The 57,671-nt window shown below is 37.8% G+C and carries 48 protein-coding genes and 2 tRNA genes (1 of these 50 cut by a window edge); 18 read left to right on the top strand and 32 right to left on the bottom strand.

The window, feature by feature from the left end; genetic code table 11:
• Positions 1-102, bottom strand: the beginning of a protein-coding gene (locus tag HDE68_RS24865) for a DUF5103 domain-containing protein (protein ID WP_183885159.1). It extends 1,164 nt beyond the left edge of the window; 102 of the gene's 1,266 nt are visible here — the first part of the coding sequence; the start codon lies at positions 100-102; the stop codon falls past the left edge of the window.
• Between the two features lie 4 nt (positions 103-106).
• Positions 107-2,017, bottom strand: coding sequence for an ABC-F family ATP-binding cassette domain-containing protein (locus HDE68_RS24860; protein ID WP_183885157.1), 1,911 nt, complete (start codon positions 2,015-2,017; stop codon positions 107-109).
• A 155-nt stretch (positions 2,018-2,172) separates the two neighbouring features.
• On the opposite strand from HDE68_RS24860, the gene HDE68_RS24855 reads away from it, so the two are divergent.
• Entirely contained in the window at positions 2,173-3,201 is a 1,029-nt protein-coding gene (locus HDE68_RS24855; protein WP_183885292.1) for a quinone-dependent dihydroorotate dehydrogenase, read from the top strand.
• Between the two features lie 370 nt (positions 3,202-3,571).
• Here HDE68_RS24855 and HDE68_RS24850 read toward each other — a convergent pair whose 3' ends face one another.
• From HDE68_RS24850 to HDE68_RS24835, 4 genes are all read right to left on the bottom strand, one after another.
• Positions 3,572-3,820, bottom strand: coding sequence for a hypothetical protein (locus HDE68_RS24850; protein ID WP_183885155.1), 249 nt, complete (start codon positions 3,818-3,820; stop codon positions 3,572-3,574).
• Positions 3,821-4,235: 415 nt separating this feature from the next.
• Complete coding sequence (locus tag HDE68_RS24845) at positions 4,236-4,418, bottom strand: spore protein (RefSeq protein ID WP_068402833.1); 183 nt, start codon at positions 4,416-4,418, stop codon at positions 4,236-4,238.
• Positions 4,419-4,456: 38 nt separating this feature from the next.
• Positions 4,457-4,527 (bottom strand) — tRNA-Cys (locus HDE68_RS24840).
• A 49-nt stretch (positions 4,528-4,576) separates the two neighbouring features.
• Positions 4,577-5,326 (bottom strand): TrmH family RNA methyltransferase, encoded by a 750-nt coding sequence (locus HDE68_RS24835; protein ID WP_183885153.1) that lies wholly within the window; start codon positions 5,324-5,326, stop codon positions 4,577-4,579.
• Between HDE68_RS24835 and HDE68_RS24830 the strand changes: the two genes are divergently transcribed.
• Positions 5,317-7,689 (top strand): BamA/TamA family outer membrane protein, encoded by a 2,373-nt coding sequence (locus tag HDE68_RS24830; protein WP_183885151.1) that lies wholly within the window; start codon positions 5,317-5,319, stop codon positions 7,687-7,689. The genes HDE68_RS24835 and HDE68_RS24830 overlap by 10 nt on opposite strands.
• Before the next feature lie 94 nt (positions 7,690-7,783).
• Here HDE68_RS24830 and HDE68_RS24825 read toward each other — a convergent pair whose 3' ends face one another.
• From HDE68_RS24825 to HDE68_RS24815, 3 genes are all read right to left on the bottom strand, one after another.
• Complete coding sequence (locus HDE68_RS24825; RefSeq protein WP_183885149.1) at positions 7,784-8,314, bottom strand: hypothetical protein; 531 nt, start codon at positions 8,312-8,314, stop codon at positions 7,784-7,786.
• Positions 8,315-8,458: 144 nt separating this feature from the next.
• On the bottom strand, positions 8,459-10,756 hold the full coding sequence (locus HDE68_RS24820) for a patatin-like phospholipase family protein (protein ID WP_183885147.1): 2,298 nt from the start codon (positions 10,754-10,756) through the stop codon (positions 8,459-8,461).
• Between the two features lie 278 nt (positions 10,757-11,034).
• Positions 11,035-11,523, bottom strand: coding sequence for a TspO/MBR family protein (locus tag HDE68_RS24815; RefSeq protein ID WP_183885145.1), 489 nt, complete (start codon positions 11,521-11,523; stop codon positions 11,035-11,037).
• A gap of 91 nt (positions 11,524-11,614) precedes the next feature.
• On the opposite strand from HDE68_RS24815, the gene HDE68_RS24810 reads away from it, so the two are divergent.
• Positions 11,615-12,169 carry an acyl-CoA thioesterase gene (locus tag HDE68_RS24810; protein WP_183885143.1) on the top strand — a complete coding sequence of 185 codons (555 nt, stop codon included), beginning with the start codon at positions 11,615-11,617 and terminating at the stop codon, positions 12,167-12,169.
• Between the two features lie 16 nt (positions 12,170-12,185).
• Here HDE68_RS24810 and HDE68_RS24805 read toward each other — a convergent pair whose 3' ends face one another.
• Positions 12,186-12,962, bottom strand: coding sequence for a DeoR/GlpR family DNA-binding transcription regulator (locus HDE68_RS24805; protein ID WP_183885141.1), 777 nt, complete (start codon positions 12,960-12,962; stop codon positions 12,186-12,188).
• A gap of 283 nt (positions 12,963-13,245) precedes the next feature.
• Between HDE68_RS24805 and HDE68_RS24800 the strand changes: the two genes are divergently transcribed.
• Genes HDE68_RS24800 through HDE68_RS24785 form a run of 4 tightly spaced genes read left to right on the top strand, consistent with a single transcriptional unit; the run spans position 13,246 to position 17,963 of the window.
• Complete coding sequence (locus HDE68_RS24800) at positions 13,246-14,832, top strand: glycerol-3-phosphate dehydrogenase/oxidase (protein ID WP_183885139.1); 1,587 nt, start codon at positions 13,246-13,248, stop codon at positions 14,830-14,832.
• 42 nt (positions 14,833-14,874) lie between these two features.
• Positions 14,875-16,389, top strand: coding sequence for a glycerol kinase GlpK (glpK, locus tag HDE68_RS24795; RefSeq protein WP_183885137.1), 1,515 nt, complete (start codon positions 14,875-14,877; stop codon positions 16,387-16,389).
• A gap of 24 nt (positions 16,390-16,413) precedes the next feature.
• Positions 16,414-17,142, top strand: coding sequence for an MIP/aquaporin family protein (locus tag HDE68_RS24790; RefSeq protein WP_183885135.1), 729 nt, complete (start codon positions 16,414-16,416; stop codon positions 17,140-17,142).
• Between the two features lie 44 nt (positions 17,143-17,186).
• Entirely contained in the window at positions 17,187-17,963 is a 777-nt protein-coding gene (locus HDE68_RS24785) for a hypothetical protein (RefSeq protein ID WP_183885133.1), read from the top strand.
• A gap of 476 nt (positions 17,964-18,439) precedes the next feature.
• On the opposite strand, the gene HDE68_RS24780 is transcribed toward HDE68_RS24785, so the two are convergent.
• From HDE68_RS24780 to HDE68_RS24765, 4 genes are all read right to left on the bottom strand, one after another.
• The gene (locus HDE68_RS24780; RefSeq protein WP_183885131.1) at positions 18,440-18,805 is read right to left on the bottom strand and encodes a hypothetical protein; all 366 of its coding nucleotides are present in this window, start codon (positions 18,803-18,805) and stop codon (positions 18,440-18,442) included.
• A 127-nt stretch (positions 18,806-18,932) separates the two neighbouring features.
• Positions 18,933-19,004: transfer RNA gene (locus tag HDE68_RS24775), tRNA-Arg, on the bottom strand.
• Positions 19,005-19,032: 28 nt separating this feature from the next.
• Positions 19,033-19,701, bottom strand: coding sequence for a metallophosphoesterase family protein (locus tag HDE68_RS24770; protein WP_183885128.1), 669 nt, complete (start codon positions 19,699-19,701; stop codon positions 19,033-19,035).
• A 51-nt stretch (positions 19,702-19,752) separates the two neighbouring features.
• A complete protein-coding gene (locus HDE68_RS24765) occupies positions 19,753-20,523 on the bottom strand; it encodes a Ku protein (RefSeq protein WP_183885290.1) in 771 nt (256 codons plus the stop codon).
• Positions 20,524-20,655: 132 nt separating this feature from the next.
• Between HDE68_RS24765 and ligD the strand changes: the two genes are divergently transcribed.
• On the top strand, positions 20,656-23,286 hold the full coding sequence (ligD, locus tag HDE68_RS24760; protein WP_183885126.1) for a DNA ligase D: 2,631 nt from the start codon (positions 20,656-20,658) through the stop codon (positions 23,284-23,286).
• Between the two features lie 34 nt (positions 23,287-23,320).
• On the opposite strand, the gene HDE68_RS24755 is transcribed toward ligD, so the two are convergent.
• The 4 genes from HDE68_RS24755 to HDE68_RS24740 all read right to left on the bottom strand — a co-directional run bounded on the left by HDE68_RS24755 (position 23,321) and on the right by HDE68_RS24740 (position 28,894).
• Entirely contained in the window at positions 23,321-23,896 is a 576-nt protein-coding gene (locus HDE68_RS24755; RefSeq protein WP_183885125.1) for a hypothetical protein, read from the bottom strand.
• 115 nt (positions 23,897-24,011) lie between these two features.
• On the bottom strand, positions 24,012-26,819 hold the full coding sequence (locus HDE68_RS24750) for a lantibiotic dehydratase (protein ID WP_183885123.1): 2,808 nt from the start codon (positions 26,817-26,819) through the stop codon (positions 24,012-24,014).
• 64 nt (positions 26,820-26,883) lie between these two features.
• On the bottom strand, positions 26,884-27,948 hold the full coding sequence (locus HDE68_RS24745) for a sensor histidine kinase (protein ID WP_183885121.1): 1,065 nt from the start codon (positions 27,946-27,948) through the stop codon (positions 26,884-26,886).
• Between the two features lie 220 nt (positions 27,949-28,168).
• Positions 28,169-28,894: a LytR/AlgR family response regulator transcription factor gene (locus HDE68_RS24740; RefSeq protein WP_183885119.1), complete on the bottom strand. Its 726-nt coding sequence runs from the start codon at positions 28,892-28,894 to the stop codon at positions 28,169-28,171.
• 366 nt (positions 28,895-29,260) lie between these two features.
• On the opposite strand from HDE68_RS24740, the gene HDE68_RS24735 reads away from it, so the two are divergent.
• Together HDE68_RS24735 and mgtE are read left to right on the top strand one after the other, a co-directional pair.
• Positions 29,261-29,845, top strand: coding sequence for a TetR/AcrR family transcriptional regulator (locus HDE68_RS24735; protein WP_183885117.1), 585 nt, complete (start codon positions 29,261-29,263; stop codon positions 29,843-29,845).
• Between the two features lie 92 nt (positions 29,846-29,937).
• On the top strand, positions 29,938-31,311 hold the full coding sequence (mgtE, locus tag HDE68_RS24730; protein ID WP_183885115.1) for a magnesium transporter: 1,374 nt from the start codon (positions 29,938-29,940) through the stop codon (positions 31,309-31,311).
• Between the two features lie 122 nt (positions 31,312-31,433).
• On the opposite strand, the gene HDE68_RS24725 is transcribed toward mgtE, so the two are convergent.
• Together HDE68_RS24725 and ychF are read right to left on the bottom strand one after the other, a co-directional pair.
• Positions 31,434-32,471, bottom strand: coding sequence for an Rpn family recombination-promoting nuclease/putative transposase (locus tag HDE68_RS24725; RefSeq protein ID WP_183885113.1), 1,038 nt, complete (start codon positions 32,469-32,471; stop codon positions 31,434-31,436).
• Between the two features lie 242 nt (positions 32,472-32,713).
• Entirely contained in the window at positions 32,714-33,808 is a 1,095-nt protein-coding gene (ychF, locus tag HDE68_RS24720) for a redox-regulated ATPase YchF (RefSeq protein WP_183885111.1), read from the bottom strand.
• Positions 33,809-33,940: 132 nt separating this feature from the next.
• Here ychF and HDE68_RS24715 point away from each other — a divergent pair, with 132 nt between their 5' ends.
• Positions 33,941-34,423 carry a DUF5362 family protein gene (locus tag HDE68_RS24715; protein ID WP_183885109.1) on the top strand — a complete coding sequence of 161 codons (483 nt, stop codon included), beginning with the start codon at positions 33,941-33,943 and terminating at the stop codon, positions 34,421-34,423.
• A 28-nt stretch (positions 34,424-34,451) separates the two neighbouring features.
• Here HDE68_RS24715 and HDE68_RS24710 read toward each other — a convergent pair whose 3' ends face one another.
• The 8 genes from HDE68_RS24710 to tatA all read right to left on the bottom strand — a co-directional run bounded on the left by HDE68_RS24710 (position 34,452) and on the right by tatA (position 43,494).
• Positions 34,452-35,138, bottom strand: a complete 687-nt coding sequence (locus tag HDE68_RS24710) for a YgaP-like transmembrane domain (RefSeq protein WP_183885107.1) — start codon at positions 35,136-35,138, stop codon at positions 34,452-34,454.
• Between the two features lie 2 nt (positions 35,139-35,140).
• On the bottom strand, positions 35,141-35,386 hold the full coding sequence (locus HDE68_RS24705) for a hypothetical protein (protein ID WP_183885105.1): 246 nt from the start codon (positions 35,384-35,386) through the stop codon (positions 35,141-35,143).
• Positions 35,387-35,581: 195 nt separating this feature from the next.
• Complete coding sequence (locus HDE68_RS24700) at positions 35,582-38,731, bottom strand: efflux RND transporter permease subunit (protein WP_183885103.1); 3,150 nt, start codon at positions 38,729-38,731, stop codon at positions 35,582-35,584.
• A gap of 30 nt (positions 38,732-38,761) precedes the next feature.
• Positions 38,762-39,865: an efflux RND transporter periplasmic adaptor subunit gene (locus HDE68_RS24695; protein WP_183885101.1), complete on the bottom strand. Its 1,104-nt coding sequence runs from the start codon at positions 39,863-39,865 to the stop codon at positions 38,762-38,764.
• 7 nt (positions 39,866-39,872) lie between these two features.
• Complete coding sequence (locus HDE68_RS24690) at positions 39,873-41,162, bottom strand: TolC family protein (protein WP_183885099.1); 1,290 nt, start codon at positions 41,160-41,162, stop codon at positions 39,873-39,875.
• Between the two features lie 69 nt (positions 41,163-41,231).
• A complete protein-coding gene (locus HDE68_RS24685; RefSeq protein WP_183885097.1) occupies positions 41,232-42,596 on the bottom strand; it encodes a sensor histidine kinase in 1,365 nt (454 codons plus the stop codon).
• Between the two features lie 8 nt (positions 42,597-42,604).
• Positions 42,605-43,336 carry a response regulator transcription factor gene (locus HDE68_RS24680; RefSeq protein WP_317617732.1) on the bottom strand — a complete coding sequence of 244 codons (732 nt, stop codon included), beginning with the start codon at positions 43,334-43,336 and terminating at the stop codon, positions 42,605-42,607.
• Positions 43,333-43,494, bottom strand: a complete 162-nt coding sequence (gene tatA, locus HDE68_RS24675; RefSeq protein WP_183885095.1) for a twin-arginine translocase TatA/TatE family subunit — start codon at positions 43,492-43,494, stop codon at positions 43,333-43,335. Before tatA ends, HDE68_RS24680 begins: the two co-directional genes overlap by 4 nt.
• A gap of 519 nt (positions 43,495-44,013) precedes the next feature.
• Between tatA and HDE68_RS24670 the strand changes: the two genes are divergently transcribed.
• From HDE68_RS24670 to HDE68_RS24640, 7 genes are all read left to right on the top strand, one after another.
• The gene (locus HDE68_RS24670; RefSeq protein WP_183885093.1) at positions 44,014-44,460 is read left to right on the top strand and encodes a KTSC domain-containing protein; all 447 of its coding nucleotides are present in this window, start codon (positions 44,014-44,016) and stop codon (positions 44,458-44,460) included.
• 210 nt (positions 44,461-44,670) lie between these two features.
• Positions 44,671-45,282 (top strand): alpha-ketoglutarate-dependent dioxygenase AlkB family protein, encoded by a 612-nt coding sequence (locus tag HDE68_RS24665; RefSeq protein WP_183885091.1) that lies wholly within the window; start codon positions 44,671-44,673, stop codon positions 45,280-45,282.
• A 126-nt stretch (positions 45,283-45,408) separates the two neighbouring features.
• The gene (locus HDE68_RS24660) at positions 45,409-46,011 is read left to right on the top strand and encodes a TetR/AcrR family transcriptional regulator (protein ID WP_183885089.1); all 603 of its coding nucleotides are present in this window, start codon (positions 45,409-45,411) and stop codon (positions 46,009-46,011) included.
• Positions 46,012-46,093: 82 nt separating this feature from the next.
• A complete protein-coding gene (locus HDE68_RS24655; RefSeq protein WP_183885087.1) occupies positions 46,094-46,531 on the top strand; it encodes a DoxX family protein in 438 nt (145 codons plus the stop codon).
• A gap of 58 nt (positions 46,532-46,589) precedes the next feature.
• The gene (locus tag HDE68_RS24650) at positions 46,590-47,192 is read left to right on the top strand and encodes a hypothetical protein (RefSeq protein ID WP_183885085.1); all 603 of its coding nucleotides are present in this window, start codon (positions 46,590-46,592) and stop codon (positions 47,190-47,192) included.
• Between the two features lie 83 nt (positions 47,193-47,275).
• Positions 47,276-49,717, top strand: coding sequence for a PIG-L family deacetylase (locus HDE68_RS24645; protein WP_183885083.1), 2,442 nt, complete (start codon positions 47,276-47,278; stop codon positions 49,715-49,717).
• Positions 49,718-49,844: 127 nt separating this feature from the next.
• Positions 49,845-51,545, top strand: a complete 1,701-nt coding sequence (locus HDE68_RS24640) for a sodium:solute symporter (protein ID WP_183885081.1) — start codon at positions 49,845-49,847, stop codon at positions 51,543-51,545.
• On the opposite strand, the gene HDE68_RS24635 is transcribed toward HDE68_RS24640, so the two are convergent.
• From HDE68_RS24635 to HDE68_RS24620, 4 genes are all read right to left on the bottom strand, one after another.
• A complete protein-coding gene (locus tag HDE68_RS24635) occupies positions 51,542-53,569 on the bottom strand; it encodes a tetratricopeptide repeat-containing sensor histidine kinase (RefSeq protein WP_183885079.1) in 2,028 nt (675 codons plus the stop codon). The two genes, HDE68_RS24640 and HDE68_RS24635, sit on opposite strands and share 4 nt — an antisense overlap.
• A 286-nt stretch (positions 53,570-53,855) precedes the next feature.
• Positions 53,856-55,601, bottom strand: a complete 1,746-nt coding sequence (locus HDE68_RS24630) for an OmpA family protein (RefSeq protein ID WP_183885077.1) — start codon at positions 55,599-55,601, stop codon at positions 53,856-53,858.
• Positions 55,602-55,629: 28 nt separating this feature from the next.
• Positions 55,630-56,655, bottom strand: coding sequence for a type IX secretion system membrane protein PorP/SprF (locus tag HDE68_RS24625; RefSeq protein WP_260171862.1), 1,026 nt, complete (start codon positions 56,653-56,655; stop codon positions 55,630-55,632).
• A 58-nt stretch (positions 56,656-56,713) separates the two neighbouring features.
• Positions 56,714-57,671, bottom strand: a 958-nt coding sequence (locus tag HDE68_RS24620) for a gliding motility-associated C-terminal domain-containing protein (protein WP_183885075.1), incomplete at its 5' end; no start/stop codon positions are given.

Raw genomic sequence — 57,671 nt, 5'->3', positions numbered from 1 at the left:
TTCTGTATTATAAACTTTGTTATCGTACGTGAATTTCTGCTGTGCCTGCGAAGTTTGCAGACTAAACAAACATAAAAAGAGCAATATTCCGGATTTGATCATATGATTATTCTAATTCCATAATTTCAGCTGCAAGATTTTCCCATTTACTTTGTGCGTTATCCAGTAATTGTTTTGCAGCAATATATTTTTTATTTGCTTCAGCAAGTTTGGCCTGATCGCTGTATACCACTTCATCAGCAAGTTCAGTTTCAATTGCCTTTACATTTTTTTCTAATTCTACAGTTTCCAGTTCTATCTTTTGCAACTGGTCATTCAGCTTTTTCAATTGCTGCTGACTGTTTACAGTGACAGGTTTTGCTTCCACTTTAGGTTTAACTTCCTTTTCTGCTTTTACAGGGATGTCTTTTGCCGGCGGAATAATTCTTTTACTGTTCCATACTTCATACTCTGCATAAGTACCAGGGTATTGTTTGATTTGCTCTTCTTCTATAAACCAGATTTTATTGGCTACATTATCTAAGAAGTACCTGTCATGGGATACAGCAATGAATGTTCCTTCAAACTGTTTCAACGCCTGGATCAGAATATTTACCGATTGTATGTCCAGGTGATTGGTTGGCTCATCCAGGATCAGGAAGTTGGAGTCTGTTGTTAAGGACTTAGCCAAAGCAACTCTTGATTTTTCACCACCTGAAAGGACTTTAATCTTCTTAAATACATCATCGCCTGTAAACAGGAAACAACCCAGGATAGAACGAAGTTCCGTATCTGTATGTTTAGGGGCAAAAGCCTGTAATTCTTCAAGAATTGTATTCCCAAGGTGTAAAGATTCCAGCTGATGCTGTGCAAAGAAAGTGGTCGTTACATTATGTCCGGTTTCACAAGATCCCTGAAATGCTTCAACTCCGGCAACCATTCTTAATAAAGTAGATTTACCTTTACCATTGGCACCGATTAAAGCGATTTTATCTCCTTTTTCAATAACAGCTTCTGCATTTTCCAGAATGTCAATATTAGGATATCTCTTAGTCGCATTCTCAATCCTGATCACGTGACGGCCAGAAGGTTTAGTGAATTTAAAGCTGAAGTTTACCGTTGGATTATCATCATCAACATCTTCTACACGCTCCATTTTATCCAGGGCTTTCATACGGGACTGAGCCATTTTGGCTTTACTCGCTTTAGCTTTGAAACGCTCAATCAGTTTTTCTTCCTGTTTGATTTTAGCCTGCTGATTCTTAAATTCTCCTTTTTGGATCTCTCCGCGAAGAGATTTCTCCTCCAGATAGTAAGTATAATTACCAGCATAGGTAGTTAATTTTCCTTTGCGGGATTCAACAGTACGGTTTACAATCTTATCCAGGAAATATCTATCGTGAGATACAATTACAATCGCACCCTCAAATCCTGCAAGATAAGTCTCTAACCATTTGATGGAAGGTAAATCCATGTGGTTGGTCGGCTCATCCAGCAAAAGAATATCAGGAGTCTGTAACAGGATTTTCGCCAGCATGACACGCATTCTCCATCCCCCCGAGAAAGTATTCAGTGGACGATGCTGATCGGCCGTGCTGAATCCTAAACCTGCAAGGATTTCATTTGCTTTATATTCTATGTTATAACCATCCAATGCTTCAAATTCCTGTTGCTTGTCGCTCAGTCTGTTTAATACATCTTCAGAATAATCTGTTTCTATTTTTTTTAGAAGTTCTTCTATCTCATCATGGATCTGGTTTTGGCGCTCAAAAGCCTCCATTGCAACATGAAGAATGGTATGGTGAGATTCATACGAAAGTAAATCCTGGTTCAAATAGCCTATTTTTAAATCTTTAGACATTGAAATTGACCCGGATGAGGGTGCGTATTCTCCTACAATTATTTTTAAAAGGGTAGATTTTCCAGTTCCATTGGCACCAATAAGGCCAATTCTTTCTCCCGGTTTGATATGCCAGTTCGCCTCGTCGTATAAAGCCCGGGAACCTATAAGGAATGTTAAGTCGTTTATCGAAATCATGTTGGTGCAAAAGTACAATTTTTAGGCGCATATTGTTTGAACACAGTACATATAGCAGCCGATTTCTACGTTTTTATTACAAGTTCCTGCTATTTTTGTCCTAAAAGATGGATACAGCAATTGTAATCCTATTAAATCGTTCCTATCTTCGCCCTATGTATCGTTTAATTAAGCCTTTATTTTTTAAGTTTGACCCAGAAAAAGTTCATTATTTCGTAGTCCAGAGACTGAAATGGTTCCACGAACATTTTCCGCTGGGCAAAACTATCATCCGGAGCAGTTTTGATATTCATATCAAAGGTCTGGAACGTGAAGTTTTTGGTATCAAATTCAGAAACCCTGTAGGTCTGGCCGCCGGCTTTGATAAAAACGGAGAATATATAGAAGCACTTAGTGATCTTGGATTTGGTTTTATTGAAGTAGGGACGGTTACACCTCTGCCTCAGCCAGGTAATGATCAGCCAAGGATGTTCAGGCTTGCTGACGACGAAGCGATTATTAACAGGATGGGCTTCAATAATAAAGGAGTAGATACGCTTGCAGAACGTCTCAGGGTCCTGAAATTAAAAGATAAAAGTATTGTTATTGGTGGGAATATCGGGAAAAATAAGAATACACCAAATGAAGATGCTGTTTCGGATTATGTCAAATGTTTCGACCGCTTATTTGATGTAGTGGATTATTTTGTAGTCAATGTAAGTTCACCTAATACACCAGGGCTGAGAGCTTTGCAGGAAAAGGAACCTTTGACCTTATTATTAAAGACTTTACAGGAACGTAATCATAAAAATGGGATATCAAGACCAATCTTATTAAAGATTGCACCAGATCTGACCAATGAGCAGCTGGATGATATTGTAGAGATTGTGATGGAGGCTGGTATTGCTGGAGTAATTGCGACCAATACGACTATTGACAGGTCAGGTTTGACTACAGGGGCAGCTATAACAAATGAAGCAGGCGGATTAAGTGGTAAACCACTGACTGTACGTTCGACTGAAGTGATCAGATATTTATCTCAGAAATCAAACAAAGCATTTCCGATTATCGGAGTGGGAGGGATTCATTCTCCACAGGATGCTAAAGATAAAATTGAAGCTGGTGCTTCACTGGTACAATTGTATACCGGTTTTATTTACGAAGGACCAGGTATTGTGAAAAGAATTTGTAAAGCATTGGTTTAACAACCAAGGATCAAGTCATAAACTTGTGGATTAGGTATTAAATTCCAAGTTTTGGGTTTGATATTTTTTGAGTTCAAAGCAGATGGTTACGATTCTTTAATAAGCTAATTACTTCCTGATATTATAGTTCAATTTACCATGATTAAACGCCCTGGTTACATTGATAAGAGATCGGCCAACGCTTCAGCGGAATTCTTAGGGGGAGGAAAGATCCTGATTTTTCCATATTTTCTGCTTTTACGAAAGTTCCCTGATCCCTTTTTCGGTTTCCATTGATTGTTTCATTATGCCCGGTACAGAATTTTTGAAACATCTTGTACTCCAAACTGCTGCTTTAAAAATGAAACCGCCCAGGATTCCCTTTGAAAATTTACCCGTTAAACTTCCCATAATAAATGCCTTTCCACCAATGTAAGCTATTCGAGTTAAAGATTATCCTGGTGAGTAAAAAATGTCCGTAATTGTCCGTAATTGTCCGCAGCTGTCTGCAATTGTCCGCAATTGTCCATGGGTTAGTCAAAGGGAAAATTATAATTTCATTAATCTTCATCCGGTTATGATTTGGTTGTGCCTGAGTGGTGGTCGGTGTAATACCAGGTTGTAAACAGCCTTTAAGCATAGGAACTCTATGTCATTTCAACTAGTTGTTTTTACCTGGACTTGCCATGCTCTTACGTTACTTTAACACTGCTCTTACCCTAACGAGTACCCGGACAGTACCCGGGCAGTACCCGGCCGATATAGATTGATTATTTAGCTATTTTGAATCTATTTACTAACAGCCCGGCCTTGTTTCGGCTTGAGTCATTCACATGCAAATTGAAAGCTTTCAGAGCCATAAGAGCATCCGTGACATCAAAGACTTTCTGTTTAGCGTGTCAAAATTTATGCTTAAAAAGAGCCTGCTCCGCAAGTTTATGACTTAATCCACAACCAATGCTTGTTAAAAAATAGAGCCTGTAGGAAAAACATCAGGCATAAAAAAAACCTTTCTGATTTCAGAAAGGTTTTTTTTATGCTTTTAACTTTAGAACCTATGCTCTTAAAGCTGCAGAAAGTTGATCTAGTAAAAGATTGTTTTTAGCTAACTGATCTTTTTTAGGTTGTTGTGAACGACTACCTAATTCAATGTTTGTAGCTAGTTTCAAAGTTTTAACCTCTAAGCGTGAAGTTGTTTTATTCTTTCTGTCTTTTCTTTTTAGTCTTGTAACTGCCATGGTCTTAACCTTTAGTTTTTTTATTTAATATAAATCTGAGGTCGAGAGCGGATTCGAACCGCTGTACGAGGTTTTGCAGACCTCTGCCTAGCCACTCGGCCACTCGACCTGTTTTGAAATCAGGTTGCAAAAATAGCAAATAATAGTTAATCCGCAATTTATTTCTGAAAATTTCTACTAATATCTGCACAAAAGATTGCTGCGGACACCGCAACGTTCAATGACTCAGCCTCTCCAACCCTTGGAATGGTTACCGGATTATTTATCAGATTAATGACTTCGGGGCTTACACCCTGCCCTTCGTTACCTAAAATCACCAGACCTTCAGTACCCCATTTTGTTTTGTAAAGACTATTTCCGTCTAACATTGCACCAAAAACCGGAAGCTTAATATCTTTTAACCATAAAGGCAGGTCCTGATAACTTACATTCACCCGGCATAGAGAACCCATAGTTGCCTGTACTGTTTTCGGATTATAAACTTCGACCGTATGCAGTGAACAAATTACATTTTTAAATCCAAACCAGTCTGCTGTTCTGATAATTGTGCCCAGGTTTCCCGGGTCCTGTATACCATCAAGTACAAGGGAGAAATTATTATTCAGTGCTTTTTTATCAAAAGCAGTAGTCTCTGGTATATTTATCAGTGCCAGAATACCTTGTGGTGCCTGTAAAGTACTAATCTTCTCTAATTCGGCATTGTTTACTTCAAATAACTTTATATTTGAAGGTAATTTAGGTAGTAAAGATTGGTATTGGGCCAGAAAATATATACTATGAATCTGATATGCGGAAGGAATAAATTCTACGATTGATTTTATTCCTTCAATAATAAATAGCCCATGCTCTTTACGGTACTTTTTTTGATGTAACGATTTAATAAAACTTATCTGAGACTTTGAAAGCATATTCTATTTATAAAGGGAAATTCCTTTTTCCCGCAATATTACTATTTATTATTCTTTTTGCTGCTGCCTGTTCCTCTACAAAATTTATTGAAGAGAACCAGTCAATTGTGAAAGTAGTTGAAATAGATAGTATTCCATCCAAATATAAGGAAGAAGCGATGAATTATATTCAGAAAGATATTCGCCCTTCATCACGCCTGGGTATCAATGTAGGTTTATACAATATATTTTATACCCTGTTTAAAACAAAATCTGTAGGTAAAAAAGCACCGGTGCTGGACAGTACGCTGGTAGAGATTTCAAGAGGTCAGATTGAGAAATACCTGATGAGCAAAGGTTATTTTATGGCAAAAGTAAGAGCTGAGATCAAAGTGAAAAACCAGCGGGCACAGGTGGATTTTATAGCGACCACAGGACCTTCATTTTCTATAGGAAAATTAAGTTATACAATTCCTGATCCGGCTGTAAGAAAACTTTACATGGAGCAGAAATCTTTTGCAAGCCATCTGCACGAAGGGGTGAGATATGATGATGATTCTCTTTCTCTGGAAAGAGAGCAAATTTATCAAATGATGAAAGAGCATGGTTATTATGACTTTTCCAGGCCTTACGTAAGATTTGAAGTAGATTCCTCGCTCAATAAGAGTCAGGCCAACGTTGGGCTTCTTATTGATACTCCTGAAACCGGAAAACATATTCAATACATGATTGGAGAAACTAATGTCATTGTCGCGCCCTCAACCGAAGGTTTTACAGATTCTATAACTTTAAACCCACGTATCTACAGAGGATTGCGTTTTACAGACCTGTCTAAACGTTTTAGAAGAAATCCGATTGTCAGATATGATTTTCTGAAACAGGGAGAGGTTTATGATATTACTAAAGAGAGTTTGACCTATAACCGGCTGTACGAGCTTAATGTCTTTAAAAATGTGAAAATTGAATACATTAAGCCTAAGGATAGCTCGAATATATTGAACCCTTTAATTCAATTGACCCCTCAGAAACGGATGAGTAACCGGGTAGAGGGCGAGATCCCTTTTAACGCTGGTACTATCGGGTTTACTGTAGGTAACACTTTTACGAATAACAATATTTTCAAGGGTGCAGAACGTTTTGAATTTCAGATCAAAGGAGGGCTTCAGTCCAGAATTGGGCAGGGGGGGAGTTTGTTTAACGATATTTATCAGCGTGATTTCTCTGTCAGTGCCAACCTGGCGGTGCCAAGACTGATGGTTCCATTTAATATCCCGCTAATGGGGAAAAATGGGATGCCGTCTACTACATTCTCCTCAAGTTATATTTATTCATTGCAGAAAGATTTTTTTGTGCGCAGGGTTTTACTGAACTCGATTACTTATGACTGGGTAGAAACTAAATCAAAATTGCATTCATTTACCCCACTAAATTTTGAGTACAGATTCGGTGGATTACTTTTAGATCTCAATACACCGGGAGGATTGGATATTTATAATAAGAACATCTATAATCTCCAGCTGCTGACCAGAAAAGATCTTACAGTAGGTATGAAGTATGCTTATACCCTGAATGCAAATAAATTATTGCTGGATAAAAGTTTTATTTATTTCCGTGGGAATATAGATATCGCAGGAAATATGCTGTATGGGATATCCAGAATTATTGATAGGAAGCATGATCCTGCCAATGGTGATTATGCTAATATCCTGGGTTTGCCTTTTAATCAGTATGTACGTCCTGAAGTTGATATCCGCTGGTATAAAAATTTAGGGGTTGATAAGCAATTTATTGCAAGGATTAATGCTGGTGTTGGTTATGCTTATGGTAACTCTGTAGCGATCCCATTTGAAAAATTGTTTTTTGCAGGTGGTGCCAGTGGAGTTCGGGCATGGCAGGCCAGGACCCTTGGTCCTGGAAATTATAACAGGGGGAATACATTGACTTCAGAAGACCAGAGAAAGTTGTCTTATGGCCTTGATCAGTTGGGGCAGATGCATATTGAGGCTAATCTGGAATACCGTTATAAATTAATTGATAAGTTTTTTGGTGCAAAGCTTAAAGGGGCCGTCTTTTTGGATGCAGGAAACGTCTGGAATATTGCGCCAGGTAACCCGAATCCAGAAACCTATTTTAAATTCAAGAACCTGGCAAACCAGATTGGAGTTGGTACTGGAATGGGCCTTAGGTATGATTTACAGTATTTTGTATTCAGATTTGATGTTGGTCTTAAATTGAGAGATCCTCAGTTTGCACCCGCAGACCAGTGGGTTATTACAAAGCTGTTTAGTGGGAGAAGTGAGTTTCAGAACGCATATAATATTGCAAACAGCCCTGATACTTACCGTTTCTTCCAGTATAATTTTGGTATAGGTCTGCCGTTCTAATAACTATAGCTTCCTGAGCAGGTAATCAAATAATAAAGGGATGTGTCGGTAAGATACATCCCTTTATTATTTGATTGATACTATGTCTGTTAGTTTAAAATACTTTTTTCAGGGTATCAAATATGGTCTCGAAGAAAGTTGATAAATTAAGTCCGCTGCTATGGTTGAAATAAATGAAAACCAGTAAGATGATCACTGCATAGATGATAAGTTTTCTGAAAGCAAAAGCAATGAAGACCAGCAATAATGGAAAAAGTATCATCCACATGCTATTGATTGTAAAGGGGTTCAGGCTTCCTTCTTTTTTATAAACATAAAGCAGTTTGCTATGTGTACCCTTATCGTTCTGGTGTTTTACATAAACAAAAGCAGATTTATCAATTTGCAGTGGCAGGATAGCTACCCCATCATTAAACTTCAGTGTTTGCGTAAAACCACTAACGGTGAAAGTGTAAAGTCCGTTGATTTTTTCCAATGGCTGATCCAGTGAATCGGCAGCAATGATGGCTAACTTACTGTTCTTTAACAGGCTTTCTTTAACAATGAAATTGTTAATGTCAGATTTTTGCGCATAGCCTGTACTGGAAATAAGTAGAAATAGTAAGCAGTAATATATTGTTTTCATTTAATTTATTTATTGTTTTTTTTTGTCAAATGGAGCCTTTGATCATTAAACTAATTATTGCTCTGGGGGTTTAATAATTGTTTTAGTCAGGTAGGTTTCATGCTGTTTTTAAGTGTTTATCCATAGGCAGGTGCAGGATGCTATTTACTCAATGGAGCGTTTATTATAAATCAGATACCCCAAATGTAGTAAAACGCCGTTTCTTTTTATCGGATCGTCATATAAATTATAGCTTAGGCTGACAGGGCCAACCGGTGTATTATAAACCAGGCCTGCTGTTCCTGCATAATGTATATGATTAAAAGTGCAGGCATTATCAATATTCTGAAATCCGTTCTGAGCAAATTCCTGATAAGGCATAAACAGGAATGCTTCTACTCTGAGATCCAGGTTTTTGCGGATTTGATAGACGTTTTTTAAGCCTCCTGCAAGGTAAGTTCTTGCTCTGAATTTTTCCAGGAAGAGAGATCTGCTATCTTGCAGCGGATAAAAAGCAGGTGCTGCAAGCAGGGTAGAATAATAATTTGAAAACAGCGGCTGATTTGAAATAACGCCCTCCACCAGATATCCGAGTGTGTATTTACCCTGATGAAAGAAATAATTTTCATCGCTCAATTTGATATTAAACCATTCTCTGTCTTTTTTATTTGCCTCAATATCAGTTGAAGCTCCGCTATTTCTGGAAATATTACCCGGGGTATAGAGTTCTCTTCCATTGAAATAATTAAGGCTGAGCAGGAAATTCCTTCCGCGGTTAGCATATTGTTTACGGTTAAATGTATTCTGTTCAAATGTTAAAGCAGTTCTGGATCCGTTAAAGACCGTTTTATCTAAAATATCGCCGATATTAAATGTGTTGGTCGGGCTATAGTGGTCATTGTTATTGATAAAAGAAGTGCTTAAAGTGATTCTTGTGTTGCGGTTAAGCGGAATCCCCCCTTTGAGTTCAATCTTCCGGTCTGACTGTTCAATATAAGTAGGATGTGGGTTCTCAATAAAAATCTGGCTGGTATTATAAAAATTAAAGTGATTGTAAGTCATCTCTCCGCTTAAAAAGAAGGGAAGTTTTGAAGGGTAATCTATGCGGCCATTCAGTTGAACGGATTCATAAAAACGACCTGAATAGAAGTTCGTGCCAAAAGTATAGGCCTTTCTGTCAAGATAGTTGTACTGCATTCCCAGAAATACATTACTGATCGGTCTGCTGGAGATATTTCCACCAAAATCAAGTTTAAAACTTCTTTTAGGTTTAGCTATAATTCCGAAAATATAACTATCAGTAGCAGGGTTGTAGCTTATCTTTGGATAAATGGTTTCGAAGGTTTCATCAGCGACAAGCTTGTAATAACCCTGTCTGATGTCGGCTAAATCAAAAGTCGGTTTATCACTTTTAAATAAGCGTTCGATATAACGTTTCTGCTGGTTGTTTACCCCGGTTACAGTAACATCACTAAAAACCAGCTGAGGTTTTTTATTGTTAAAGGTATTTCTTTTCAGTACGATTTCCTCAGTACTGATTCTGCGTTGTACAGATTTCAGGATTTTGGGCATATCGGCCATTGTCGCATCATATCCCTGTTTAATCAGCTCGGCAACCGGGCTGAAATTGCTGGAGCTGAAATCCTGCAGATCAGGTTGGATATAGATACCATTTTTTCCGATCAGTGTAGAGTCTGATTTGGATAAAAACATAAATAGCATCAGTCTGTTAACCAGCTTTTCATCCCCGTTTTTAGGATATTCTTTGAAATTTTTAGAAGATACATTTGCGCCGATTATATAATCGGGTTTAAACTCTTTCTGCATGACATCGGCAGGGAAATTATTATATAATCCACCATCAAATACATATTTATTATCCAGTTTGATTGGTCTGTAAATTAGTGGAACAGTCATGGTTGCTCTTACGGCTTCGGCCAGACTACCGCTTTTTACAGTGATACTGGTCTGTGAAAAGACATCAGAAACCATACAGCGGTAGGGTACAAAAAGATTATCGAAATTATCTTTTGATATGGCTGATGCCTGTGATAAGAGCTCGATTAATGCAAAGTTTAAAGGGATGTCGTTGACCAGGTTAGATCTGAAACTGACTCTCAGAGAGGTGTCAACAGAAAGCTTAGCAGTAATGAGGGAGGCATTAATACTGCCTTTCTGGAAAAAGAAACTATAATCACTTTTAAAACGGCCGCTTACCCAATCCTGGAAATCTGTAGTCAGCGCAATCTTTTCAATCTGTGCCGGAGAGTATCCGGCAGCATAAAGCGCACCTACAATCCCACCCATAGAAGTACCTGTGATGTAATCAATGGGAATATGATTTTCTTCCAGCGCTTTCAGCGTACCGATATGCGCCAGCCCTTTCGCTCCCCCTCCACTGAGAACCAATCCAACCTTCTGTGCATTTACCTGAAATGCGCAAAAACATAGTAAACCGAGCATTACGTTTTTTAAAGAGATCACTTTCCTAAATTACAGGTTTTCTTTTAGAAGCTGTTTACATTTAGATAGTAAAATATTTTTGAGAGAAACAAGTCCTCATTTATTTCTGATAGCTTTCCTGTAAACAATAAATGATAACTTGTTGCTATCGGCATCTGATTCTGCTGGAAAAACTGGTTATAACTTATTTTTAAGCGAAACAAGTCATCATTTATTTCTGATAGCTTTCTTATCAGAAATAAATTTGACGAAGTTGCAGCTAAAAAGAAGTATAACCTTTAGTTGAGAAGGTAAATATTATAGGTGAGTATAGTCGCAAAACTAACCCATAAAAAATAAGGTATAAATAGTAATCCTGCAGTTTTGTCAATTCTATAGAAAACGATGCCATTCACGATAATTGCTGCCAGCAGCGCTATGATTTCTATCAGAGAAGCGCCAATCAGGTGGTGGTAAAAGAATAAATAAGACCAGCATAAATTCAGGATAAGCTGAATAAAATAAATGGCTATGGTTCTTGGAAAATGTGCAATTTGTGCTCTTTTGGACCAGATCAGGTAAGAAGAAATCCCGATAATAATAAACAGTGAAGACCATACCGGGGGGAATAACCAGTTTGGTGGGTTGAAAGAAGGCTTTTCAATAAAGGGGTACCATTTCTTAATGGATATCTGGGTAATCAGGCCGCCTGCTACACCAAAGCCAAGCGGAATCAGGATATTGATCAGTAATGCGACAAAATTAAAGGGCTTTCTGGCAACAGTCATGTATATTATTTATTTTCTTTCCGATCAAAAATCATGCCCGCCAGATTTGACTGTTTTGCGAAAAAAGCTAAATTGCAATCAAAAAAATAACATGTCAGATTATAAACCAGTTGCAAATTCTCAGGTTACTTTAACAGAGTTGATGATTCCGTCTTATTCAAATTTTGGCGGTAAGATACACGGAGGTATTATTCTGGGCCTGATGGATAAAGTCGCTTATGTATGTGCTGCAAAACATGCTGATGGATATTGTATTACAGCATCTATTGATGTAGTTGATTTTCTGGCACCTGTCGAAGTAGGAGAGATTGTTTCGCTGATGGCATCTGTAAATTATGTAGGAAAGACATCTATGATTATTGGCATCAGGGTGATTTCAGAGAACCTGAAAACTCATGTCATCAAACATACCAATACAAGTTATTTTACCATGGTTGCTATCGGAGAAGATAATAAGCCCAAAGAAGTTCCTGCATTGATTTTAAAAAGCCGGGATGATATCAGGCGTTTCTTTCAGGCAATGAATAGAAAAGAACTTAAAAACACCTATAAAAAAGATGAAGCTATGCTGAAACAAACGGCATATGAACACCATAGTTTTATGGATGCATTAAGCAGAGAGCGCTGTAAAATTGAATTTGAATAATTAACCGGGTATTGGTCTAACCTTTTTCTTTAACAATAGTTACGCTGATACCCTTGTTTTCCATGAGTTTAACCAAAGCCGGAGAAATTCCGTCATCAGTAATCACATGCTGGATCTGATCAAGAGAACAGATCTTTCCCAGTCCTCTTTTTCCCATTTTAGAGCTGTCAGCCAGGACAACGGTAATCTGTGCGGCATTGATCATTTTCTGATTCAGGCGGGCTTCCATCAGGCTTGTCGTAGTTAACCCGGTTTCAATATCTATTCCATCTACCCCCAGAAATAGCATGCTGCAGGAAACATCCGTTAAAATCTGTTCCGCATAAGGCCCCATTACTGAAGATGAATTTTGTCTCAGCTGGCCGCCAAGCTGTAAAACCTCTACATGCAGGTGATGTGATAACTCCAGGGCAACATTTAAGGCGGAGGTAATTACTGTTAGATGTTTTTCGGGGTGTATGGCTCTTGCCAGTGCGAGCATAGAAGTTCCGGAAGCAATAATTATAGAGTCGTTATGGCCAATCATTTCAGCGGCAGCTTTAGCAATCAGTCTTTTTTTATCCGCATGTATCTGTTCCTTTTCAGCAACGGGTTTGTCATTGGTATAAGGATTTGTTTTAGAGCCGCCACCATGTGTACGGAAGAGTAATTTCTTGTCTTCCAGTAGTTTCAGGTCTTTTCGGATAGTCACATCAGAAACTTTCATTTGTGCGCTGAGCTCCTGAACGTTAACAGATCCGGTTTCCTGAAGTTTTTTTAAAATTAACTGATGTCTTTCGGTTATACTCTTCATTCCGGTTAGGTTGATTATGTTGCTGATAGCCAAAAATAAACAAAAACCCTAAGTTTTGTTTAAAGAGCGGCCCTAAATATTTTACTCGGTGTTTCGTTTTGTTTCGATTTCGGGTTATTGTTTTATTCTTTATGTTCATAAACGTTCTTTATATGGCTTTTTTAGTAGTTTTTAGAATAAACGAAGGTTCTTATTGATTTTTATTTGTTTTGAAATGTTTTATTTTATAGATTTGATATACAAAGCGAAACAAATCGTTACAAAATATAAGGAGGCCCAAAAGATGAACACAAGCAGAAAAGAATTGATACAAAATATTGTTGATCCGGAAAAGGTTTGGGATGTCATTGTAGTTGGTGGTGGTGCAACAGGTTTAGGCGCTGCGCTTGATGCGGCCAGCCGTGGTTATCAGACTTTATTATTGGAACAGGCAGATTTTGCAAAAGGGACCTCCAGCCGAAGTACTAAATTAGTGCATGGCGGTGTTCGTTATTTAGCGCAGGGCGATATAGGACTGGTAAGGGAAGCTTTATATGAACGCGGTTTGCTTTTGAAAAATGCAGCTCACTTAGTGAAAAATGAGTCGTTCATTATTCCTAACTACGAATGGTGGGGGGGTGCATTTTACACTATTGGATTAACACTTTATGATCTTTTAGCCGGAAGACTCGGTTTTGGCCGTGCAAAACATATTTCTAAAAAAGATGTAATCAGTAAACTTTCCACTATACAGCCTAAAAACCTATATGGCGGGGTAGTATACCATGACGGACAATTTGATGATGCACGTCTTGCAGTAAACCTGGCACAAACGAGTTTGGAGCAGGGAGCTACGATCCTGAATTATATTCGTGTAACAAGCTTAATTAAAGATACTGCCGGTAAGGTAGCAGGTGTAATCGCAACTGATGTAGAATCAGGAATCAGCTATAACCTGAAAAGTAAAACTGTCATCAATGCGACCGGGGTTTTTGTAGACGATCTTTTACAAATGGATAAACCAGGTAAAAAACCATTGGTCAGATCAAGTCAGGGGGTACACCTGGTTATTGAGCGTACTTTTATGCCGGGCGAAGATGCAATTATGATTCCTAAAACTGATGACGGCAGGGTCTTATTTGTAGTGCCATGGCATGATAAATTAGTGGTAGGGACCACAGACACTCCACTCGATAAGCATAGTCTGGAGCCCGTAGCCTTAGAAGAGGAAATAGAATTTATCCTGCGTACAGCAACAAAATATCTGATTAAAGCACCAACTCGTAAAGATGTACTTAGTGTATTTGCAGGTTTACGCCCTTTGGCAGCGCCGGAAGATGGTTCTTCTAAAACAAAAGAAATTTCAAGAAGCCATAAGCTGATCGTTACCGCATCTGGTTTAATTACTATCACAGGTGGTAAATGGACTACGTACCGCAGAATGGGGGAGGATACCATTGACAAAGCAATTGAGGTTGGTCAACTAACTTCCCGTCCTACCCAAACAAAAGAACTCGCTATCCACGGCAGTAAAGCAGATGTTGACCGCAACGATCATTTATATGTTTACGGAAGTGATGAGGCGGCGGTATTGGCTTTAGGAACAGAAAACCCGGAATGGAAAGGAAAACTTCATAGCCGTTTACCTTATATCAAAGCTGAAGTCATCTGGGGTGTGAGACATGAAATGGCCCGTACCGTAGAAGATATTTTGGCCAGAAGAGTAAGGGCATTATTTTTAGATGCACGTGCTGCTATTGATATGGCACCTGCTGTTGCCAGGTTAATAGCCACAGAACTACATTATGATGAAGCCTGGGAAAATGAACAGGTCAAGGCTTTCAGAAAGCTGGCCCAGTCTTATTTACTAGTACCATATACCCCCGAATAGAAATTATTCAGGATCAATTAAACCAATATAAATCAATAAGTTATGGAAGATTACATTTTGGCTCTGGATCAGGGCACAACGAGCTCTCGTGCGATTATTTTTGATCATAAAGGACAGATAAAATCTACTGCACAGAAGGAATTTACCCAGATTTTCCCGCAATCAGGATGGGTAGAGCATGACCCTAATGAGATCTGGTCAACCCAGGCCAGTGTAGCAGCAGAAGCAACTGTTAAAATGGGAATTAACGGGTCTAATATCAAAGCAATCGGTATTACTAACCAGCGTGAAACGACCATTGTCTGGGATAGAGAAACCGGTGAGCCCGTTTATAATGCAATTGTCTGGCAGGACAGGCGCACTGCTGAATTCTGTGATCAACTTAAAAAAGATGGTAAAACTGATTTAGTGCGTTCTAAAACGGGATTGGTAATTGACTCTTATTTTTCAGGTACTAAAATAAAATGGATCCTTGATAACGTAGAGGGGGCCCGTGACAGAGCAAATAAAGGAGAGCTGGCTTTTGGAACTGTAGATAGCTGGCTGGTCTGGAAGTTTACCAGAGGCCATGTACACGTTACTGACATCACTAATGCAAGCCGTACCATGCTTTTCAATATCCGTACCCAGCAATGGGATGATGAATTACTTGAACTTCTGGATATCCCTAAAAGTATGCTTCCCGAAGTTAAACAATCAAGTGAAATATACGGAGAGACTACCACGACTATTTTTGCCTCTAAAATTCCTATCGCAGGTATTGCAGGAGATCAGCATGCTGCACTTTTCGGACAGATGTGTATTGAGAAAGCCATGGTGAAAAATACTTATGGAACCGGTTGTTTTATGCTGATGAATATTGGCGATGAATTTATCGAATCAAAAAATAACTTATTAACTACTGTAGCCTGGAAAATTAACGGTAAAATACAATATGCGTTTGAAGGCAGTATTTTTATCGGTGGTGCAGTTGTGCAATGGCTTCGTGATGGTCTGGGGGTGATTAAAAAATCATCGGAAGTTGAAAAACTTGCTGCGAGTGTAAAAGATACGCAGGGTGTTTACTTTGTGCCTGCTTTTGCCGGTCTTGGTGCGCCTTACTGGAAACCTGATGCCAGAGGCACGATAGTAGGGTTGAGCAGAGGAACAACTTCTGCACATATTGCTCTTGCAGCACTTGAATCTATTGCTTACCAGACAATGGATGTTTTAAAAGCAATGGAGGCCGATGCAGGAATGGAAATTAAAGAATTAAGAGTTGATGGCGGTGCAACAGCGAATGATTTACTGATGCAATTTCAGTCAAACTTGTTGAATTGTAAAGTTATACGTCCAAACGTAGTAGAAACTACTGCTTTGGGGGCTGCTTATTTAGCAGGACTGGCTGTAGGTTTCTGGGATAGTGTAGAAGAGATTCAGCAATTATGGAAGTCAGAAAAAGAATTTGTTCCTACTGGAGATCAGGCTGTGATTAAAAAGGGAATTAAAGATTGGAAGAGAGCTATCCATGCGACACAGAGCTGGAATGATGACCTTTCTGAAACTGATTCAAACTAATTATTCATCCTTAATTTTACTGTAATGACTCCATTCATAGCAGAACTTATAGGTACCATGTTACTTATACTTTTAGGCGATGGCGTAGTAGCCAACGTTGTGTTAAACGATACCAAAGGAAATAATGGCGGCTGGATGGTAATTACCACAGCCTGGGGATTAGCTGTTTTTGTAGGGGTTACAGTTGCCGGCCCTTATAGCGGGGCACATTTAAACCCTGCAGTGACTATCGCTCTTGCCATCGCAGGAAAGTTTGCCTGGGCCAGTGTGGTACCTTATATAGTGGCGCAACTAATCGGGGCCGGTATGGGTGCATTTCTGGTCTGGGTCATGTATAAAGATCATTTTAACCGTAATAACGATCCGGGAGCTATGCTCGCCTGTTTTTGCACAGGCCCTGCGATCCGTAACTATACTTCTAATATAATGAGTGAAATTATAGGTGCATTTGTGCTGGTTTTTACTATTTTCTATATTACAGGTGCTGAAATTACCCCGACAAAAATACCTGTGGGTTTAGGTTCTGTTGGTGCTGTTCCTGTTGCTTTTCTGGTCTGGGTAATTGGTCTTTCATTAGGTGGTACTACGGGGTATGCGATTAATCCAGCACGTGATTTAGCACCAAGGATTGTACATGCCTTAGTCCCGATTAAAGGAAAAGGCGGGAGTGACTGGTCTTATGCATGGATTCCTATAATTGGTCCGATTGCCGGAGCAGCAATAGCAGCTCTCATTTATATGCAGCTTCATTAAATTATCAGCTAAACAAAAATCAGAATTACTTAAACAGATTTTTTATGAAAACTATTTATAAAGGTAGCCTTGGGGCTATACTAGGGCTATGCCTTTGCCTGTCTGCGGCGGCACAGGATGCTGCGGCCATAAAAATTGATACTATAGCAGTGAAAAAGTATAAACCTTTTGATGTTAACCTGCAGGTACGTAATTTATATCTGTGGCGTGGATTTAAAGTCTCGACCAGCCCTATAACGGATGTTGATATGCATTATACAACCAGGGACGGAAGTTTTTCGGCAGGTTTCTGGGGCGGAGCAGGACTTAACGGAGAATATAAAGAATTTGATTACTATGTAAGTTATGTCAAAGCCGGATTTAACTTTTCAGTTTGGGATATCAATAATTTTACTGATTTCCCAAATGCTAAGCTGTTTGATTATAATAAGGCTACTACCTCTCATTTTATTGATGTAACTGCCGGATATCAGTTCGGAGACGCCTTCCCGATCAGTATTAACTGGAGTACTATAGTACAAGGGCGTGATACACATGTAACCAGCAATGGTGAGCTGGCCAATAATTACTCTAATTATGTAGTGCTTGATTACAGGGTATGGAAAGAGGGGACTACGAGTGTGCATCTTTTTGCTGGAGGTGGTTTTGCTTTTGGCAGGGATCAGAATTTTTACGGCTCTAAACCTAATATTGTAAATTCGGGGGTAACACTAAATAAAGACCTGGTAGTTTTTAATCATCATATGCCTATAGCGGCAACCGCAATGTTTAGTCCTGAACACAACTCCGGGGCACTTCAGTTAATCATCAATGCATTTTAGAAATAAAGGCCGGCTTTGATTTAAAGATCCTCAAAATAAAAAAAAACCAGCCGGCAGGCTGGTTTTTTTTTGTAATGCGATATAGGGTACATTACTGTTGTGTGTGTTTCATAGGTAGATGATTCACAATTCAATAATAAGCTTATCATATGATTAATCATTTCATTATTACACCAACGCCCGTTTTCCTTACGTGAATGGGGCATAAATTTCATATTTTCTCAAATAAATCGATATTTCATCTTTCCAAGTGGTAACATTCGTGGTATTTGTTACCTAAAATATTTGGTCAGTTCAATTTGAAATGTTTAGAACTATGTTTTTAGTTTTCTGAGTCCCCTCATGTTATTCTAATCTTCTAAAATCTCACACCTGTTTTTTGCTGGATTTTATTTTTTCCATGCCATAAGATAAAGATCAAGTCAAAGGGACAGTTTCGTATTGAATAAAGGTTGAAAATAACAAAAATCTGAATACTATCTGGGAATAGTAACTGTCATTTTTCCTTCTTTGGAGTCCAAAAAATAATTGGTGCGTTTGTCTAATTTCTGGCCTTTATATTTGATGGTAATTTCGCAATTGCAAAACATAGTATAGGCAATATCAATCTTATCGCCGGGCAGCACATCTTCGGTTTGATAATCTTCAGTACGTTTATCCCGGATGCTTAATATGTTTCTTCCCGTCCGGAGATTGAAAACATCGACAACATAAGGGTTTCTGAATTGATAAGGATCATTATTACTAATTTCTACTTTTAATCTATTGGAGTTTAAATCTTCTTTTTTGCAGCCTGCAAGAGAAAGCAGCAGGATTGCGGAAATTATGATTGGGTTTTTCATAGGATGAACAATTGTGTTTTGATATGTCTTTATTCTGTTATGCTTTGAATGAAGACGTTATTCCTGGTCATACCCCTATTTCTGTATAAAAAAAGCCCCTTAACAGTATTGTTAAGGGGCTTTTTTGTGTTCCTGAAGGGATTCGAACCCCCATCGTTGGTACCGGAAACCAAAATTCTATCCATTGAACTACAGGAACATTTTGGCGAATATAGGCATTCAATTGCTTATTCCATATTTTCAGATGAAGAAATTATGTCTCTTTCATCTGTTTTGATATGGAATTTGTCTATTAATCTTCCTTTTGCTGAAATCCTTAAACCAGTTAAACCATAACCATAAACTGCTCCGGTATCAATGTTCCAGGAATCAGAAGTATTATTATAGACAGGTTTTACATCTTTTAATGGCGTATGTCCATGAATCTGGAGTTTACCCATATTCTTTAAATTCTGCCTGTTCCAAAGTACCCCATGCTCATTGTTTTCGTTTTCAGGATCTTCTGTAGCTGATATACCTGCATGAGTAACCAGGATGGTTTCATTTTCAAAAATAAGCGGCATAGATTTAAACCACTTTATAATATCCTTTAAATCTGATTTGTTTAAATCAAAATCCCTCAGCGTTTTCTGGCCGCCCTGTTTCATCCAGTTTTTATTGTGCCCAATCTCAAAATGTGTGATGATTTCAGCTTCATGATTCCCTTTTAAAAAAATGGAATTGGGATATTCATTAGAAATTTTCATGCATTCTTCTACAACTAAGGCACTGTAATTTCCTCTGTCAATAAGATCTCCGACAGAAATTAAGTATTCTTTATCTCTGTCCCAGTGTTTGAGCATTTCAGTGAATGTAAAAAAACATCCGTGTATATCACCAATAATCAAATGATCCATTTTTTATGATTTCTTCAAAAATACTGATTTTTAATAGGCTGCGATTGATGTTTAAGCTCCTTTTTTCCCTTCCAGGCTTTGCAGCAGCTGACTATACAAATCATCTGTAGCCTGTTCCACTGGTTTCAATTTCCTGACAGTCGCCCTTTTGCCTTTGGCTTTTGCTTTGATGATTTTTAACAGCTCTTTACTATATTCGTCTTTAAAGCCTTTAATATCAAATTCAGAGGTATATTGCTCAATTAGTGCAAGGCCAACTTCAAGCTCCTTTTTAGTGATTGTTTCGGTCGAAGGAATTTTAAGTTCTTCGCCAGAGCGTATTTCTTCTGCGAATCTTATTTTGGTGATCACCAGGATATCATTCAAAGGATGAATAACGCATAAGTTCTCTGTATTTCTTAAAACAAATCTTGCTACACCAGCTTTTTTCGATTTGACCAGGGCTTTCAGTAATAAGGCATATGCTTTTTTACCTTGTTTCTCAGGCTGGGCAAAATAAGAGGTTTCATAATAAATCGGATTGATTTCATTGATATCCACAAAGTTCTCTAAGGCTATCATCTTTGTTTTCTCTGGTGCAGCATCTTCAAAGTCCTGATCATCCAGTATTACGTATCTGTCATTTAATAAAAATCCCTTTACAATTTTATCAAATGGCACTTCTTTTCTGGTTTGCTCATTGATACGCTGAAATTTAATTCTTGAATGATCTTTACTATCCAGCATGTCCAGGTCGAGGTGACTGTTCTGTACAGCAGAAAAAAGTTTAACCGGGATATTTACTAATCCAAAACCAATAGCACCGTTCCAAAGAGATCTCATCATAAATGTTTTATGTCTGATTTAACAATAAATTGTTTCTTTTGTTTAAGACCTGAATTAAACAGGCGCTGAAAACTTTGAGTCTTTCCCGTTGTTATGCTTTGAATCTGATCCTATTATAAATGTTTGATAATGAGTTTAACAGCGTATAAAAAGAAACGGTCTTTTAATCAGACCCCAGAACCCAAAGGTGGAAAAGGAAATGGAAAAGAACTGCGGTTTGTGGTCCAGAAGCATGATGCATCGCATTTACATTATGATTTCAGGCTCGAAATGGGAGGTGTACTTAAAAGCTGGACAATTCCTAAAGGCCCATCTATTGATCCTGATGTTAAACGTCTGGCAATGATGGTTGAAGATCATCCTTACGATTATAAAGATTTTGAAGGGATTATTCCCAGGGGAGAATATGGGGGAGGGACAGTAATGATCTGGGATGAAGGTACTTATGAAGCGGATGAACCAATAGAAGGAGGTGTTGAAAGCCAGGATAGAAACCTTAGGCATCAGCTTTATAGCGGTAAAATCAGTTTTACCTTACATGGCAAAAAACTGAAAGGCTCATTTGCACTGGTGAAAACTCATGGAATGGGAGAAAATAGCTGGCTGTTGATCAAGCATAAAGATAAATATGCTAAAGGTGATGATATTCTGTTAAAAGATAAATCTGTAGTCTCAAAAAAAACTATTGCACAGATAAGCAGAAAACCTGAGCGTGTTTATGGACAAAAAACAATCAAACCTAAGCCCGTGAGTACGCCTGAGCTAAATAAGATTAAAACAAAAAAGACTCCCTTTTATACACATGTAAGACCTATGCTGAGTAAACTGGTCAGTAAGGCTTTTGATGAACCAGAATGGTTATATGAGATCAAATGGGATGGTTATCGTGCGGTTGCTTTCATGAACAAGGGGGAAGTGGAACTTAAATCAAGGAATGATAAATCTTTTAATGATAAATTTTATCCGGTATTTGAAGAGCTTAGGGATTGGAATGTTAATGCGATCGTAGATGGGGAAATTGTTGTTGCTGATCAAAAAGGAAAAACAAGTTTTGGTGCGCTGCAAAACTGGAAAAGTCAGGAAGAAGGAGAGCTGGTTTATTACGTATTTGATCTTTTATGGTATGACGGATATGATGTGACCGGGCTGCCACTGGTTCAAAGAAAGCATATACTTTCACGGCTTATTCCTGAAAATTCATTGATAAGGTTCAGTAAGGATTTTGAAACTTCTGGAGTAGAATTTCTGGAAGCGGCCAAAAAAGCAAATTTAGAGGGTATTGTGGCTAAACATAAGGATAGCTTGTATTATCCTGGTGAGCGTAGCGGTGAATGGCTTAAAATTAAAGCAAGGAGGAGGCAGGAAGTAGTGATAGGAGGATATACAAATAATGCAGGCAGTGACAAGCCATTCAGCTCGCTTCTGGTTGGTGTATTTGAGAATGGAAAATTCATTTACACCGGAAAGATCGGAACTGGTTTTAATATTCAAAGACAAAATGAATTGTTGGAACAGTTTCAGCCCCTGATTATAGCTGAAACACCATTTACTGATCAGCCTGATGTAAATAAACCGGCGCCTTTCAGAGCTGCTTTAGCAAAAACAAAAGCAACCTGGCTAAAACCCAAACTCATTTGTGAGGTGGATTTTACAGAAATGACTACTGATGGATTAATGCGGCATCCATCCTTTGCGGGCATGCGTGAAGATAAAGACCCTGAAGAAGTCATCTTAGAAAAACCGACAGCATTATATGAAATTTTAGACAAAAAAGTACAGCAAAATAATTCTGCTATGGCACAGAAAAAAGAAGCAAATAAAACTTTACTTCATACGGATGAGGAAGTTCAGGAGAAAAAAGTAAATGGCCGCCTGCTTAAGTTTACAAATCTGAACAAAGTATTCTGGCCTGCTGAGCAAATCAACAAACGTGATCTGATCAATTATTATGCGCAGATGGCTCCCTTTATACTACCTTATATGAAAGACCGGCCACTTTCATTAAACCGTTATCCTAATGGGATAAGTGGTCAGAGTTTTTATCAGAAAGATGTGACTGGAAAGGTTCCTGACTGGGCTAAAACTTATCTTTATCATGCAGAAGGCGATGAGTCTGATAAACATTTTATGTTAGGCGGGAATGAAGCGACTTTACTATATACAGCTGCTTTGGGTTGTATTGAAGTTCATCCCTGGAGCAGTACGGTCAGAAAGCCTGATTATCCGACCTGGTGTATTATAGATCTTGATCCTGATAAAAATTCCTTTGATCAGGTCATCGAAGCAGCACAAATGACTAAAGCTATATTGGATGATATGGGGGTGCCCTGTTACTGCAAGACAAGTGGCTCTACCGGATTACATGTTTATATTCCATTAGGAAATAAATATACTTATGAACAGAGTAAAGAATTTGCAAAAATAATAGTGACACTGGTCAACCGGGAGATACCTGAGTATACCAGTCTTGAACGTACTATTGCTAACCGCGAAGGTAAAATGTATCTTGATTTTTTACAAAACAGGCCTCAGGCTACTATTGCAGCACCTTATTCTTTACGACCAAAACCGGGTGCCACAGTCTCTATGCCATTATACTGGGAAGAAGTGAAAAAAGGATTGAAGATGAAAGACTTTACGATTTTCAATGCCCCGGCAAGAGTAAATGAGAAAGGAGATATTTTTAAACCCGTACTGGAAAAGGGAATTGATCTGATAAAGATCCTAAAGAATAAAAAAATAAACAGTAAAGATGTTTGATACAATTAAACATCTTTACTGTATTCAAAAATATTTAGTGCTGTTTCCCTAAATTCCCTGTGATTGATAGAATTTCAAAGGTATACGTAAGCTGTGTTTTGTTTTTTTCATAACATTGCAATGCGTCCCATAAGCTCTTGAATTTTATGGGATTGAGGTTGTTCTTTACATCTCTGCAAAAAGCAACTACGCCATGATCTTTCCATTCATTATTACTTGTAGAAAGCTCTACGAAGGGATAAGCTTCTCCTTTTGATAATAAAGATATTTTAAAACTATCAAGAATATCCTTCAGCAGACGGAAAGAAGATTCGCTGTCTCTATATAAATCGGGATAGAGCCCATCTTCGTGGATATTTTCAATGTTTTGCTCCAGTGTTATTACCTGCTTTAAAAAAGCTACTCTGATCTGATCTGCCGATTCATCGGGGGCAGATAGTTCATCTTGAAGGATCTTTACCATTTGGAGAGATTGTGCCATTGACTTTCTTGAGTCCTCCGTGTTTTTTTTGAGAAAAAGCTTATGTGCAGATTGAAAGTTCTCGATCGCTTCCAGGCTCTTTACCAATACCGACGGAGCATTGTAGTGATTTTTAGTCGAAGGTTTCATAAATGATCTATAGCTTACAGCTTCACTTGAATTTTCGTAAAGAAAATGCGCATGTTACCACTTACGTAAAAATAGTAATTTTGTTTAATGCATATCTTATTTTTTAAATTAAATTTTATCTCTTTAATCTGCCTATTTTCATCTTTATCCGCTTGGTCAGAAAATTATACATAATCATTTCGTGCATACGCTGATCATCATGAAAAAGCCTGTTTGTATGCATATGAAATAAATCGGACAACACACTATTCTTCTCTGTATCCTGACAGGCATTTAAGCTATTTAAAAAAGAACGTTCTGTCATCAGCGCTTTTTTTTGCTGTAATTTATTTAATGACAGGGTAAGGTGATCAAAATTGAAGTCCTTATAATTTTGATTAATCTTTTTAGACCCCTCAGATTGTATGTTAAATTCTGCAGAAAAAGCGATATGCATACGTTCTGCAAACCGCAGTTGCTGGTCCAATGTATATCCGGCATTATTCATTACATTTTCAATTAAAGTAATCGATAAGAGATAAAGGTCATTGATTTCGAATGGTTTGGTAATCAGTGTGATAATATAATCGCTGTCAGTCCGAAAACAAGTCTCTACGATGTTCATCCGTTCCAGTCCATAACGTTCTGTCTCCTGTCTGTAGATTTTAAGCTGTAAATCTGCTACGATACCAGAGGTGATATATGGCGCTATCAGACCAGAAAGACTAGCTGTAAGCTCATGACTGTCTTTGACTTCATTAAGCTTGAACCTCAAACGTATGTGATCTGCAGGAATATTGTAGCGGATAAAGAACCATTTTTTTATCTTTTTTTTAAAAAGAGAGATAAAGTTCCTGTTGATAAGAAGAAGGATAGCATTGGACTTGGAAGGATGGCAGTAGATCTCAAAGTACAGCCATTCTTCGCCGGGTAAAAACAGATTGGAAAAATAGTGTTCATTATTCCATAAACCCCTGAATGGATAGGGTGCATAAAGTTGTTCTTTATGTTCCAGGTTCACAATAAATTCGGACAAATAAGGCTCATTATTTTCATCAATTACCTGTGATTGGCCAGGAATAAAAGCTTCTTCAATGTATATTTCTTGTTTATTCCGGCAGAAGAGCATAAAATAATGCAGGTCTTCTTCTATTTCAGGATTAAAAATCAATGTCTGATCACCTTCACCGCATCTAAACGGTTTTTGTAAATTAATAAGGTGCAGCCAGTTGTATAATTCTGTTAAAGATGCCGGGTTTGATTCCTGACAGAGGGATTTGGGAACCAGCCATTTTTCGGCGGATAGAATTACATTTTTATATTGTATTCGTGGATAATGTAAAAGGCCGGGAAATATGGATGAAAGACTGAGCCCCAAGCTCGTGTGCATACCCTGGTGCTGTAAATCAGATAAGAATCTATAAACGGCCAGATCAGAACGGGTATAATTATAGGCAGAAGCTAATTTCGGAATCAGCCTTTTACCGTATTTGACGGAGTGAAGTACTAGTTCTTCTCCTCTTACACTAACCATGATATCATCAAGAGCCAAAATATGTTTACTTTCGGGCCAGCTTAATATAGGCAGTTCATAATCATAGATCGCTTTTCTGCGGTTAATGTTATCAGCATGTTTCTCTATCTGATAACCAATATCAAAAAATAAAATATCAGGATTAGCTTCCTGCTCGATTTCAACAAACCTATGGCCAATTTGAGTCACTTCTTCACTTGCTAAAGAAAATCTTCCTAAAAGTGAGTTTGCTGTACAGCCGCCAAGGTTTCTTATAATCAGGTGTTCTTCTGTGGATTGTAGTAATATACTGAGGGTATTGGGAACCTGAGGCTGCGGTACGGTTCCCGGGTCTTTAAAATCATGCAGCTGTACAATTTTCTGCTGGATCATCTGGTTTAAGATGAACTGATGCAGTGCAGTATAGGGAATATGGTGAGTTTGTTCGGATGTTCTGGTTTTTTTTAGCTCATTAATTAGCTGTCCCTCATCTTTGTCTACGGTCATTGACCGGTAACCGATGCCTATTTCAGGATCCATAGCAATTTGCAGCGGAACTTCTTTGTGCTCAAATTTTTTGATGAATTGATGTCTGAAATCATCAAGAGAAGGGTTTTTTTTGACCATAGTATGCTTCGATAGAAATTCGGTCAGCTCTGTGAGTACCTGTAGCCTTCTTTCGGATAGTTGTCCTTTGATCCTTTTTCTTTCCGCAATGATATAATCATTTTTCTTATCGGTTTGTGCGTAACCGATGCGTCCATAATAGTCGGGCCCAATAATATTAGGCTGAAAATTCGTGATCAGCAATTGAAAGGTAACCAGCTGTTCAAGGAAATAATTTGTCATAGCCGGACTCAGACTATGTTCATTGCGCAGAAATTTCTGTATTTCTTCAACAGTTCGTTTAGTGCGGCAATAATTTAGGGTGGACTGTGTCGTTTCTTCGGCCCCAATAGCTGATAATTCAAAAGATCCGTTTTCTGTACTCAGATAGCGTAATTCACCGCCTCCTGCATAAGCTGTGGTATTGGTGGTTAAAAAACCCGCATGACGGATAAGCCATTTAGATTCGAAATTGAAATTTTCTTTCTCCTGCCAATTGATAAAACGGTGAACAAGATGTGTTTTTGACAGAGTAACAGGTTCTGTTTTGTTGTCTTTGCTGACAGGGACCACTGAAAATGCGGCAAAATTTCCATAAGGCGTTGCTCTGAACTTCGCTCTATTAAAATACTTCCAGATGGTAAATCTGATTTTTGGCTCTAAAGATTGCAGGTCTTCATATGCGTAATCTTTAATCATTTCAAAGAATGAGGGAGAAGATTCATGGATGTAATCTTTGAGTTCATTCCACACCGCGCACAGGTCTTTTTGATGAGAAAATACAGGTGTACGCGTAATACTGGTAGGAGAGATCGCTAACTTCATAAAATAATGTTTAAATATTTATATAAATAATCAAACAATAAGATACTTGTTTACGTCTGAAAGTTTAATAACCTTTCAGGTTTATTACCAGAGCTATTTCGAATAATCTGCCTGTTAAACCATGGCTGAATTTATAATTATTTTTATAGAACTGTTCTAGTCTGGAGCTAATATTAGCCAATCCTTTTTTACCGCTTTCTACACTCATATCATAGTTAGGCAAATTGCTGGTACGGATAATTAAGAGTTCATCTGTTGATTCAACCCGGATTTCTGCCGGATAATCTTTGTCCAGAAGATTACCATGTTTAAAGATATTTTCTACCAGTGTGAGTAAAATGATTGGGATAATAGTTGCCTGATCATTGGCCAGACTGATTATATAATTAATGTGTAAAGTATGATTAAACCTTAACTGATTCAATTTGATAATATTTTCAACTTGCTCCAGTTCTTTGGAGACAAGGATAGTCTGGCTATTATTTTCTAGTGCAAAGCCCATAATACCAGATAATCTCATAATAGCTTCGTTAGCTTCCTCTGGTTTTTTCTTAGCTGCATATTTAATAAAACTAAGGGTATTGAATAATAAATGAGGATTGATTTGTGCACGAAGAAAGTCCTGTTCTGCACGTAAAACCTCATTTTTTAGCTGTTCATTTTCTATGGTCTGGGTTAATTCTTTTCGCTTTTTATCATTATAACTGAATAACAGGTAATAGGCTGAGGCATACAGAATAAAATAAATGCCTCTCCACACTGAACCTGCAATAACTCTTGTTGTCAGAAATTTTTTATAAAATAACTCATTTTCTAATGAAGACAGACCATAGCTGATTGTGATAGATATTAAAAAATAAACAAGCAGCTCTGCAAGGAAAAATAGGGGTAAACGCCAGAAATCATTCCGGGTATTTGTAGTCCCACGTTTGAGTAAGATCAGGGAATGAAAGTAAAAAAGACAAATATTAAGCGTGTAATAGAGAACATAAAAGAAAAATGGCTGGTAATCTAAAGCCATCAGCTTTAAAATACTTACTTCATAAATGATAAATATACACCAGCATATCAGGTGGATCTGAACAGACTTTTTCGGCTTTAACCAGTCTTTATATAATAATTTACCCATGTAATATAATAAAGGTGTGCAGCTTTTCTTTTGGGGATAACATTGGCTATAACTAATAATTATAGCCATGAGTTTAATTAAAAAAAAATTAACACTAACAAAAAAAACGTTGTTTTTATATCAGAAAAAATCGAGTGGTCCTCCTACAGTTGTTAGTGGCGATCCGACGATGACCACAGGCGGTTCATCTAACTGGCCTTAATATCTTAAGGTATCAGCTTTATGATTTCAAAGTGTGTTTCTTTAAAAAGTCGAGAAACACACTTTTATATTTATCACCGATCTGATAACTTTCTCCATTAGCCAGTCTGGCAATATTTCCATCCACGCGATCCAAATAGTTTAAAGAGATAATAATCGATTTGTTTATCCTGAAAAAGATATCCAAAACTCTTAGTTTATCTTCCATTGCCTTAAGACCTATGTAAGTTATTTCATGACCTGTAGTTGTATGGATCATAATATAATTCAGCATGGCTTCTATATAAACAATGTCACTATACTTTATCTTAATGTAACTGCTTTTCTGCCCGCCTTTAATAAATAAAAATTGCTGCTCATCCTTTTGCAGTTTAATAATGTCATGATATTTCAGTGTCAGGTCCTCTACTTTTTGTGTGAATGAGAGATAACTTACAGGCTTAAGCAGATAACCGTCGGCCTTAGCCTGAAAAGCTTCGGGAGCAAAACTCCTGTGTGCAGTCACATAGACTAAGAAGTGGCAATAATTATTTAATATCTGAGCAGCTTCTATTCCATTCAGAACTGCCATACTAATATCCGAAAAGATAATGTCTATATGTTCTGCTTCCTGCAGATAAGCAATAGCCTGTCTTGCATCCGGAAAAGTTTCTACCAGGTCCAGATGAGGTACCAGCGCAATCAGCTCACTTAATTCATCAATAGCATGAGGTTCGTCATCAATAACAATACAACTCATTATCATAGGCCATCTTTTTTTTAGAAGTTATTTAAGCAGGATAAATATACGAGCATTAATACAATGATTGCTTTTTTTGGTGAAATTATACCCTTTTATATAAAAATATAATGGGTTAATATAATATTTTCCCCTTCATTACTGCTGAAGTATATCTTGTAGTTAAAGCCGGAGATCAGCTGCAGGAGTTTAATTGCAGCATAATTTCGATCTCTGTATGATTTGACAACCTAACTGGTACATATATAATGATCATTTCATTTCTATTGAAAAGCAATTATATACCGATGAAAAACAGTATATGAACTGCATGAGTCTGCTTATAGCAACGCTCATGCATGCTTCATTACTATTGAAAAACAATACCTGGTGATGAAAAATAAGGAAAATACAAAAAGAAAGTTACTAGATGCAGTTGGAGTAATCCTTAAAAAAGACGGTTTCGGTGGCTTAGGTGTGAATAAAGTAGCCAAACTGTCTGGTGTATCAAAGATTCTGATCTATCGCTATTTTGGTGATTTTAACCAAATGGTCCGGGTGTACGTTATTGAAAATAATTTCTGGACAAATAACCTTGCTGAGCCTTCTGTATCTGATGGTAATACACCTTCGATTCAGGAATTGATCAGAACGCTTTTAAAAGAGCGGTTTAATTCTTTCTATAATCATTGTGAAATGGAGGCAATGGTGTTGAATGATACTTCTGATTATAATATTGTTATTAAAAAAAAGTCCGGTAAAAACCGTTTGCATAACCGAAAAACACATCCTGTAAAAGAGCCAGGCTTCAATAATTGTATCACTTATTTTGATGTCGTTTCCACATTGCTTGTTGCAGGTACTAACCATCTTATTCTCGCAGGCGCGAGTGAAAAGAAGATAGATCTGTTCAATTCTATAGAAAAAATAATAGAATGGACATTCGGTGATAGTCTAAAGGATAAGGATTACAATTAATTGTTTTTACGTAATGCGTTTTTAAAAATAAAACATCACTTTTGCAGTCTTGGTAAAGCAAAAGAAACATGTAAATAATAAAAGCGCTATTTATGGAAGAAAAGGTTGTTGAAGAAGTTGTTGAACTAATTGAGCGTGATGAGGATGGACAGTTAAGAGAATATTTAGATGCGCTTAATATCTCTGACGTCGAACATCTTATAGACGAGCTTCCTCAATATGCGGTTAAATTCATAGATACACTGTCTATCAAAAGGGCAGTTAACGTCTTTAGAATCCTGGATTTTCCTACCCAGGAGAAAATTATAAAAAAACTTCCCGGAGAAAAGCTTGCACAGCTGATTAACTTACTGCCTCCGGATGACAGGACTTCCTTGTTTTCTGAACTGAAAGGTGATGCTGTAAAGAAACTGATTATCTTATTACCTGCTAAGGACAGAGTTGAAGCGCTATCGCTTTTAGGTTATAAAGAAGATAGTGTCGGCCGTTTAATGACACCGGATTATATTGCTGTTAAAACAGACTGGACAGTTAAAAGGGTCTTAGAACATATCCGGAAATATGGCAAGGATTCAGAAACCATTGATGTTGTTTATGTCATAGACGAAAATGGGATCTTATTGGATGATATAAGGATCAGGGAAATTTTACTTGCCAATCCTGAAGTCCCTGTTGGCGAGCTGACTGATAACAGGTCGATTGCACTCAATGCAAATGATCCGCAGGAAGAAGCAATTAATGTTTTCAGAATGAATAACAGGGTAGCTTTACCGGTAACAGATGATAATCATGTATTACTTGGTATTGTAACTGTGGATGATATTTTGTGGATTGCAAATGAGGAGTACACAGAGGATATGCATAAAATAGGGGGTACCCAGGCTCTGGATGAACCTTATCTGGACATGCCTATTTTTGGTCTTTTCAAAAGAAGGATTGGCTGGCTGGTTGTCCTTTTCCTTGGTGAAATGTTAACAGCAACGGCTATGGCACATTTTGAAGCAGATATCGCTAAAGCGGTTGTGCTGGCTATGTTTGTTCCGTTAATTATATCCAGTGGAGGTAATAGTGGTTCTCAGGCATCAACGCTAATTATTCAGGCAATGGCATTGGGAGAGATTACCATAGGCGACTGGTGGCGTGTCATGCGCAGAGAGATCATTTCCGGATTGATGCTTGGCCTTGTTTTAGGTTCAATTGGTTTCCTGAGGATTTTTGTATGGACATTATTTTCTAATTTATATGGCCCGCATTGGGCATTAATCGGTGTCACTGTAGGGGTAGCATTAGTTGGTGTGGTACTTTGGGGGTCGCTTGCGGGTTCTATGTTACCTTTGTTATTAAAAAAATTAGGAGCTGACCCTGCAACTTCATCTGCTCCTTTTGTAGCTACATTAGTTGACGTTACAGGATTGATTATTTACTTCTCAGTAGCGGTAATGTTCCTTACAGGGGTGTTATTATAAAAGATTTGATGAGAAATTAAGATATTTCTTCCAACATAAAAAGGGCAGATAACTGAGGATTATCTGCCCTTTTTATGTTTAATATTAACAGCTTCTTCTTTTATCACCTGAATGGCTACAGGTTATAATTCTTCTACTTGGCTTAATTGTAAATCCATAATTTCAGCTATCTGCTGAACTGATAATCCGTTATCTTTCATTTTGAGAACAGCTACACGGATTCCTTGTCTAAGACCCTGTTCAATGCCTTGTCTAACGCCTTGTTCAATACCTTGTTCAATACCTTGTTCAATACCTTGTTCAATACCTTGTCTAACGCCCTGTTCAATTCCCTGTTCAATCCCTTTCTTAATACCTTGCTCAAGCCCCTCCTCAATCCCCAGTTCAATACCTGTCTCCTTTCCTAATTTCATCCCCTTTTCCCTGGCCTCATTAATAGCGTAATCCAATACATTCTTATTGTCCCATCTATGTTTTGCATTATTATCCCACAACATTTTTTCCTCCTTTGTTAAATTAGTGAACTGAGCAATGTTAAATAGTTTTTCAAATATAGGTTTACGCAGGTAAGCTGGTATTTTGTCCATACTACTCATGTTTTTGAGTACAAATAGCCACTTATCAAGTCCCGTTTCCAATTGATCTGATGTCTTTACAAACTTATGTAATTCAATGTAAATATAGCCGAGCTTATCGTAGAATATTTTTCCTGTATCCCTGTCACAGAGACAAATATCGTGTAGAAATTGATCTTCCTGAAAATCTCCGGCCACAGAATCTTCCAATAAAGCGATCAGAAAAACTTCGGTCAGATCATACCTCCATACACTTCTTCTACCTTTTGGAGCCTGATCACTAATCAAACGGCTAGTGTAAAATAAAGCACGCTGTTTAAAGTTTTGCTGCTTACCACGTTGTATTTCAATAATAAAATGCTCATTATGAGCTCCTGTACACAGTAAATCAAAAATAACACCTCCTTCGTTTATCAGATCACCCGGATATTCATTTTTATTGTAAACCAAATCAATGATGTGTTTTCTACCTCTAAACACCTCATTCAGAAAATCAATCAGTAAATCTTTATTAGGGTCGCTTCCGAAGATCTTCTTAAAAGCAAAATCAATCAGAGGATCTATATATTTTGTAGGTTGCTGCATGTAAATAAGTTTGAATAGAAATATTTATATTTCTATTCAGCAACTTAATCCCCTTTGCTATAATATAGGTAATAAATAAATATTTAGTTACTCAGTTTTTATACAAAGAGAAAGTAAAATATTGATCGTGATGATTTTAAATCACTGCTGGCTTTAAAAACCAGGATAATATAGCTACGAGAACCGTAGCATATTATGTTTAAAAGCGGTCTGCCCTCAGGCAAACCGCAATATGTTATTATTTATACGTTGAAACGGAAATGCATAATATCACCATCTTCAACGATGTAAGTCTTACCTTCAACGCCAAGTTTTCCAGCGTCCTTACAAGCATTTTCTGAACCTAAAGTAATGAAGTCATTATATTTAATTACCTCAGCACGGATAAATCCTTTTTCAAAATCTGTGTGGATTACACCAGCAGCCTGAGGCGCAGTGAAACCTTTAGTAATTGTCCATGCTCTTACTTCCTGTACACCTGAAGTGAAATATGTATATAAATTCAGTAAACGGTAAGCTGCAAGAATTAGTTTATTTACACCTGATTCAGTTAATCCCAGATCAGATAAAAATTCCTGGCGTTCTTCGTAGTTTTCCAATTCAGCAATTTCAGATTCAATTTTAGCAGAGATAATCAATACTTCTGCATTTTCACCTTTAACATTTTCCTTGACCAGGTCAACGTAAGCATTTCCGTTAATTACAGAGTTTTCATCTACATTACAAACGTACATTACTGGTTTCTGTGTTAACAAACCCAGATCCTGAATAAAGTCAAAATCTTCTGCGCTTAATGCTGCCGAACGCACAGATTGTCCGCTTTCTAAGTGGGGTTTGATCACACTTAGAATTTCAAAAGTTTTTTTGGCGTCTTTATCTGTTTTTGCCAGCTTCTCTACTTTCTGAATACGTTTTTCAACAGTATCCAAATCCTTAAGCTGCAATTCAGTATCGATAATTTCTTTATCACGGATAGGATCTACTGAACCATCCACATGGATTACATTTCCATCGTCAAAACAACGAAGAACATGGATGATTGCGTTAGTTGCCCGGATGTTTCCTAAAAACTGGTTTCCCAATCCTTCACCTTTGGATGCACCTTTTACCAAACCTGCGATGTCAACAATCTCAATTGTATTTGGAACTACGCGATTTGGTTTTACCAGCTCTGCAAGCTTGGTTAAGCGATCATCAGGAACCGTGATTATACCTACATTAGGTTCGATTGTACAGAAAGGAAAATTAGCAGCCTGAGCTTTTGCGTTTGATAAACAGTTAAATAAGGTAGATTTCCCAACATTTGGTAAACCAACTATCCCACATTGTAATGCCATGAATGATTTTTTTCTTGATTTGGCGCAAAGGTATCAATTTTTTTAAATCCATCCTGCAATAAACTTGCGGCACGTCCAAATATTCTTTATGTTTAAAAAATTAAAATACATTTTTTAATAGCATAAAAGATCATGGACAACTTTGAAGAAATAAAACCGGAATTGCAGGAGGATGCGGAGGTAGATGCATTATGGATTACAGAAGATATACGCAGTTATATCTATGATGCGGCAAAATGGACCAGATTTCTATCAATAGTAGGCTTCGTATTGACAGCTATGTTTGTCATGTCGGCTTTTAGTGTAGGTGCTATGTTATCTACTTTAGGGACAACAATGCCAGGTAACCCGATGCTTAAATTGGGATCTACTGTTTGGACGGTAATTTATTTATTGTTTGCACTGCTACAGTTTTATCCCAGCCTTTTACTTTATAAATTCTCTAAATCTGCTACTCAGGCTGTTTTATTTGCTGATCAGCCAAGTTTAGGTGAAGCTATGGGTAAGCTAAAGTCATTCTTTAAATTCTGGGGGATACTGACTATTGTGATTATCGCCTTATATATATTGATGATAGTTGTATTTGTCGCTTCAGGAGGACAGGCAGCCGCATAGTTATTTGAAAAAATTACCTGTATATCAGCTATACAGGTAATTCTATCTGATGTTTAAAAGTTTTGATTTCCTTAGTCAGTAAATGCTCAAAATAAGGATTTAATAATCTTGCAACTCCAATTCCTACTCCTCCTGCAGGTGGATGATAAGAAATGACGATCTTCAGGATTGTACCCAGCCCGTCCGGTGTCTGCTCAAACTCGATCTTTCCAACATGACGCAACACAGAATCTGTCGTTGATCTCCAGCCAATCAGCCGTCCGGGTTCATCCTTTACAATTTCGGCCTTCCAGCCTACTGGAATTAAGTTCCCTAATACTTTGCTTTTCCAGAGTGACAAATGCTCATCGAGCATTTTCACATCCAACAGGTAATTTAAGCTTCCTGGAAGATTACTCAGATTACGCCAGTAATTGTAGACTTCATTTGGCAGTCTGTCAATTATAAATTCACCACGCACATTAATCGCCTGCGGCTTTCTTGCATCTATACCGAGCTGTTCATAAAATAGACAATGACCCGTAAACCCTCTGTAAGTCAGGTATGCACCGTAGAGAAACTTCGGTTTAAATGGATTTCTTAGTCCTTTGCTTAATAAAATCGCTCCGGCAAACACCGAAACGAAACGCTCTGTCAAACCGACATTTGAATACTGCTGTTTTTCAATAGAAAACCTGCCCGAACGTAATTTCAGATGTGTCTTATGCGTTTCCATAATTATGATTTATTTTCAATTGCATGGGCAATCAGGTCGATATCATTCTGATCAAGTTTACCCCACAGTTGTTCCCATGTACCATTCTCTTCTTTTCGGATCTGAGTAAGCTGCTCACCCTCTGATTTACATATAAAATATTCCACACCATCACTTGTTTCATCCGGTTGTACCTGAATTGTTTTATTTGTGCCATGAAGCTCAACTGTAATTTCAAATCCTGGATTGTGTAATTCTAAATCTGCCATATCCTTGTTCTTTTTCTAATTAGGTAACAGTTCAGAAGCGTGACTGTTTCATAAAAGCGATTTAAATTTAAAAAGGGGTATCCGCTTTCGCGGTACCCCTTTAAAGTGTTTGCACAAATTAAGCTTCAAAAATCTGCCAATTCTTTTGCTTAATGCAAACACAACCCTAACCAACTGAAAAAAATTCTTTATGGTTTAATGATGTGCAATCCCTGCGGTATCCCTGGTTTCGGTCAGGTGTCTGGCTTTTTTATGGTATGCCCAGTAAAATACAATCGGGTACACAAACAAACTAAATAATGTATTTGTAATTAAACCGCCAATAACTACAATCGCGAGAGGTTTTGATGCCTCTGATCCAATACCTGTCGATAATGCTGCCGGCATAAGACCGATAGCAGCCATCATAGCTGTCATAATTACCGGACGCAGCCTGGTGGCAATACCGTCTTTCAGTGCATCTGGAAATGTCCAGGTAGGGTGGTACTTCAGCTCTGCTATATTTGACTTGAACTTGGTTAGCAGGATCACTCCATTCTGTACACAAATACCAAAAAGGGCTATAAAACCAATACCTGCTGAGATATTAAAGTTGACACCAGAAGCAAGTAAGGCTAAAACACCTCCAACCATTGCAAAAGGAACATTGTTTAATACCAGCAATGAATCTTTGATATTACCAAACAGCACAAACAGGATAAAGAAGATTAGTAATAAACTGATTGGCACAGCCTGAGATAACCTTGCTGTTGCACGCTGTTGATTCTCAAAATCTCCTGCCCATTGTAGTTTATAGGCCTTAGGTAATTTGATTGCTGCATTTACCTTAGCCTGTGCTTCTGCAATGGTACTTCCCATATCCCTGCCGCGGATAGAAAATTTGATTGCCCCATATCTTTCGTGTTTATCACGATAAATAATGCTTGGGCCGGTTACTTTTTTAATGGTAGAGATTTCGCTTAAAGGAACTTTTGCTCCGGAAAGACTTTCTATTCTCAGATTACCGATAGATTCTTCACTCTGTCTGAATGAATCCGGATATCTGATCCGGAGGTCAAATTTACGTTCACCTTCATAGATCTGCGTTGCTGCCTTTCCACCGATTGCCATTTCAATAACAGCATTCGCGTCTTCTGTTCTGACGCCATATAATGCCATTTTGGTCTGGTCAAGATTGATTTGTAATTCAGGCTGGCCCAGATTTCTTAAAATACCCAAATCTTCAATTCCTTTGACTGTTTTAAGGATATTTTCAATCTTTTCTTCTTGTTTTTCAATGAAATGGAAATCATTTCCAAACATCTTTACAACAATTGATCCTTTTACACCTGAGACTGCCTCTTCTACGTTATCTGAGATTGGCTGAGAAAAGTTAAGACTGATACCAGGATATCCTTTTAATCTGTCCTGCATACGTTCAATTAGCTGTTCTTTGGTCTCATGACGTTTCCATTCATCCTTAGGATATATATCTACCAGGAATTCCATATTGTAGAATCCCGTAGCATCTGTCCCATCATTAGGTCTTCCTGTTTGAGATACGACTTGTTTGACCTCATCAAAATGAAGGAAGATTTTACGGATCTCATTAGAAAGTTTTTTAGTTTCATCTAAAGAGATACTTAAAGGGGCACTTGCCCTTACATAAATCGAGCCCTCATCAAGAGAAGGTAAGAATTCTGTACCCAGGAATTTGAAACTGAACAAACCTAAAACAAGGATGATCAATGATATTCCAAATACTAGTTTTCTGGCTCTGAAACAAGCATTATAGAACCTGATTGTTCCATTGGTAATAGCTCTGAGGAAGAAGTTATGTTTCTCTTTAACATCTTTATTCAGCAGGACACTTGCCAGTGCCGGTACCAGGGTAAAAGTGAGTATTAATGCACCTAATAAAGCAAAACTTAAGGTCCATGCCAGTGGAGAGAACATTTTTCCTTCTACTTTCTCAAAGGTGAAAATAGGCAGCAGACCTGTGATAATAATCAGTTTAGCGAAAAAGATTCCTTTACCGTTCTCCAGACAAGCTCTTTTAATGATTCCTAATTTACTCAGGCCATTAAATTTCTGCATACCTGTAGCTTTTGCACGGTGATCAAGGGCAACAAATATTCCCTCGACCATCACGACGGCCCCGTCTATGATAATACCAAAGTCAATCGCCCCCATCGATAATAAGTTGGCAGACATCCCCTTTAATTTCAGACAGATGAAAGCGAATAGTAAGGCAAGAGGAATAATAATGGATACAATGAGCGTTGTTCGCCAATCGGCCATAAATAAAAACACAATAACGGTAACGAAGATAATCCCCTCCATCATATTGTGCATTACCGTATGAATAGCAAAGTTAACCAGGTTCTCTCTGTCATAGAAAGTGTTGATTTTTACATCTCCCGGAAGGATATTATCATTGATGTCTTTAATTTTCTCTTTTAAGCGGGTAAGTACTTCGCTTGGGTTTTCTCCTTTACGCATCACTACGATCCCCTCAACGACATCGGGATCATTGTCTCTGCCAACCTGACCTAATCTTGGTAAAGCGCTCTCTGTAACGTCCGCAATAGTTTTAACATAGACAGGTGTTCCGTTGACATTATCAACAATAACATTATTGATTTCATCGATGTTGTTTAAAACGCCGATCCCGCGCACCACATAGGCCTGACCGCCCTGGTTGATCACATCTCCGCCTACGTTAATGTTACTTTTGGATACTGCATCAAAAAGTTCTGAAGCAGTTACTCCATATTGTATGGATTTCTGAGGATCTACAGTAATCTGGTAAGTTTTTACTTCTCCGCCAAAACTTACAACATCGGCAATGCCGGGCACAGCAAGTAATTCTCTTTGTACCACCCAGTCCTGCAGTGTTTTTAATTCTCTGACTGATTTTTTGTCACTTTTTAAGGTATAACGGAAAATCTCACCTGTAGGTCCGTAAGGAGGTTCAACTTCAGGATTTACACCTGCCGGAATATCTGCTTCTGCAATGTGATTGTTAACCTGAACTCTTGCAAAGGCATAGTCTACATCATCTTCAAAAGTGATTTTTACGATTGATAAACCGAATAGCGAAGAAGAACGGATACTTGTTCTTTTTTCGGTCGGGTTCATGGCTATTTCCAGTGGTCTGGTTACAAACTTCTCCACTTCTTCGGCACTACGGCCCGGCCATTGTGTAATGATCGTAACATTCGTATTGGTTACGTCCGGGAAGGCCTCTATGGTTGTGTGCTTAAAGCTCAGGTAACCAGCCAGGATCATAACCAGGGTAGCAAAGAAAATGAAGATCTTATTTTTTAAGGAAAAACCTATGATCGTCTTAATGAATTTATTCATTATAGTGGATTTTTAATCTGGTGTAAGAATTTAGTCTTTCAGGCTTTCGAAAAGGAAAACCTGTTTGGAGGCAACAATACGGTCGCCTGGTTCCAGTCCCTTACTGATATAGGCCTTATCTCCCGATTTTCTTCCTATTTCTATTTCTTGTATCCTTACTTTTTTTACTTTATCAAGTACCAGCACATAGTTTTTATTGGCATCAAAAATGATATTGTTAGCATTGATAGAAGGCAGATTGATATCAGATCTTGAAGCAATTTGTACGGTTGCCATCATACCTGGTTTTAACAGATAACCCGGATTAGGAATGCTTACTCTTGCATGCATTACTTTGCTGTCTGCATCCAGTATATTGTAAATCTTATCAATCTTACCGGTGAAAACTTTACCCGGATAAGAGAGAATAGATATTTTTACCTGATCACCCTGTTTTACACTTGCGATATCAGATTCGTAAATATTAATCATCCCCCATACGGTCGATAAATCAGCAACTGTGAAAAGGCTCTGACTATTGTCTGGTCTGAGCTGCATATTGTTATTTACATTTTTCTCAATTACAAAACCTGAGATAGGTGATTTTAAAGTGTAAGTCCCATTTGTACTGCCACCGTTTAAGTTTAGCACAGCTCTGCTGCGTTTTTCTTCGGCTTGCTTAACCAGGTAATTGTTTTTGGCTTCTTCTACATCTCTGGCAGATGATAATCCGCTTTTATAAAGGTCTTCGGCAAGTTTCATGCTTCTTGCCGCATTTCTCAGTTCTGCAGAAGAGCTAATGGCTTCTTTATCAAATCCGGCCATCTCTGCACTTCCCATAGTGGCTAAAACTTGTCCTTTGGATACACGGTCACCTAATTTTACAGGTACAGACCGTACATTTCCACTCACCATAGGGAATATTCTGGCTGTAGTTTCATCGTTGGGAGCTATCTTGGCAGAGAAGCTTAAGTCCGTTTCACTATTTGGATTTCTGACCGTGTCGATCAGCAATTTGCTGATCAGAGAATCTGTAACAACGAATTGCTCATCTTTAGGTGGTTCTTTCACGTGTTCTGTACAGCTTTGTAATAATACGAAAGCGGTAAATACGCCAATGGTAAGCCTGCTGAGTTGTTTGATTTGGGTTTGCATGTGTGTATTATTTGAAAATTGTAGTACCAGTTACATAGTTGATTTCTTCTTTGGCATTCATTCGCTGATATTTCAGGTCATTCATTTGCAGGGTGCTTTCTTTGTAGGAATCATAGAAATCCATAAATTCTACCAGGCTCAGATTTCTGCTTTTGAAATTCTTGATCACTTCAGCGATTAATTTATCAAAGTCACTGCTAAAATTCTTATCGAAACCTTTGTACAAACTCTCTGTTCTTAATGCTGATTTATAGCTGTTAAATACTTCGTTCTGTAAGGTAGATTCTTGCTGGTTCAACAGATTTTTACCTGCATCAATAGCAATTTTTGCTTTTTTAATCTCTCCCTGGTTTCTGTTGAACAGCGGTAAAGGGATGTGCATGCCTAAACCTGTATATTTATTCGGATAACTTCCCTGTAAATCGTAGGTTAAAGAGAATTGTACATCCGGTACAGCATTGGCCTTTTGTACACTTAATGCTTTTTCCGCATAGGTAATGCCAGTTTGGGTCAGTTTTAAATCTGCACGGTTAGTACGTGCCGAATCCAGCAGGCTGGTATAAACGGTTTGATCTAATTGATAAGATTGTTCTTCGGCAGGGTCCATAACCAGTGCAAGATTAGCATCTGCTTTAATATTGGTCATCAGTTTAAGGTCAGTTTCCATATCCTCAATGCTATTTTCCAGATTGGTATACTCTGTTTGAAGACCATATACCAGTGATTTGATCCTGATAATATCTTTCATAGCCATATTCCCCATTTTCAACTGCTGCTCTGAGCCTGTTAATAATTTTTGCAGGGAGTTGATCTGCTGCTGATATAGTTTAGCAGATTGCTGTGCGTAATAAGTTTTATAGAAGTTAGAACGCAGGCTAAATCTTAAAGTGCGTATCAGGTCAAAATATTGGTATTCGGCTAATTTTACGCCTGTTTTTGCCAGTTGAATATTCTTGTTTCTTTTTCCTGCAAGTTTAACCAGTTGCGAAAGAGATGCCTGATACTCTCCGTCTGTACTATTGGTCTGGAAAAACTTTTTAGTCAAATGGTTATACAACTGTGTTTCTACATTCAATTCCGGATTATCAAATAGTTTTGCCGTAATGATTTCTGCTCTGGCCTGATCGGTCTGGTAATTTTGAGCAATTAGCTGATAGTTGTTTTTTATGAAAAGTTTTTCTGCCTCAGGCAAGGTGAGTTTTAATGTGTCAGTAGTTTGTGCTGCCACATTTTCGGGTTTGCCTGGCAGGGCAAAAACGAAGATTAACAGGGAAAATTTCAGAAAATTAGATGTCATTTGCTTGGTGTTTTAAACAAATCTAATTTGGCGAAATTAAAGGAATATTAAAGGGGTATTAAAAACTGATTAAAATGAATGAAATTCTATGCGGAATGTAGTGCCAGAGGCCTTTGATGACGTTACTGTGATTTTTCCGTTAAAGAGAGTAATGATTTTATTGGCCATATATAAACCCATTCCATTTCCTGCATGTTCTATTTTATGAGAGGAGCTGTAAAAGGGTTTAAAAATCTCTTTTAATTTATCTTCTGCTATGCCGACACCTTTATCACTGATAGTTAGGATTATCCCTTCAGAAACAATCTCCAGTATACAGTTAACTGGTTGGTTATCTGAAAATTTAAATGCGTTTCCTATGATATTGTCGAGTGCGATTTGTAATAATGTAGGATTGGCACTAATGATAAGGGGGGTGTCATCGGTCATTGGAAGATTTTTCATTTCCACCAATAATTGATTGGGCCCTTTCCGTTGGTTCCATTCTTCCTGCAATTGCCAGATCAGCTCGTCAATACGAATTTGTCTGGACAGCGAGGAGCTGTATTCCAGATCTGCCTGTGCAAGATTAAACAATGCATTAATGATGTTTTCTAATTTTTCTGCATCTTCCAGTACCGAATGAAGTGCTTTTTCATAATCGTCCCGCTGACGGATTTTAGAAAGTGCAATTTCTGCTCCGATAATCATTCTGGTGACTGGTGTACGCAATTCGTGGGAGGCATTCGCGACAAATGTTTTCTGTAAGATGAATGAGTGTTCCAGATGCTCCATCAGATTATTGAAATTCTGTGCAAGCAAAGTGATTTCATCTTTATTTGTGCCTTCTTCTACCCGAAAATGGAGGTTATTCGATTTAATTAATTTTACCTGATTGATAAATACATCCAAAGGGGATAATATTCTTTTGGCGATCCATCTGCCAGAAAGCAGCAAGCCAAGAAAGATAACGATAAATACACCGGTCATGACTTTGAGCAAGGTTTGTACCCTGATCGCCGTGCTCTGGTCTATTGCAGATGCCAGGATGACAAAATCGCCCTGATTATCTTTGTAAAAGATACCAACAACTTGTCTTTCTCCTTCTTTGAAACGGATTTTACCCATTTCTCTTACTTTATCAATAGTCTGACTGCTCCAGAATTGCTGATCATCACCAATAAAAGCGGCGCTGTTGCGGTCATTATAAATCCGGATTACTTCTCCATTCAGTCTTTCCAGATATTCTGTCCTTACCTGATTTAAAGCTTCGTTTGAGATCTCATCTGCTTTAAGATATAACTTGGCCGTTACCATAGTACGGTCAGTGAGGCGGTCAAAAAACTCTGATTCCATCACCTTTTTGAAGGTAAAATAGGTTACAGATAATACACATAACAGTGTAATTGTGCTGATCAGGGTAAAATATAGCGCAAGGCGGTCTTTGATCTTCATCGCCTTGTTTACTTCATAATATAGCCCATACCTATTTTTGTATGGATAATCTTTTTGTCAAATCCTTTTTCAATCTTATTCCGTAAAAAGTTTACGTAAACATCGATCACGTTGGTCCCTGTATCAAAACTGATATCCCATGCATTTTCTGCAATATATTGTCTGGATAAAAGGCGATTAGGATTTTTAAGAAATAATTCCAGTAAAGTGAATTCTTTTGCGGTAAGAGTAATATCCTTACCTGCCCGCTGAACAGTTTTTGAATAGGTATCCATCAGGATATCTTCAAAACTCAGGGTATGTTTGAGTTGACTCTGAACTGTTTGCTGTCTTCTCAGCATGGCCTCGATCCGGGCTAAGAGCTCTTTGAAGTGAAAGGGTTTGATCAGATAGTCGTCGGCTCCTGAATTTAAACCTAATACTTTATCATCAATGGAACCTAATGCGGTGAGCATCAGTATGGGAACTTCTTTATTGGTTTGCCGGATCTGACGGCATACTTCAATACCATTCATCCCAGGCATCATTACATCCAGAATCAGCAGGTCGAATTTCTCTTCCTGAAAGGTATATAGCGCCATTATCCCATCAGGAATGGTGGTGACGCTATAACTATGTTCTTCCAGTCCGGTTTTTACCAGGCTGGCTATTTTTACATCATCTTCTGCTAATCCGATATTAAACATTTGTTGCTCAGGGTTGGTTGAGCTACAAAGGTAACTATCTAAATCCAAACTCATTCATTCCCTTTTTGTCCGTCCTTGAACTCTTTTACACCTTGTCCAAGTCCTTTCATCAATTCAGGAATTTTTTTACCTCCAAAAAGAAGTAATACAACGACCAGGATGACAAGTATTTCTGGTGTGCCCAATGCGGCTAAAATTGGTTGTTGAAGCATGATATTTTTGATTAATTTTTAATTTAAGCCTGCTTAGGCTTTATAAATAAGACCTAAACAGGCTAGGGTGTGTTTGTTGGTGTAAAAGTAAAATGAGTTAATTAAAGTCTAATTAAAAGCAGATTAAAATGTGGTTAAAATATTGTAAGTTAATGATATTATGATATTTCGAAGATAAATTAACACCAAATGAATGATGTGGGGTAAATTATATTAATGACAATAACAGACTCTTTGCTGCAAAATATATGCATTATTTGCCTAAGGAAGAAGAACTGATTGCAGAGGTTGAGCGTGAGAAAATAAAATTAAGTCTTTTCAAGGGGCAGGAGAAAGCTGATTAATACCGTTAAAACGGTAATTCCTTGCGATGTGTTTTAATTAAACATGCTCTTAATCAAAGCTTAATCTTTCTTTTGCATATTAAATTGTACCTTTGCAAAATTGTTTGCCATTATTACAGGTTGACCCTGAAATTCAGCTTGTTAAATGTAGACAATAATTGCATTAAATATATTTATGAAGAAGATTGTCGATTACAGAAAATTGTTAGGTGTTCAGAAAGATGCCGAGCTGAAAGAGCTTAAAACCATTTACAGAAATTTAATGAAGGAATATCATCCAGATAAATTTCAAGAAAGTGATGAAGCTAAATTAGCTGCTGAAATAAAAAGTAAAGAAATTATTGAAGCTTATCATTTCTTGGTTAGTATTGCTCCTGAGACGCTTGCTGGCTCAATTGAAGAATATACAAGTACAATCACTTCATGTGGTATTGCTGATTATAGCTGGGCTGGCCTGGTACTTACAGTTCATTTCCTTGATGGAAGCGGATATGAGTATTTTGAGGTTCCAAAAGCAATTTATGTGAAATTGGTCAATGCAGATTCTCCAGGAAGATTTGCACGTCGTCATATCTTCAATTCTTTTCCTTACAGAAACATAGTAAAACTAGAAACAGCTTAATCGGGTTTCTGATTTAGCGGATAGATTTACCTTTTCCTGTTTCAGCAGGATATTTTTATATCGGTCAGTATGTTTTTTATAGCCTCCTATAATTTCATCCTGACCGATCATTGTTTAAAGCAATTTCCTGCAACAATATAAACGCATAATTGTTAGTATAAAAGACGTTATTTGATCCTGTCAAAGAATTTCAATACGTATATTATTATTATGCAACATCTGATTGACGCTGATCATCACAATATCCTTCCATCTCATGGTGAGGCATTGTTATTCCCTGATTTCTTTAGCCCGCAGGAAAGTAACCTTTATTTCGACTATTTTAAGAGTGATGTTTCCTGGATACAGGAGCCTGATTTTGGGTTGGATAAAAAAAGGATGCAGCAACGTTTAACTGCTTTTTTCGGAGAGCAGGATCTGGAATACAGTGCTGCTGGTTTAACTATAAAAGCTAAAAGCTGGACATCTCCACTATTAAATATTAAAGAGAAACTGGAAGCTAAATTTGAAGCTTCATTTAATGTTTGTCTGTTGAATTATTACCGTGACGGAAAGGATTACATGAACTGGCACAGAGATAATGAACATGCAATAGGAGCATATCCTGTTATTGTTTCTGTGAGTTTTGGTTCAACCAGGATTTTTCAGTTCAGAGATTACAAAGAAAAAATACCTGTTGTTTCTTTGGAACTTGATCATGGAAGTGTGTTATTAATGAAAATGCAAACTCAGGAGCACTGGGAACACAGAGTTCCGAAAACTACCGCTCTGGTAGGGCCAAGGATTAATTTAACTTTCAAACTGATCCTGAAAAAGGAATAGCTATTGAGCTCCGGTATGTTAGGTTATATGATGCGGATTGTTGCAGATAAGTCAAAATTGTATTCGTTTTCTGAATGATATAGTAATAGGCTTATATTTGCTAACAGTGTTAACTTATTGGTGTAAATGGGAATATTAGAACGTAAAATGCGTCACAAAGAGGAGATCCGTACAGGAATCCTTGGGGCTGCATGGCATATGGTTGTAACAGATGGCTGGCAGTCTTTATCCATCCGGAAAATTGCTGATGCTATAGAGTATAGTATTCCTGTAATTTACAATCACTTTGAAAATAAAGAGGCTATACTACTTGAATTTTCGAAAGAAGGGTATCAAAAATTGGCCGTCTCATTGGATAATGCAAGAAAAACAGTTACTTCACCTACTCAGCAGCTTGAAGTTATGGCTGTTGCTTACTGGGATTTTGCTTTTGAAAATAAAGAATATTATCAATTGATGTTCGGTTTGGGAATTCCTGCCTGCGAAATGATTAATCAAATCACTGAGATCAAAGAAATGACAGGTATTCTGCTTTCTACAATAAAAGATGCCCTGATACAGGCGAAAAATGAAGAAGCCGATTATTTTTTAAAATACCATGGCTACTGGTCAATTCTGCATGGTCTTGTTTCTATACAAATGATAGAGAACAGCGGTAAAACAGATACTTTTAAAAAGATGATTCTTAAGGACGCCATCAGTGGCTTTTGTAAATCTCTGGCTTTATAAAAAGCACGGGCTTTGTTCAGCATTTTAAGAAAAATATTTAATTTCTTACATTTACTCTGAACTTTAAAAATTACATAGCCCGATGAACAGATTATTTAATACGAATTACAACCATAGCGGCCTTGATTTTGTACTGCTGATTTTACGGATTGGTATTGCAGGATTGATGCTTTCTCATGGAATAGGTAAACTTGAAATGCTGCTTGCTGGTGGTGAAATAAAGTTTATGGATCCTATTGGTCTTGGAGATACTGCAACCTTAGCTTTAGCGGTTTTTGCAGAGGTAGTTTGTTCCGTGTTAGTTCTTCTGGGGCTTGCCTTGCGTTTAGCCGTTATACCTTTAATCGTAACTATGCTTGTGGCAATTTTCATCGCCCATGGCAATGACGGTTTGAAAGAAAAGGAACTGGCAATCCATTATTTGCTAACTTATATCGTACTGATTTTTGCCGGTGGCGGAAGATTTAGTATTGATAGTATCATCAGCCGTAAGTCTGCAAGAGCAAGAAGAAGTTATTAAGAGCAGGCAATAATTCCATATTAAACCGTTATTAGGAAAGAATACTAAAGATATACATATGAAGAAGATACTATTGGTTTGCCTGACGGTGATTACAGTGATGGGATGTGGCGTGAATAAACAAGCGCAGCAAATCAAAGCACTTGAGAATTGTAAATATAAAATTGTTTCAGCTGAGAATCTTTCAGTAGCAGGGGCAGATGTAAAAAAAATAATCAGTGGTCAGGATCTTAACCTGGCGAGCTTACCAGCTTTAGCATTTGGTTTATTAAGAAGAGATGTTCCATTCCGTGCAAGATTGAATATGGAAATTTCTAACCCATCGGGAATCCTTGCTGCAATCAACCAGTTTGAATATAAAATATTGATTAATAAGCAAGAACTTGCCAATGGTTTTGTTAATCAACAGGTAATTATCCCGGCAGGTCAGTCTGTTGTTGTACCGGTAGATCTTAATGTGAACGTTTATCAGTTTATTTCAAACGAGAAAGTAATGTCAGAGATTTCAGATTTTCTGCGTGGAGGTGCTAATGGTGGTGCTGAAAGAAAAGGGCTGGTAACACTTAAAATCAGACCAAGTATTATGGTAGGAGGCGTTCTTGTTAAATATCCTGGATTCATTAGCATTGATAAAGAGGTAAGCAGCAAAATTTTGTTGTAAACAGTATTGTTACCAATATTTAACAATAAATAAGCTGGTACCGAGGGTTATTTTAATTATTTTCGACAATTGATCTAACCACCATGAAGTATCGTTTATCTTTTCTTTGTTTATTGTCCTTTGTCCCGTTTTTTAGTCAGGCCCAGCAGGCAGAATTAAACGCTGCGGAAATCAGACAGGGATTAGCCGGTTTGAATGTTACTGGCAGTGTATTATATATTGCTGCACATCCTGACGATGAAAATACACGTTTGTTAGCCTACCTTGCTAAAGAGAGAAAGGTACGAACGGGGTATTTATCATTGACCAGGGGAGATGGCGGACAGAATTTAATTGGTACAGAGCAAGGAGAATTACTAGGATTGATCCGCACACAGGAACTTTTAGCTGCCAGGCGGATGGATGGTGCAGAACAATTTTTTACCCGTGCAAATGACTTTGGCTTCTCTAAAAATTCGGCTGAGAGTTTTAAAATATGGAATAAAGAACAGATCCTTTCCGATGTGGTATGGGTTATCCGTAAATTTCAGCCAGATGTAATTATCACCCGCTTTCCAGAAGATGCACGTGCAGGACATGGTCATCATGCCGCTTCTGCAATTCTTGCCAGAGAAGCTTTTACTGCCGCGGCAGACCCTAAACGTTTTCCTGAACAGCTTAAATATGTGAAAATCTGGCAGGCTAAAAGGATCGTATGGAATACCTTTAATTTTGGGTCTACCAATACGACTGCCGATGATCAGCTCAAAGTAGATGTAGGTGTCTTTAATCCGTTATTGGGTAAGAGTTATGGGGAAATTGCAGCAGAAAGCCGCTCAAATCATAAAAGTCAGGGATTTGGATCTCCAAAACAACGTGGTGCTGCAATAGAATTCTTTAGCCCTGTTGGCGGGCAAGCTGCAAAAACAGACCTTTTTGACGGTATCAATCTGAACCTTGACAGAAATCCAGCAACAGAGAGGGCGCAGTTGATGCTCAATGAAATCAATGCCGGTTATGATCCTTCGGATCCTTCAAAATCTATCAATGCTTTATTGCAATTAAAAGAAGAAGTCAAAAATCTATCTTTTAAACATCAGCAGCTGGATGAACTGATTCTTGCCTGTGCAGGTATATGGATAGAAACTACTGTAGCTGAACCTTCTTATGCAATCAATGATTCTATTCCTGTTACGGTGAATGCGATATCCAGGGTAAGAAAATATTTTCCTGTAAGGATCTCTCTGGAAGAGCTCAGTTCGGGATATACCCAGGAACTGATACCTGACCATATGGTTTCTCAAAACCTGAAAATTTCTGCGCGTCAGCTTGGTCTTACACAACCTTACTGGCTGGAGAAAAAACATCCGATTGGAAGTTATATTATTGATTCGTTAGCGAATTTGGGATTACCTGAAGCTCCGGCTCCTCGTGCAGGTGTATTCAGAGTGATTTTTGGTAACCAGTATATTGATGTTACCCGCCCATTGGTGTATAAACATACCGATCCTGTAAAAGGAGAGTTATATCAGCCTTTGGTTGTTGCACCTCCGGTTACAGCTACAATGACGGAACATTCTTTTGTTTTCACAAACAATTCCCCTAAAACAATTACTGTACAGCTGAAAAGCTTTAAAGCAGGGGCTAAAGGAATTCTTCAACCGTCGGTTCCTGCCGGATGGAAGGTTTCACCTGAAAAGATTGATTTTAATCTCCTGAATAAAGTAGAAGAACAAAATATGGAGTTTGTAGTTACTCCTGCTGGCCAGGTTAATGAAGGACAGTTTTCTTTATCCTTAAAAGTTGATGGGGAGACTTACCAAAAAGGTTTGAAAGTAATTGGTTATGATCATATACCTGTACAGACTTTATTCCCACTGGCAGAGGCACGTGTTGAAAGAGTTGATTTAAAATTTGCAGGTAAAAAAATAGGTTATATCGCAGGCGCCGGAGACTTAATTCCTGAGTCATTAACACAGATAGGCTACCAGGTTACCAGGTTAAGTGAAAAGCAGGTCATCAACGGAGATCTGTCTGGTTATGACGCGATTATTACTGGTGTCCGTTTATATAATATCAATGAACAAATAGGGTTGATGCAGCCTAAATTAATGAATTATGTTAAAAATGGAGGAGTTTTGCTTGTCCAGTACAATGTCAATTCACCTTTGAAAATTACGGATATCGGACCTTATCCTTTCCAGCTTACCCGTGACAGGGTAACTGAAGAAGATGCAAAGGTTAATTTCCTGGCTCCAAGTCACCCTTCATTAAACTTCCCGAATAAAATTACAGCAAAGGATTTTGACGGATGGATTCAGGAGCGTGGTTTGTATTTTGCGACAGGCATTGATTCACACTATACGCCTGTTTTACAGATGAATGATACGGGTGAAAGTGCGAGCAATGGTTCATTGTTAGTTGCTGATTATGGAAAAGGTAAGTTTGTATATACTTCTCTGGCCTTTTTCAGAGAGCTGCCTGCTGGTGTGCCTGGCGCATACAGATTATTTGTAAATCTGATTTCAAAAAGTACATCACAATAATGGAGTCCGGAAAACGAAATACAGAATTGCCGCCTTTTGTAAAGAGCTGGAAACAATTCTACCTGTTACTGGCAGGCTGGCTGGTATTTCTCATCCTTTGTTTTTACCTATTTACCCGATATTTTGAATGAGTTATATTGACTGGGCTGTTTTATGCTGCACACTGATTACAATTGTCGCTTATGGCGTCTATAAAAGCAGGGGTGCAAAAGACATTAATGGATATTTACTTGGAAACAGATCTTTACCATGGTATAGTGTTTGTCTATCTGTAATGGCTACTCAGGCCAGTGCGATTACCTTTTTATCTGCACCAGGTCTTGCTTATTCTTCAGGAATGAGTTTCGTACAGTTCTATTTCGGTTTGCCACTGGCGATGATTGTATTGTGCGTGACCTTTGTCCCTATTTTCCACCGGTTAAAAGTATATACGGCTTATGAGTACCTGGAACAGCGCTTTGATTTGAAAACAAGGGCATTGACAGCTTTTCTTTTTTTAATACAAAGAGGTTTGTCTACTGGGATTACAATTTATGCGCCTTCTATCATTCTTTCAACTATTCTGGATATTAACCCCACTTTTACCACACTTTTAATTGGTAGTATTGTCGTTGCTTATACTGTTTATGGTGGTACTAAAGCTGTTTCTTATACGCAGATGTTGCAAATGAGTATTATTTTTTGCGGATTATTTGCTGCGGGTATTATGGTCGTTCATTTGCTTCCTGGAGATATAGGGTTCAGCAAAGCTATTAGTATTGCCGGAAAAATGGGACGTACAAATGCGATTGACTTTAAGTTTGACTGGAATAATCCGTATACAGTCTGGAGCGGTTTAATTGGTGGTTTTTTTCTCCAGTTATCTTATTTTGGAACAGATCAGAGTCAGGTGGGCAGATACCTGACAGGTGCATCTGTTAGTCAGAGCCGTTTGGGTTTACTGATGAATGGACTGGTGAAAATCCCAATGCAGTTTATGATTCTTTTAATTGGGGTATTGGTTTTTACTTTTTATCAGTACAATAAACCGCCTGTATTCTTTAATAGTTTTGAATTGAATAAGCTGGAAAAGAGTAAATATAATCCTGAGCTTAACCGTTTGAAAAAGAATTATGAAAAAGCATTTGAAGAGAAACAGGCCGAGGTTAATAAATTAAACACAGCTTTAGAACAAGACAATAAATCTGTGATTGATCAGCAGAGAATTGCATTAAAGAAAGCAGATGAGCAAACAAAGGTTGTACGTAAACAGGTGACTGACCTAATGCTGGTCAATGATCCCGGTGCTGATGTCAATGATAATAATTATATATTTCTAAGCTTCGTAACTAAGTATTTGCCTAAAGGCCTGATAGGGTTATTAATTGCAATTATCTTTTTGGCTTCTATGGGATCTACTGCAAGTGCTTTAAATTCTCTGGCTTCGACCAGTGTGATTGACATTTATAAAAGATTAATTAATAAGAATGCAACAGAAGAAAACTATTTGAACGCGTCAAGATGGTCAACAGTAATCTGGGGCATAGTATGTATTGCAATGGCATTGTATGCGAGTAAAATAGGAAATCTGATCGAGGCTGTTAATATTCTGGGTTCTTATATTTACGGTACTATCCTGGGGGTATTTTTAGTAGCTTTTTATCTAAAACATGTGAATGGAAGAGCGGTATTTTATGCGGCTATTCTGACTGAGGTCATAGTCTGTATTTTAGGTTTTCAAAAAGTAGTAGCTTATTTATGGCTTAATGTAATCGGATGTTTACTGGTTGTATTGTTTTCATTGTTATTTGAGCAGGTACTCAAGAAGAAAGGGGCTGTGTCTTCTTAACTAAGCGGAAGTTCTACATAGAATGTCGATCCTTGAGTGGGTTCACTTTCTACCCAGATATGCCCTCCGTGATTCTCTATAATTTGTTTTGAAATAGCAAGTCCAAGTCCAAAAGGTTCTTCTCCAGCAGTACCTGATCTTTTTGCTTGTCCAAACATATCAAAGATCTTATGTTGAATAGCTTCAGGCACGCCAATACCATGATCCACTATAGCTATAAGCACAGAATTCTTTCGTTCTTCCATCTTTACTGTAATTGTGGCGAGTTCCGGGCTAAACTTAATCGCATTACCGAGGAGATTGCTCATCACCCTCCACATTTTTTCTGTGTTCAGGGAAATCGTTACATGTAATGCATACAGCATAATTTGCTGATTTTTTTCTTTTGCCTTGTGACTAAGCAGGTTTACACAATAATTTAGCAGGACATATAAGTCGACTGGTTCTTTTTGCAGTTTCTCTGCTTCGCTGTTTGCTTTTAGTAAATCATTGACCAGAAAAAGTGAGTTTTGTCCGGATGTTTTTATCATACCCAGCATTTCCAGGTCATCTTCAGACCGGTTATCTTCTTCAAGCATTAAATTGGCCACAGCGGTAATATTTCCAATTGGATTACGAAGGTCATGCGCGACAATCATCATCATCCTTACATTTTCCTCCTGACTTTGTTCCAGTGAATCCAGGGTTCGCTGCATATTTATATTCTGCTCACTGATCTGTTTGTTTAGCTTCCTGGATCGTTTTAAATTATCCCAGATAAAGAAAAGGATAATTATGATCATCAGCATACAGATGATTGCAGCAGATAGATAAGCGGTTTTTAACTGATTGTCTTTTCGCAGTAATGTCATCCGGTACTTTTGTGCCGTATCTCTGAATGCCTGATCTATGTCTACATTCTTCAGTTCTTTATCGACCTCGTAGATTGAATCACGCTCTTTATCATAATGCTGCAGATAGGGGTAGGCTATAAGCTTTTCCTTTCTTTTATTATGGTACTCATATTTGAGTTTAAACCACTTTAATCTCATATTGATATTCACCTGGTTTAAACCCGGCTTACTGGACAGATAGGTATGTAGTTCATTTAAAAGACGATCTGCTTCTTTGAAATCTGAATGATTAATATATAGTGCCGCTAGTTTTAATTTGGCCGTTTGTGCATCCCGGATATCATATCCGGGATGGTCATTAATTGATATACTTTGTGTCAGATAATTTACCGCTTGTCCATAATTATTTTTCTTCGCATAAATACCTCCCAGGTTCCCATATATAATACCATTTGCAGAAGATATAAAGGATTGCCTATGGGGGAAGAGACCTTTCCTGACCGCTATAAAATCAAGTGCTTTTTTGTAGTATATAATCGCACTGTCGGGTTGTCTGGATTTCTCAAAACACATTGCAATAGTATTAAGATAGGTTTGGGGAAAGATAAACAGATAGTCAAAGCCTGTAGTTGGTTTACAATCCTTATTCTCTTTTATTGCTTCTTTAAAGAATGGAATTGCTGTTTGATATTGTTCCTGACTAAATCTGACCAGTCCTAACTTATTGCTGAAAATGGATAGTGAACAGTTATCCAGATTTTTCTTTACAAAAGACTTTCCATCATCATATACCTTGAAAGCTTCAGTGTACCTTTTTTCTGCCATTAAAACTTCGCCCCTAAAAAAGAGGTTGTTGGCGTATTCATTTTTATAAATAGTTTCTTTGTTTTTTAAGAGTTGAAAGATACTGTCTGTATATAATTCGGCTTTATAGGTATCGATATCATCATGCAGATAGATATTAATCAGATTCTCATATTTCCTGTAAATATCATTAACACCAGGATTTGGAAAAATGCTATATGCTGAGTCCAAAAAAGATATTGCTTTTTTATAGTGGCCATTCCCGGTTAAAGTTGTTGTCTGATTGATGACGGTATCAAAGTGAGCCTGATGATTTGGGGGTTCTTCTATAGCCTGATGGCATGACATTAAAATTAAACTATAGATCAGCAACAAGAATATGAGCATATTTTGAGATGCTCCTCTATGATAATTATTAGATTGGCAGGGCATGAGATAGATAAATAGTTAATTTGCATTATAAAATGTTAAGAACAATATACAATTTTGATATGGTTCTTAACTCATGGTATTTATGTAATACATTAATCATTCCATTTGATCATATTCTTGAACCGGCTCTTTCAAGAATTAAGCTAATTCAATTATTGGATCTTTTTATATTAAAAAAGCCAGAGTGAATAACCTGGCTTTTATTTATGCTATGTTTTAGCAGACCGGAGATAGAATTGAACTAGATGCTTACGATTACAATTTCAGTTCTTCTGTTCACCTGATGTTCTTTTTCTGTACAGTTAATTCCATTTTTGCAGTCGTTTAACAGGTGAATTTTACCGTATCCCTTTGTCTTAAACCGTTGTGCAGAGACTCCTTTGCTAAGCAGGTAGGTTAAAGCAGTTTTTGCTCTTTTTTGAGAGAGCGCTATATTATAAGCAACTTTTCCTCTGGAATCGGTATAAGAAGAAAGGCGAATAGACATTTGAGGATATTTATGCATTAATCCTGCTAAACTATCTAATATAAGGCTGGCATCCGGTCTGATTTTAGATTGATCAAAATCATAATGAATAATGAATTTTTCTCCTTTTTTTGGTTTTTTTACCACCACTACGGGTATAACCGGTGAGATAACCGGAGGAGCAACTGGTTTTTCCGGAACAACCGGAAGTATAACTTGTTTATTGTAGGTGTAAATATCATCATCACCTGCACCACCTGGCCTGTTAGATGCAAAATAACCTGAGGTCTGATCTTTCATTACTAAATAGAAATCATCACCCTGAGAGTTTAGAGGAGTTCTCTGGTTTAAGGCAACTGACCATTGATCTTTTTGCCCCTGGCTACTGAAAATATCAAAACCACCCATGCCTGCATGCCCTTTACTGGAGAAATACAGAACATCTGCTGCTATAGTTGGAAATTCTTCATCTTCTGTTGTATTAATAACTGGTCCGCAGTTTTTAGGAGTTCCCCAGCTTCCATCACTTGCCTTTTCGCTATACCAGATATCTGTTTTCCCAATCCCACCTGGCATATCACTTGCGAAATATAAAATATTCCCGTCTTTACTCAGCGCAGCATGACCGACAGAGAAATTGGATGCACCATTAAAGGCAAAAGGCACAGGTGTTTGCCATTGTCCGTCTTTGAATCTGCTACTATATAATTCCAGACGTCTTGAACCATAAAAGTTGCGGACCTTATCTTTTTTATGTGGAATAGGATAAGTATTGGTGATTGTGAAATAAGCTGTTTGTTGATCCTCACTGAATACTACAGGGCCGGCATGGTACTTGAAATCATTAATTGTTTTGGAAAACTGTTTGATCGCTGACTGTTCACCAGCAGTATAAGTATATAGTTTTTGAAAACTTCTGCCTGTGCGGTTATAAATGTTTTTATTGGGCTTATCTTTTTTATCAAACAGGGTGTAACGTAAAGAATCAGAAGTGAAAATTATAGTATTATCTCTGCCTGGAACTGCTCCCCATTCCGAAGAAGGAGTATTGACAGCCTTGAGGTTGCTGATATGATCTGACGTAGGTTTGCTTAACCAAACTGCTGCGGAATCGCTACCTGCAACTCTTGCGGTTACATCTATTATCCCTTTTTGTTTATAAAGTGAATAGATTTCTTTTGCTTTAGTATAGTTTCCTGTGCTTTTCAGCATATCTCCATAATTCAGATAGGAGATGGGATTTGCATCACTTCGTGTGATAATCAATTTATATAATTCTGCAGATTTCTGATAATTATTTATTCCGAGATAACTCGACGCCAGTTTTTCCAGTAAAACAGTTTTTACATTTTTCCTTTTAACCAGTCTTTCATAAAAAGGGATAGCCAGTTTGTATTCATACCGGTCGTAATGTTCATCGGCTATTTTCAGGATCGGTTTCTGGTCCTGAGCATTTACAGTTAAACTGGAGATGATCACAATTAATGATAATCCGCTATAATATCTTATAATTCTATACATGTATTCTGAATTAAATTGATCCTTTTGATTAGAAATAACGAGGACTGCTTATCCTTTCTCCTCTTCTCTTGTTGAATAATAAATATCCAATAGATATTTCATGTGTTCCACTTTGATAATTGGCGAGTTTACTGGTTGTAAAGTCGTAAGCATAACCTAATCGTAATCTGTCTGTTGCCATAAGTTCTATCATCACACTCATGGCATCTGCATTCTCTAAATTGCTCTGCAAGTTACTTTTGGTCCATAATTTAACTCCTGTGCGATAAGAACCACCCAGCCAGAGGCGTTCACCAAATAAGAAGAAAGCGTTGAAGTCAATATTGGTAGGACCTTTGAAATCATCTTTCAGCATGATTGAAGGTTTCAGCTTGATATCCGTCGATAGATTGAGCATGGTGCCGGCAGTAAAATAATAATGACGGGTTTTCTTAATAGAAAGATTGCCATAGTTATTACTTCCTATAAAGATATTATCATACATATTATTTGGAAACAGGTCCAGCACAGATATCCCGGCATAAAATGTTGGGTTATAATAGAAAACACCAAAATTTGCATTAGGCTTTAAGGTACTTACTTTACCGGTCGGAATATTCGGGTCATTCTGATCAATAGGTGCAAATTTATTTCCATCAATAGAATACTGATTGATGCCAATACCTAAACCTAAGGATAGTCTGCTATCGTCGGCAGCATTTAATCTTATCCTATAAGCATAAGAACCATAGAAAGATAAGGATTGCTGGGGGCCCAATTTATCCCATAATACCTGGGCACCTAATCCTACAGTTTTACTGCCGGATAAATTTGCAACACCATCAATGGATGCTGTCCCGGTTTCCGGGGCTCCGGGAAAACTGACCCATTGTTTTCTGTAAGTCGTATTCAGAAACATGTCTTCCTTGTAACCCGCATAGGCAGGGTTAACACTTAAACCATTAAATATATACTGACTAAACTGTATATCCTGTTGCGCAGTGGCTACCAGGCTGGAAGTTGTAAAGAACAACAGTAAAAACAGTTTCGATCTCATTAATCTAACCTTTCTCATAATATAAGTCTTTTATAAGAGTCCCGGGGGGATTACCGGGACTCGATCTATTGTTCTGTTATTTTAATAATTCAATCCAACCTTTATAGCTTTTGGTGCTCTGGCCTGTTTTAATTTGAAGTACATAATAATAAGTACCTCCGCTTAAGCCATCACCCGTCCAGCTATTGTCATAATTAGTAGCGCTGTAAACCTGGTTACCCCATCTGTTATAAATAAAGAGTACAGATCCTGGATAATGTTCAATTCCGACGATAACAAACCTGTCATTTTTACCATCACCATCTGGTGTAATTACGTTTGGAATGATAATGTCAGGCAGAACTGAATTGATTGGATCGGTTGTACAATTAGGACAGATCGAAGAATTAGGGTTATTCGTTCTGCTACTTACGGCTACTGTATTCGTTAAACTACCTGTGAAATTAACTGGTGTCTGAACGGTGACTTCGTAAACTGCTGTCAATCCGTTTGGTATAACAGCTATGGTTTCATTGAGGTCTGTTGTTCCACCAATATTAGGGTAGGTCAAACCGGTTACAGGTATAGCAGACCATTTTGTAATCGTAGTTCCCACAGGAGCTTTATCCCTGATATTAACGTCCAGTGCATCATTTGGCCCGCTGTTGGTCACTTTAATGGTGTAAACTACTGCATCTCCTGCGATGAAGTTTTTCTGAGCAGGATCTTTCAGTGTTTTTACAACAGTCAGTGCTGCTTGAGGGCTTGAGCTGATTGGCGCAGTTGTACAGGTAGTACAAGGGCCTGGGGTAGGGTCAGGAGTTGTACTGGTTGCTGTTACCGAGTTGCTCAGAGTACCTGTGAAGGTTGTTGGTGTCTGAACGGTTACTTCATAGGTAGCAGTTTTTCCGTTACCTAAAGTAATCAGTGTTTCGTTCAGGTTGCCAGTACCCGAAGCATTCGGATAAGTTACCCCTGCAGAAGTTATCGCAGTCCAGCTGCTAATGGTTGTTCCTGTAGGAGCAGTATCAGCGATATTAACTGCTGCTGCATCA

It is taken from the genome of Pedobacter cryoconitis (genome assembly GCF_014200605.1).
GTDB classification, from domain to species: domain Bacteria; phylum Bacteroidota; class Bacteroidia; order Sphingobacteriales; family Sphingobacteriaceae; genus Pedobacter; species Pedobacter cryoconitis_B.
The sequence above is the reverse complement of the archived record's forward strand: the minus strand, read 5'-3'. Positions and strand labels throughout refer to the sequence as shown.

Excerpts from the sequence above, each read along its gene's own strand:
- HDE68_RS24860 (WP_183885157.1), bottom strand. The coding sequence starts at position 2,017 with ATGATTTCGATAAACGACTTAACATTCCTTATAGGTTCCCGGGCTTTA.
- HDE68_RS24855 (WP_183885292.1), top strand. The coding sequence starts at position 2,173 with ATGTATCGTTTAATTAAGCCTTTATTTTTTAAGTTTGACCCAGAAAAA.
- HDE68_RS24850 (WP_183885155.1), bottom strand. The coding sequence starts at position 3,820 with ATGCTTAAAGGCTGTTTACAACCTGGTATTACACCGACCACCACTCAG.
- HDE68_RS24845 (WP_068402833.1), bottom strand. The coding sequence starts at position 4,418 with ATGGCAGTTACAAGACTAAAAAGAAAAGACAGAAAGAATAAAACAACT.
- HDE68_RS24835 (WP_183885153.1), bottom strand. The coding sequence starts at position 5,326 with ATGCTTTCAAAGTCTCAGATAAGTTTTATTAAATCGTTACATCAAAAA.
- HDE68_RS24825 (WP_183885149.1), bottom strand. The coding sequence starts at position 8,314 with ATGAAAACAATATATTACTGCTTACTATTTCTACTTATTTCCAGTACA.
- HDE68_RS24820 (WP_183885147.1), bottom strand. The coding sequence starts at position 10,756 with ATGCTCGGTTTACTATGTTTTTGCGCATTTCAGGTAAATGCACAGAAG.
- HDE68_RS24815 (WP_183885145.1), bottom strand. The coding sequence starts at position 11,523 with ATGACTGTTGCCAGAAAGCCCTTTAATTTTGTCGCATTACTGATCAAT.
- HDE68_RS24810 (WP_183885143.1), top strand. The coding sequence starts at position 11,615 with ATGTCAGATTATAAACCAGTTGCAAATTCTCAGGTTACTTTAACAGAG.
- HDE68_RS24805 (WP_183885141.1), bottom strand. The coding sequence starts at position 12,962 with ATGAAGAGTATAACCGAAAGACATCAGTTAATTTTAAAAAAACTTCAG.
- HDE68_RS24800 (WP_183885139.1), top strand. The coding sequence starts at position 13,246 with ATGAACACAAGCAGAAAAGAATTGATACAAAATATTGTTGATCCGGAA.
- glpK (WP_183885137.1), top strand. The coding sequence starts at position 14,875 with ATGGAAGATTACATTTTGGCTCTGGATCAGGGCACAACGAGCTCTCGT.
- HDE68_RS24790 (WP_183885135.1), top strand. The coding sequence starts at position 16,414 with ATGACTCCATTCATAGCAGAACTTATAGGTACCATGTTACTTATACTT.
- HDE68_RS24785 (WP_183885133.1), top strand. The coding sequence starts at position 17,187 with ATGAAAACTATTTATAAAGGTAGCCTTGGGGCTATACTAGGGCTATGC.
- HDE68_RS24780 (WP_183885131.1), bottom strand. The coding sequence starts at position 18,805 with ATGAAAAACCCAATCATAATTTCCGCAATCCTGCTGCTTTCTCTTGCA.
- HDE68_RS24770 (WP_183885128.1), bottom strand. The coding sequence starts at position 19,701 with ATGGATCATTTGATTATTGGTGATATACACGGATGTTTTTTTACATTC.
- HDE68_RS24765 (WP_183885290.1), bottom strand. The coding sequence starts at position 20,523 with ATGAGATCTCTTTGGAACGGTGCTATTGGTTTTGGATTAGTAAATATC.
- ligD (WP_183885126.1), top strand. The coding sequence starts at position 20,656 with ATGAGTTTAACAGCGTATAAAAAGAAACGGTCTTTTAATCAGACCCCA.
- HDE68_RS24755 (WP_183885125.1), bottom strand. The coding sequence starts at position 23,896 with ATGAAACCTTCGACTAAAAATCACTACAATGCTCCGTCGGTATTGGTA.
- HDE68_RS24750 (WP_183885123.1), bottom strand. The coding sequence starts at position 26,819 with ATGAAGTTAGCGATCTCTCCTACCAGTATTACGCGTACACCTGTATTT.
- HDE68_RS24745 (WP_183885121.1), bottom strand. The coding sequence starts at position 27,948 with ATGGGTAAATTATTATATAAAGACTGGTTAAAGCCGAAAAAGTCTGTT.
- HDE68_RS24740 (WP_183885119.1), bottom strand. The coding sequence starts at position 28,894 with ATGATAATGAGTTGTATTGTTATTGATGACGAACCTCATGCTATTGAT.
- HDE68_RS24735 (WP_183885117.1), top strand. The coding sequence starts at position 29,261 with ATGAAAAATAAGGAAAATACAAAAAGAAAGTTACTAGATGCAGTTGGA.
- mgtE (WP_183885115.1), top strand. The coding sequence starts at position 29,938 with ATGGAAGAAAAGGTTGTTGAAGAAGTTGTTGAACTAATTGAGCGTGAT.
- HDE68_RS24725 (WP_183885113.1), bottom strand. The coding sequence starts at position 32,471 with ATGCAGCAACCTACAAAATATATAGATCCTCTGATTGATTTTGCTTTT.
- ychF (WP_183885111.1), bottom strand. The coding sequence starts at position 33,808 with ATGGCATTACAATGTGGGATAGTTGGTTTACCAAATGTTGGGAAATCT.
- HDE68_RS24715 (WP_183885109.1), top strand. The coding sequence starts at position 33,941 with ATGGACAACTTTGAAGAAATAAAACCGGAATTGCAGGAGGATGCGGAG.
- HDE68_RS24710 (WP_183885107.1), bottom strand. The coding sequence starts at position 35,138 with ATGGAAACGCATAAGACACATCTGAAATTACGTTCGGGCAGGTTTTCT.
- HDE68_RS24705 (WP_183885105.1), bottom strand. The coding sequence starts at position 35,386 with ATGGCAGATTTAGAATTACACAATCCAGGATTTGAAATTACAGTTGAG.
- HDE68_RS24700 (WP_183885103.1), bottom strand. The coding sequence starts at position 38,731 with ATGAATAAATTCATTAAGACGATCATAGGTTTTTCCTTAAAAAATAAG.
- HDE68_RS24695 (WP_183885101.1), bottom strand. The coding sequence starts at position 39,865 with ATGCAAACCCAAATCAAACAACTCAGCAGGCTTACCATTGGCGTATTT.
- HDE68_RS24690 (WP_183885099.1), bottom strand. The coding sequence starts at position 41,162 with ATGACATCTAATTTTCTGAAATTTTCCCTGTTAATCTTCGTTTTTGCC.
- HDE68_RS24685 (WP_183885097.1), bottom strand. The coding sequence starts at position 42,596 with ATGAAGATCAAAGACCGCCTTGCGCTATATTTTACCCTGATCAGCACA.
- HDE68_RS24680 (WP_317617732.1), bottom strand. The coding sequence starts at position 43,336 with ATGAGTTTGGATTTAGATAGTTACCTTTGTAGCTCAACCAACCCTGAG.
- tatA (WP_183885095.1), bottom strand. The coding sequence starts at position 43,494 with ATGCTTCAACAACCAATTTTAGCCGCATTGGGCACACCAGAAATACTT.
- HDE68_RS24670 (WP_183885093.1), top strand. The coding sequence starts at position 44,014 with ATGAAGAAGATTGTCGATTACAGAAAATTGTTAGGTGTTCAGAAAGAT.
- HDE68_RS24665 (WP_183885091.1), top strand. The coding sequence starts at position 44,671 with ATGCAACATCTGATTGACGCTGATCATCACAATATCCTTCCATCTCAT.
- HDE68_RS24660 (WP_183885089.1), top strand. The coding sequence starts at position 45,409 with ATGGGAATATTAGAACGTAAAATGCGTCACAAAGAGGAGATCCGTACA.
- HDE68_RS24655 (WP_183885087.1), top strand. The coding sequence starts at position 46,094 with ATGAACAGATTATTTAATACGAATTACAACCATAGCGGCCTTGATTTT.
- HDE68_RS24650 (WP_183885085.1), top strand. The coding sequence starts at position 46,590 with ATGAAGAAGATACTATTGGTTTGCCTGACGGTGATTACAGTGATGGGA.
- HDE68_RS24645 (WP_183885083.1), top strand. The coding sequence starts at position 47,276 with ATGAAGTATCGTTTATCTTTTCTTTGTTTATTGTCCTTTGTCCCGTTT.
- HDE68_RS24640 (WP_183885081.1), top strand. The coding sequence starts at position 49,845 with ATGAGTTATATTGACTGGGCTGTTTTATGCTGCACACTGATTACAATT.
- HDE68_RS24635 (WP_183885079.1), bottom strand. The coding sequence starts at position 53,569 with ATGCTCATATTCTTGTTGCTGATCTATAGTTTAATTTTAATGTCATGC.
- HDE68_RS24630 (WP_183885077.1), bottom strand. The coding sequence starts at position 55,601 with ATGTATAGAATTATAAGATATTATAGCGGATTATCATTAATTGTGATC.
- HDE68_RS24625 (WP_260171862.1), bottom strand. The coding sequence starts at position 56,655 with ATGAGAAAGGTTAGATTAATGAGATCGAAACTGTTTTTACTGTTGTTC.